Genomic DNA, 55,439 nt, shown 5'->3' on the forward strand with positions numbered 1-55,439 from the left:
ACCGATCATGAGCCAGTTGATCCGGCATCTGGCACCCCTGCCCCTCCAAGCCAGGCAAAGCCTGACATTCGATCGAGGGTTGGAGTTCGTATCATGGCGCGAGCTCGAGCACGGCATGGGAACGACCGCCTGGTTCTGCGACCCCCAGGCGCCATGGCAGAAGGGCACGGTCGAGAACACAAACAAGCGTGTTCGACGATACCTGCCGCCGGAAACGATCGTGCTGGATGTCAGCAATCAGGAGATCCGTTCCTTGTGTGACCGGCTGAATGACACGCCGCGCAGGTGCCTGGGATTTCAAGCGCCAAGGGAGATGTTCAGCAGACATCTATTGGCTCTGGAAAGGCAATGCGTGTAGCTTTCGAGGTAGCGTTGCATTCAAGCTGGAACCAGCACCGCGACATGGAAGTGTTCTGGTCCTGCGAAGGTAGAGTGCTACGCTTCCCCTCGTTTGAAAACGCCGTGACAAGCGGACGGGAATGATCGAACGGCGCTGTCAGCACATCACCACCGCCGCGCTTCCCTTTCATCGCGTTCAGCGTAAGCTATGCCGACCGATCGGCGATGGAGGATGGCGATGAGGCGTGCGGCTTTGGGGATGGGGTTTGCTGTGGTCTTGGTGTCGGCCTCCCAAGGGCTGGCAGCCGAGCCGGTGGACACGGCGCGGTCCGTAATTGGACAGCAGATCGAAGCTTTTCTCAACGATGATGCAGCCAAGGCCTATTCCTTTGCTTCGCCGCAGATCAAGGGGCTGTTTCCGAGCGAGGCCTTGTTTTTCGAGATGGTGAAACGCGGTTACCGTCCCGTCTACCGTCCGGGGAATTATGCCTATGGGCGGAGCAAGGTGGACGGGACCACGGTCGTGCAGGAGGTTCTGATTTCCGGGCCTGACGGCAAGGACTGGACGGCGCTGTATTCTCTGACGCTCCAACCGGACGGGAGCTACAAGATCAACGGCGTGCAGATGCTGCAGCAAGCGCCGGGCCCGGAAATCTGATGCGACGTCACGGCCGCGACACGCCAGATCGGTGAGCCTCGGCATGATGTCCGGGCACGGCCCGACCGGGCCGTGCGTTTCATCTTTTCAGACCGGCGCGAGATCACCCCTCGCCCATTCGTCCTGCGTTTCGGCCATGAAATCAGCATAGCGGCCTTCCTCGATCGCCTGGCGGATACCGGCCATCAGGTCCTGGTAGTAGGACAGGTTGTTCCAGGTCAGGAGCATGCCGCCGAGCGATTCATTGGCGCGAACGAGGTGGTGGAGATAGGCGCGCGAATAGTCGCGTGCGGCAGGGCACGTGGAGTGTTCGTCCAGCGGACGCATGTCCTCTGCGTGGCGGGCATTGCGCAGGTTGATGCGTCCACGACGCGTGAAGGCGAGGCCGTGACGCCCGGAACGGGTGGGCATCACGCAGTCGAACATGTCGATGCCGCGGGCGACCGATTTGAGGATATCGTCGGGTGTCCCGACGCCCATGAGATACCGCGGCTTTTCGACAGGCAGTTCCGGGCAGGTCGTGTCCAGCATGTCGAGCATGACGGCCTGGGGTTCGCCCACGGCAAGGCCACCGACCGCATAGCCCTTGAGGTCGAGGCCCGCCAGTGCCCGCGCCGAGCGTACACGCAGATCCGGGTTGTCGCCGCCCTGAACGATGCCGAACATTGCCTTGCCCGGCTGATCGCCGAAGGCGGTCTTGCACCGGTCGGCCCAGCGCAGCGACATTTCCATGGCGCGCTCGATCTCGCGTGGTTCGGCAGGCAGACGAATACATTCGTCGAGCTGCATCTGGATATCGCTGCCGAGCAGGCCCTGGATCTCGATAGACCGTTCGGGCGACATATGGTGCAGGGCGCCATCGACGTGGCTCTTGAAGGTCACACCCTGTTCGTCCAGCTTGCGCAGGCCGGAAAGCGACATGACCTGAAAGCCGCCGCTGTCCGTGAGGATCGGGCCCTGCCAGCGAATGAGGTCATGCAGTCCACCGAGACGCGCCACCCGTTCCGGGCCCGGGCGCAGCATCAAGTGATAGGTGTTGCCGAGAATGATATCAGCCCCGAGATCCTTCACCTGATCGAGATACATCGCCTTCACGGTGCCGACGGTGCCAACCGGCATGAAGGCGGGTGTGCGAACGGTGCCGCGCGGCATGGACACCGCGCCGCGACGCGCCTTGCCGTCGGTCGCGGTCACGGTAAACTGGAATGTCTCTGTCATGGGCTGTTCCGGAAAAGCAGGCTGGCATCGCCATAGGAGTAGAAGCGGTAGCCATCCGCGATGGCCGCAGTATAGGCGCTGCGCATGGTGTCGAGCCCCGAAAAGGCGGAGACGAGCATGAACAGCGTCGATTTCGGCAGATGGAAATTGGTCATCAGGATATCGACGGCGCGGAACCGGTAGCCCGGCGTGATGAAGATGCCGGTCGGCCCCGACCACGGCGCGATGTGTCCGTCCTCCGACGCTGCACTCTCGAGCAGGCGAAGCGAGGTCGTGCCGACGCAGACAATGCGCCCGCCCCTCGCCCGCGTGGCGTTCAGGCGTTCGGCAACCTCGGCGGAGACATGACCGATCTCCTGATGCATCGTGTGGTCATCGGTGTCGTCGGCCTTGACCGGCAGAAAGGTTCCGGCGCCGACATGCAGCGTGACAAAGTGGCGCTCGACACCGCGAGCGTCCAGCGCGGCGAAAAGTCGATCCGTAAAGTGCAGTCCGGCCGTCGGTGCGGCGACGGCGCCGTCTTCGCGGGCGTAGACTGTCTGATAGTCTTCGCGGTCCTTCATATCTTCCGGACGCTTGGAGGCGATATAGGGCGGCAGCGGAATATGCCCGACGACGGCAATGGCCTCATCGAGGGCAGGACCGGACAGATCGAACGCAAGCGTCACCTCCCCGCCTTCGGTTTTTGCTTCGACGACCGCGTCGAGCGCGCCGAGAAGGCAGCTTTCTCCGCCATGACCGAAGCGGATCCGATCGCCCGGCTTGATACGCTTGCCGGGCCGGGCGAAGGCCTTCCAGCGATCCGGCGCGATCCGCATGTGAAGCGTGGTCGAGACAGCCTGTTCAGTGGCACCATCGCGAAAGCGGATGCCTTCAAGCTGCGCGGGGATCACCTTCGTGTCGTTGAACACGAGCGCATCACCCGGCTCGAGAAACGACGGCAGATCAATCACGCTGCCATGTTCGAGCGATTGCCCCGGACGCACCACGAGCATGCGGGCGCTGTCCCGGGGGCTGGCCGGCCGCAAGGCGATGTTGTCGTCCGGGAGATCGAAGTTGAAGAGATCGACACGCATGGCAAGCACTTCTTGAAAATGGAAAAGGCCCGCCCGACAGCCGCAGGGGCGATCGGACGGGCCCTGTCCTAGCCCAGATCAGGCGTTTGCGGCAATCTTCATCGACACGATGCTGTCGGGATCCTTGACGGGCTCGCCGCGCTTGATCTTGTCGATGTTCTCCATGCCCTCGATGACCTGGCCCCACACCGTGTACTGCTTGTTCAGCCAGGGGCTGTCCGTGAAGCAGATGAAGAACTGGGAGTTGGCCGAGTTCGGCATCTGGCTGCGCGCCATGGAGCACGTGCCCCGCACGTGGCTTGTGGCGGAGAATTCCGCCTTCAGATCGGGCTTGGACGAGCCGCCCATGCCGGCACGGGCAGGATTGAAGTCCTTGCCGCCCTGCTTGCCGAACTGGACGTCACCCGTCTGTGCCATGAAATCTTCGATGACGCGATGGAACACGACGCCATCATAGGCGCCTTCCTGGACCAGTTCCTTGATGCGCGCGACGTGACCCGGCGCCAGATCGGGCTTCAGCTCGATCACGACCTGTCCCTTGGTCGTTTCCATGATGATCGTGTTTTCCGGATCCTTGATCTCGGCCATGCTTTTCTCCTTCAAAGAATGCTGATGTTACTTGCCGACCTTGACGCTGATCATGCGGTCGGGATTGGTGACGGCGCCGCTTTCGCCCTCGCCCTTCTTGATCTTGTCGACGTTTTCCATGCCCGAGACGACCTGGCCGACAACGGTATACTGGCCATTGAGGAACGAGCCCTCGTCGAACATGATGAAAAACTGCGAGTTCGCGGAGTCCGGGCTCTGGGAGCGTGCCATTCCGACGGTGCCGCGCTTGAACGGCGTCTTCGAGAATTCGGCAGGCAGATCGGGCTTGGATGAACCGCCCATGCCGGCGCGTCCGGCTTCGAAGTTCTTTTCGAGGTTGCCGTACTGGACGTCGCCGGTCTGCGCCATGAAACCGGGAATGACGCGGTGGAACGCCACGTTGTCATAGGCGCCTTCGGCGGCCAGTTCCTTGATCCGCGCAACGTGCTTCGGGGCGATTTCGGGAAGCAGTTCGATGACGACGGGCCCGCTTTTCAGGTTGATCGTCAGAAGGTCCTTAGCCTGGGCGACGGCCGCGCCGGTGAGCATTGCCAGGGATACTGCGCCTGCAAGGGCAAGCTTGAAGAATGTCATGATGGCTCCGTGTTTCGTCTGCGATTTTGCTGTGGCTGTATCGATATAGCGTCGAAAGCGGCAAGGTCAGCGTTGCGCGTAACGAATTGCCAGCGCTTGAGCCACCACTTTCGGCACGAACGGGCCGACATCGCCGCCCATGGCCGCGATCTGGCGGACCAATGTGGCGGTTATGGGCCGCGACGCGGTTGCGGCGGGAATGAAGACCGTCTGGACATCCGGCGCCATCTCGCGGTTCATTCCGGCCATCTGCATCTCGTAGTCGAGGTCCGTGCCGTCTCGCAGTCCGCGGATCAGGATCGACGCGCCATGGCGCCGTGCCGCCCGAACCGCGAGATCATCAAACGAAACGACAGTGACATCGTCACTCCGGCCCGGCAGTTCCTGCCCGAGAGCATGGCGGATCAGCGTCGCGCGTTCATCGAAGGAGAACAGCGGTGCCTTGCCGGGATGCACGCCGATCGCAACGACAAGAGACTGCACCACGGCCAGAGACTGCGCGAGGATGTCGAGATGCCCGTTCGTGATGGGATCGAAGGAGCCGGGGTAGAAAGCTGTCGTCATCGCACCGTGTTCCGTTTCGGCAGTCTTGTGTCATGCCCGCCAGACCGGCGCAAGATCTACTGATGCTTCGCCGTTGCACGCTGTCACGCCACTGCGACAGTAGAGACAAGAATAGATCGTGACAGCGTGCGGAACCTTTTTCCGCGCTGCCCCGTTGAAGGTGCAGAAAGGATGACTGCCATGGGATTGATGCTGTTTTCGATGATGATGTTTTTCACCATGATCTTCGCGACGGTGAATGCAATGCGCTCTGAAGTTCTTTCGAAATCCAAGCCTGCTCCTCGGTTTGTCATTACAAGATAAGGATGCGCGATATGGCCGTTATCATGATGATCGTGTCGGCAGTGATTAGTATCGTGTTCCTGTTCGATTTTACGAAAACCATTCTTCAGCTGAAGCGCGACCGCGAGGCAATCCAGGCCTCCCGTCGCCACAGCGAAGGGTTTTCGATCTGACACCGTTTCCTCCCAAGGCGACCTCCAGCGCTGCGGGATACAAAAAAGCCGGACGGTTCCCTCCCGTCCGGCTTTTGCTATTCTGACCCTACAGCCGAAAGCGAGCGCTCTGTCGGCTTATTCGGAGACCGGCGGCTCGGCATCCGGCGTCTGAGACGATGTTGCATCCTGTGCCAGCTGTTCGTCGATGATCGCGACGGCCGCCTCGTCATCCTCCGGTTCGCTGATGCGCTCGACCGAGACGACCTTCTCGTCCTTCGCCGTCGAGAAGATCGTGACGCCCTTGGTGGCGCGGCTCGCGAGACGAATGCCACCCACGGGAACGCGGATCAGTTGTCCCCCGTCGGAGACGAGCATGATCTGGTCCGCGTCTTCCACGGGGAACGCCGCCACGAGAACACCGATCTCGTTCGTCTTCGACGTATCCGTAGCGCGGATGCCCTTGCCGCCACGACCCGACGTGCGGAAGTCGTAGGTCGACGAGCGCTTGCCATAGCCCTTCTCGGACACGGTCAGAACGAACTGTTCCTGCGCCTTCAGTTCGTCGAAGCGCTCCTGGGACAGTTCACCGACGACCTCGGCACCCTCTTCGCCGACGAGGGCGATTTCGTCCTCGTCACCGGCGACAGCCTCCCCGCCGACCAGACGCCGTTCGATGGATGCCCGCTTCATATAGGCGGCGCGCTCCCACGGCTCGGCGTCGACGTGGCTGACGATCGTCATGGAAATGATGCGATCATCCTTTCCGAGCGAGATGCCGCGCACGCCGATCGAGTTGCGGCCGGCAAAGACGCGCACATCGTCCACCGGGAAGCGGATGCACTGGCCGAGCGCCGTCGTGAGAAGGACATCGTCGCGATCGGTACAGGTTTCCACGGACAGAATCTCGTCGCCGTCCTCTTCCAGCTTCATCGCGATCTTGCCGTTCCGGTTGACCTGGATGAAGTCCGACAACTTGTTCCGGCGAACCGTCCCGCGCGTCGTGGAGAACATGACGTCGAGATTGGCCCAGCTGGCTTCGTCTTCGGGCAGCGGCATGATCGTCGTGATGCGTTCGCCCGGCTCGAGCGGCAGCATGTTGATCAGGGCCTTCCCGCGCGAGGTCGGTGTGCCGATCGGCAGGCGCCAGACCTTTTCCTTGTAGACGATTCCGCGCGAGGAGAAGAACAGGACCGGCGTGTGCGTGTTGGCGACGAACAGGCGGGTAACGAAATCCTCGTCGCGGGTCGACATGCCGGAACGGCCCTTGCCGCCGCGACGCTGCGCCCGGTAGGTCGTCAACGGCACGCGCTTGATGTAGCCGAGATGCGACACGGTCACGACCATGTCCTCGCGGGAGATCAGATCCTCGTCGTCCATGTCGGGACCGCCTTCGACGATCTCCGTGCGGCGTGGCGTGCCGAATTCCTCGCGGATGGCCGAAAGCTCATCCTTGACGATCGTCATGATCCTCAGGCGGGAACCCAGGATTTCCAGATAGTCGCTGATCTCAGCGCCGATCTTGTTCAGTTCGTCGCCGATCTCGTCGCGGCCGAGCGCCGTCAGACGGGCAAGGCGGAGCTCGAGGATGGCGCGCGCCTGCTCCTCGGACAGATTGTAGGTTCCGTCCTCGTTGATCTTGTGGCGCGGATCGTCGATCAGTCGGATCAGCGAGTCGACGTCATGCGCCGGCCAGCGGCGTGTCATCAGCTGTTCGCGTGCCGTCGCCGGATCCGGCGCCTCCCGGATAAGCTTGATGATCTCGTCGATGTTGGCGACAGCAATGGCGAGACCGACCAGCACATGGGCCCGTTCGCGCGCCTTGCGCAGCAGATACTTCGTCCGACGGCTGACGACCTCCTCGCGGAACGCGACGAAGGCGCGCAGCATGTCGAGCAGCGTCATCTGCTCCGGCTTGCCGCCATTCAGCGCCACCATGTTGCAGCCGAAGGACGTCTGCAGCGGCGTGTAGCGATAGAGCTGGTTGAGGATGACCTCGGCATTGGCGTCGCGCTTCAGCTCGATGACGACGCGATAGCCCTGGCGGTCGCTCTCGTCGCGCAGATCCGAAATGCCTTCGATGCGCTTGTCGCGCACGAGTTCGGCCATCTTCTCGATCATCGTCGCCTTGTTCACCTGATAGGGAACCTCGGTAACGATGATCATTTCGCGATCGTTGCGCATCGGCTCGATATGCGCCTTGCCGCGCATGATGACCGAGCCGCGGCCCGTCTCGTAGGCCGAGCGGATGCCGGAACGCCCCATGATCATGGCACCGGTCGGGAAGTCCGGTCCGGGGATGATTTCCATCAACTGCGGCAGTTCGAGCGCCGGATCGTCGATCAGCGCAATGCAGCCGGTGACGACTTCGGAGAGGTTGTGTGGCGGGATGTTCGTCGCCATACCGACCGCAATGCCGCCTGCGCCATTGACGAGGAGGTTGGGGAACTTGGCGGGGACGACGACCGGCTCCGACAGGGTGCCGTCATAGTTGTCGCGAAAATCGACGGTTTCCTTGTCGAGATCGTCGAGCAGCGCATGGGCTGCCTTCTGCAGGCGGCACTCGGTGTAGCGTTCGGCTGCCGGCGGATCGCCGTCGATGGAGCCGAAATTGCCCTGCCCGTCGATGAGCGGCAGGCGAAGCGACCAGGGCTGCGCCATGCGGGCGAGCGCGTCGTAAATCGCGAGGTTGCCGTGCGGGTGATACTTACCCATCACGTCCCCGGTGACGCGGGCGCATTTGACGTATTTCTTGTTCCAGTCGATCCCAAGCTCGCTCATGCCGAACAGGATGCGCCTGTGGACCGGCTTCAGGCCGTCGCGAACATCGGGGAGCGCACGGCTGACGATGACGCTCATCGCGTAATCGAGGTAGGAGCGCTGCATTTCCTCGATGATGGAAATGGGCTCGATGCCTGGTGGGTTCTTGCCGCCGCCGGGAGGTGTTTGCTCAGTCAATTTGGGTCACGATCGTTGGTCAGAATCAGAGGGCTATATATAATCGACACAGCGCCCATAAGCCAATTTCCGCAGGGAGTTGTGAACAGTCTTCTGTCTTTCTGGCAGCAAAAGAGCCGCTTTCCAAGGTAAACTTGGGGCTTCCGGGCCCTGCCCCTTTACCCTTCACGCTGCTTGAGACTAACTGACCGCCCGCGCGTGACGCGCACCGGAGAGCGGCATGCCCGATACCGACCTTCTGATCAACGCGCTGACCACGATCCTCGTGACGATCGATCCCCCCGGCCTCGCCCCGATCTTCCTGAGCCTCACCGCCGGGATGAGCAGGAGCGAGCGCAAGCAGGTCGCCTCTCGCGGCAGCCTGATCGCCTTCTGTATCCTCTCCGTCTTCGCGCTGTTCGGAGACAGCATCCTTGGGCTGCTCGGCATCTCCATTGGCGCGTTCCGCATCGCCGGCGGCCTTCTCCTGTTCTGGATCGCCTTTGAGATGATCTTCGAAAAGCGCAACGAGCGGAAGGAGAAGACCGGGGAGACGGCCACCCTTCGGGACCACATCGAGAATATCGCCGTCTTCCCGCTGGCGCTGCCGCTCATTGCAGGACCCGGCGCGATTTCCGCGACCATTCTTCTGGCGGGCGACAATCCCGGCACCTTCGGACGATTGCAGCTCATCCTCGTCATCGCTGTCTGCATTGCGATCCTGTTTGCAGCCCTCGTGATCGCCGAGCGGATCGACCGGTTCCTCGGTCAGACAGGGCGCGCCATCCTCACGCGCCTGCTCGGCGTCATCCTTGCCGCGCTGGCCGTTCAGTTCGTCGTGGACGGGGTGAGCTCAGCCTTCGCGCTCAAGATCTAAGCTGTTCACCGATAGGGCGATCACCTCGGCTAAGGCTACTGGTAGAAAAAGCAGACGCAGTCTGCCTTCGCAGCATCCTCGGCAGCCCAGACACGGGCCGCAAGCCGACTCGCCTCGCCGCATTCACCCAGGCGCAGACCGAGCAGGGATGTCGCCGCCAGCTTGGCGTTGACGGCATCGACCTCGACCATCTTGCCCACCTGGTGAACACCGTCGCGCGGTGTCCAGGTGAAAAATTGAACATTGTAATGCATGGCGTTCCTCCCGCTCATACCGACGCAGTCGCTCCTCAACGGCTGCTGATGAATCATAGCACGGAATCGCGGAAAGCCATACGGCTTGGGAGCTGGCGGCCGTGCCACGGGAACTTCCGGCCCCCCTGTCCGTTGCTCTTTGCGAGAACCCGAGGAGCGCGTCATCGCTCCGGACCCAAGGAGGCGAACATGGCCAAAATTCTGGACGAGCGCGGCGACGTCAGATCGACGCAGGAACTGAACAAGACGGTGACCGTGAACCCGACGGAAGCGCGGCAGGGCGGCGTTGGACGTCCGGTCCTGATGGTTCTGGTCGGCGGCCTGTTCCTTGCTCTGATCGCCTGGGGCGCAGCGGAGATGTTCGGCGAGAACACCGACAATGATGCGGCCACCGATCGCCAGCAATCGGAGCCGGTCCAGAATGGCCAGGCAACGCCCGCCAATCAGGGGACGATCGACAATACGCCGGCCAATGGCGAACCGATGCAGCCGGCCCCGACCGATCGCGATCCGACGCCCCAGACCGGGACGACCAACGGATAATCGAGCTTCGCTCCTATTGGAAAGGCCGGGTTTTTGCCCGGCCTTTTTTGTATATTCATCCTATTTAGATACAGCAGACGCCTTTGCCGCAGCTTTCGCCCGCTTGCGCCGCTCCCACCAGACGGCCGTCCGGCGGCGCTTGCGGCGGATGAACGCGGAATCATGGGAAAGCACGACAAGGCCAAGCGGCACCATCCAGAATCCGAGAATCGGAAGAAACCCGAGAAGACCGAAGACGACCAGCAGGCATCCGATGAGGACCCGCAGCCATTTTTGCCGAGGCAGCGGCATATGCCAGGACCCGACCGAGATCTGAGGTCCGTGACGTCGTGGCGGAATGGAGCCTTCGTGGGTCCGGGCTCTCTCTGCACGCCGCCCGCCAGCCTGCGGCGAACGATCCTGTCCGGATCCTTGAGGCTTGGCCGCGTTGTCATCGTCTGCCGGGCCTGCAACTGCTTCAAGCTCGTTCATCTCTCTCCATTCCGGCTGCTCTGCCATCGGACGACCGTTGTCGTCCGCTTCGTCCCTCAGGTGTGCCTCGTCGATCGCTTTGTCCACAGCGCAACGTGCTTTTTTGAAAAAAGCGCTTGGCAAATCGAAAAAGCATCCGTATTAGCAGCCTCACTTCTGCAGCGCAGATGTTCCCTGGTAGCTCAGCGGTAGAGCATTCGACTGTTAATCGACAGGTCGCCGGTTCGAATCCGGCCCGGGGAGCCATTTTCACTTGATGAACATGGCATGCGGCATCGCCGCAAATCTACCGCACCCTTCTCCACACCGCTCCGCGACTGTCATACCGCCCTGGAACTCCCGATCCGGCCGGGTGTTTGCGGTGGAAACGGAGATATACCCATGACCAGCCAGGATCAGCTTTCAACGCCAGAGCAGGCAAAGCCGCGCGACATCCTGCCGACCGCCGGCGATGAGACGTCGAGCGAAAGTCCCTCGATCGCCCCGACCTTCGCCAAACCTGAAGAGATCGGCGATGAGAGCGACCGGCCTGCCGTCAATCCGGTTACGGGCGGCGCGGTCTGAAGATGCGCACCATGATAAGGACAGGGATCGTCGTGACGGGCCTTATGGTCGCGCTCACCTCTTGTGCACCCGTTCGTGTAGAGCCGATCCCCGGCAGTATCACCTATGGCGGACATCAGCCGCGGACGAAGCTGACAAAGGCGCCGGTCGGAAGCACCTTCACAAACCAGGTCACCGACGAGATGGGGTGCCCGGCGATCGAGACGTACCGCGTCGAAACCGACAGATCCCTCACCCTGCTGCGGCGCTCCCGCCTGTCGTCATCGGGCAGCATCGGATTTGCCTGCTGACACCGCGGTTATTTGGCTGGCACAGCTGCGTCGCAGCCGGCATGCGCATGTTTTTGAAACCTTCTTGATCCACATCTCGTCCTTGGCCGTAAGACCGCCAAAGGACATAGACGGGTCAAGATGGACGACGTGCATCACCGGGGCGAAGCCCCCATTATCGTATGGTTTCGCAAGGACCTCCGGACGGACGACAACCGTGCGCTGGCCTCCGCAGCAGAAGCCGGCCGTCCGGTCATTGCCCTCTATATCCGCGAAGACAACGCGGAGACCGGTCCGCTGGGCGAAGCGCAGGCCTGGTGGCTGCATCACTCGCTGACATCTCTGTCCGAGCAGATCGAGAAGCGGGGCACGCGCCTCGTTCTTCGCAGCGGCAATGCGGAAACGGTTCTTCGCCGGATCGTCGAGGAGACCGGCGCCTCCGCCATCTTCTGGAACAGGCGATACGATCCGGCCGGCATCGCCATCGACACCGCACTGAAGGAGGCGCTTTCGTCCGATGGGATCGAGGCCGCGAGCTTCTCCGGCTTTCTCCTGCATGAACCATCCCGCGTGAAGACGAAGACAGGCGGACCGTATCGGGTCTACACCCCGTTCTGGCGCGCGGTGGAAGCAGGAGGCGAGCCCGACGAACCGATCGACGCGCCGGAGACCCTTCCCGCGCCATCGCGGTTCCCCTCCTCGGAGCCGCTCGACGCCTGGAACCTGCTTCCGAAGCGCACATGGGCCGACGACTTCTCGCAGCGGTGGGTGCCGGGCGAAGCGTCTGCGCTCGAGAAACTCGAGGACTTCACCGAAAGCACCATCCGCGGTTATCGCGCCTCGCGCGAACGGACGTGGGAGGCGGGAACCTCACGTCTGTCTCCGCATCTTGCGATGGGCGAAATCTCCCCTGCCCGCATTTGGCACGCAACGCGTGGGCTTTCTCAGGCAGAGTCCGCGGACGTCATCACGTTTCGCAAGGAGCTCGTCTGGCGGGAATTCGCCTATCATCTCCTGTTCCACAACCCTGACATGCCCACCGAGAGTCTCAATCGGAAGTATGACAGGCTCGGATGGAGCACCGGCGATAAGGACTTTGAAAGCTGGACCAGGGGACGGACCGGTTTCCCGATCGTCGATGCCGGCATGCGGGAACTCTGGCGCTTCGGGACCATGCACAATCGCGTTCGCATGATCGTCGGTTCGTTCCTCGTAAAAGACCTTCTGATCGACTGGAAGCGCGGCGAGCGTTGGTTCCGCGATACGCTCGTCGATGCCGACCCCGCCAGCAATGCAATGAACTGGCAGTGGGTCGCCGGCTGCGGAGCCGATGCATCGCCATTCTTCCGCGTGTTCAATCCCATCACGCAGGGCGAGAAGTTCGACAGTGACGGGCTTTATGTGCGCGAACACGTGCCCGAACTGGCGGACATGCCGAACGACTGGATCCATCATCCATTCGACGCACCCGCCGCTGTGCTCGCCAAAGCCGGCGTCACACTGGGCAAAACCTATCCGAAACCGATCGTCGACCATGCCAAGGCGCGCGATCGCGCGCTTGCCGCCTACCGCAATATCAAGGATGCCGCATGACCCCTATCCTTCCCGCCAGCATCTCTGGAACGAATGGAAGACTGTCGATCGCCGTGATCGGTTCCGGCATCTCCGGCAGTTCGGCCGCATGGGCTCTGCGCGACGTTCACGACGTCACCCTTTATGAAAAGGCCGAGCGGCCCGGCGGGCACACGGCGACCGTCGAGGTCGACTACGATGGTCGACGCATCGCCGTCGACACCGGCTTCATCGTTTACAACGAGCCGAACTATCCCAATCTGAAGGCGCTGTTTGCGGAGCTCGATGTCGAGACCCTGCCGAGCAGCATGAGCTTTTCCCTGTCGCTGGACCATGGCGCGCTCGAATGGCGAGGCGGCCCTTTCAGTGGCCTTTTTGCCCAGAAGCGCAATATGCTGCGCCCGTCCTTCCTGCTGATGCTGCGGGAAATCCTGCGCTTCAACAAGATCTGCCTCGTGGACCGCGATGCGGGCCGACTGTCGGAAATGTCGATCGGCGACTATCTCGATTGGCGCCGCTTTTCGCCCGGCTTCACCAACAACTATCTGCTGCCGATGGCGGCTGCGATCTGGTCGGCGCCGGCCGCTAAGATGCTCGAATTCCCGGCGGAACACTTCATTCAGTTTTTCGACAACCACCGCCTCGTCTACGCAACACCGCACCCGTGGCGCACCGTGACCGGCGGCAGCCGCGTCTATCTCGACAAACTGCTGGCGCCGCTCGGCGATCGCCTGAAGCTTGGCTGCGGCATCCGTACGATTCGTCGCGACGGGCGCAAGGTTCATGTGACGGAGGCCGACGGAACGATGCGCGTCTACGACAAGGTCGTGATCGCCTCGCATTCCGATCAGGCATTGGCCATCCTCGCCGATGCGACGCCGCAGGAACGCTCGGTTCTCGAAGCGGTGCCCTACAAACCCAATCGGGTCGTCTTGCATCGGGATCCGGCCCTGATGCCCAAGCGCAAGAAGGTCTGGGCGTCCTGGAACTACCTGCGTTCCTCACGCCCGGGTTCAGACACGCAGGTGGCGGTGACCTACTGGATGAACAGCCTCCAGGCGATCGACCCCGCCTGCCCGCTCTTCGTGACGCTGAACCCGGAACGCGAACCGGATCCGCGTCTCGTCTTCGCCGAATTCACCTACGACCATCCACAGTTCGACGCCGGTTCCGTCGAGGCGCAACGGCGCTTGGCGGCGATCCAGGGCGACAACGGGACGTACTTCGCCGGCGCCTGGACGGGCTACGGGTTTCATGAAGATGGGCTGTCATCGGGGCTTGCCGCAGCCGAAGCGCTCGGCGGCGTGATCCCCTGGCGCCTTGCATCGGCTCCTGTCTTCGCCGAAGCTGCGGAATGACCGATCGGCCCCAAGAAGACGGACGCCTGCACGGCCCGCCGACGCAAGCGGCGCTGCTCTATGTCGGGAGTGTCATGCACCAGCGGATGAAGCCGCTGGGACACAGGTTTTCCTATGACGTCTTCTCGCTGCTGGTGGACCTGGACAGGCTGGACGCGGCGGACACGCTGAGCCGCGTCTTTTCCGTGGATCGCCGCAACCTCCTGTCGTTTCACCAGAGCGATCATTCCGGGCAACGCGACCTTCCCCTCCGCACCTATGTCGATGGTCTTCTCCGGGAGGCCGGCATTGCGCAACCGGCGGCCCGCGTGCTGCTCGTCTGCTATCCGCGGATCCTCGGTTGGGTCTTCAATCCTCTCGCAGTCTACTATGCCTATGACGCGAGCAATGCGCTCGTGGCCCTCGTCTACGAGGTTCGCAACACCTTCGGAGAACGGCATACCTATGTCTGCCCCGTGTCGGATGGACAGGTGAGCGAAGCCGGGGTGCGCCAGGAATGCGACAAGGTTTTCTACGTCTCGCCGTTCATGCCGATGGCGATGCGCTACCGTTTTCGCATGGTTCCACCCGGCGAGATCATCCGCTGGCGCATTCTCGAAACGGATGCCGAGGGGCCTGTGCTGTCTGCCACCTTCTCCGGGCAGGCCATGCCGCTGACGACGGCCAATATCTGCCGTCTCGTCGGGCGCATCCCGCATCTCACCCTGAAGATCGTTGCCGGCATTCATTGGGAGGCGGCCAAGCTGTGGTGGAAGGGCGCCCGCTATGTTGCGCGGCCTTCGCCGCCTTCACCGGTCAGTGTCTGGCCCGACGACATCCGTCGTGACGCGCCGGAAAATCGCCGGTTTTCGTCGCGGTCCACCACCCACTCCGAGACTTGCAGCCCAGCCGAATAAGGCTATTTTGTGTAAGTAGATGTTAGCCGAAAGGTTGTGCGATGTGTTCAGCTGAGACATGGCGCGATGAAAAATCGCCCGCAGAGATGTTGTCCAAGGACAATATTTCTCGTTTCATTAAAGGCTTGCCTGCGAAGGCTCAGATGGTACTTCGCGGCCTGGTCCACATGGAGGCCGGTTGCCTGCGCCTGACGCTGCCGGACGGCCGGACCTTCGTGATCAAGGGACGCGCGCCAGGGCCAAATGCGGCGGTGACGCTGCACAACTGGAACCTGCCGCAGCGCGCTTTGGCGAACGGGACCATCGGCGTGGCGGAAAGCTATATGGACGGCGACTGGGAAAGCCCCGATGTGGGCGCCTTTCTCGAGCTGTTCCTTGTCAACGCCGAAATGGGCCGTCATTTTCCAAACGGTGCCCGCGGATTGCTTCGCTTCGTGGAGAAACTGCGTCACTGGATGAACGCCAACACGAAGGCGGGCTCCAAGCGGAATATCTCCGCCCATTATGATCTTGGAAATGCCTTCTACGCGCAGTGGCTCGATCCATCGATGACATACTCCTCGGCGCTCTACACGACGGGCGCCAACGATCTCCAGTCGGCCCAGCGGGCGAAATACAAGGCCTTGGCGGATGCCGCCGGTATCGGCCCGAATGACCATGTGCTGGAAATCGGATGCGGCTGGGGCGGGTTTGCCGAATATGCGGCGAGCGAAATCGGCTGCCGCGTCACGGGCTTGACGATCAGCCGCGAGCAGCTGGATTTTGCCCGCGCCCGGATGGAGAAGGCCGGCCTTGCCGACAAGGTCGATATCAAGTTTCAGGACTACCGCGACGAGACCGGTACCTATGACAGGGTCGTCTCGATCGAGATGTTCGAGGCTGTCGGTGAGAAATTCTGGCCGACCTATTTCTCCCAGGTTCGCCGATGCCTGAAGCCGGGCGGTCGCGCGGGACTGCAGATCATCACCATCAAGCCTGAATCCTATCGCGAATATCGCGCCAACCCCGACTTCATTCAGAAATATGTCTTTCCCGGCGGCATGCTGCCGACACGAGAACATCTGGTGTCGCTCGGCTCCAAGGTCGGGCTGACGATGGTCGGCGACCTCGGCTTCGGTCTGGACTACGCCCGCACGCTCGCCGAATGGCGTGAACGCTTCTGGTTGGTCTGGCCGAAGATTGAACCGCTCGGATTCGACCTCCGCTTCAAGCGGCTCTGGGAATTCTACCTCTTCTACTGCGAGGCGGGATTTCGGGCAAAAAACATTGACGTCCGACAGGTCGTCTATGAATGAGCCGTCGGACGTGCGGAATACCGGCACAGGTCGTGCGGACGCGCGGCTTCCGGTCCGCATCCTGCTGGCTTATGCCTTGCCCGCCGCACCGTTGGCGGCGCTGGGGCTTCCGCTCTACTCGCTCGTGCCGACCTATTACACCGAGACGCTCGGCGTACCGATTGCCACGGCCGGATGGGTCATCCTTCTCATCCGGCTCTTCGATGCGGTTTCCGACCCGCTGGTCGGCTATGCCGCCGATCGCATGGATCCCGCCTTCGGCCGTCGGCGCCTTCTGTTCCTGACGTCGCTTCCCATCTCTGCCCTCGCCGCGACCATGCTGTACTGGCCGGCGGAAACGGCTGGTGCAGGCTGGCTCGGCGTCTGGGGCTGCGTCGTGTCGCTCGGCTTTACCATGGCGATGGTGCCCTATTCCGCCTGGGGCGCGGAGCTCGTCGGCGATTATCACGGCCGCACGCGGCTGTCGGCGTTCCGCGAGACCTTCACGCTGCTCGGCACGCTGATCGCCATCGTCCTGCCTTTCGCGATCGGCTTCGAGCAGAAGGGGCTGTCAGGCCTGGCTGTCCTCGGGATTCTCGTCGGGGCCGGCCTGCTCGTCCTTGGCAGCCTGACTGTTTTCATCGTGCCGGAACCTGAAAACCGGACACGGACCCGTCTGTCGCTGCCGGAAGCGTTGCGCTTTCTCATCTCGAACAAGCCTTTTCTGCGCTTGGTCCTCGCTTACTTTCTCAACGGGCTTGCCAACGGCATTCCGGCGACGCTGTTTCTCTATTTCGTCTCGGCGAGGCTCGATCTGCCGGATATGCGGGGACCGCTGCTTTTTCTCTATTTTCTCTGCGCCATTGTCGGTGTCCCCATCGCCAGCGCCTGCGCCGGCCGCTTCGGCAAACACCGCGCTTGGGCTGTTGCCATGCTTGCAGCCTGTGCCGTCTTTCTCCTGGCGCCCCTTCTGCCACCCGGCAGCGTCTACGGCTTTGGCACGATCTGCGTGGTCACGGGCGTCCTGCTCGGATTCGACCTTGCGCTTCCACCGTCCATTCAAGCCGATGTCATCGACGCGGATACGGCCGTTTCCGGCGAGCAGCGAGGCGGCTTCTACTTTGCGGCTTGGGGACTTGCGACGAAACTGTCGCTCGCCATCGGCGCCGGCCTCGTCTTTCCGGTCCTGTCGGCTGCCGGCTTCGATCCGGGCAAGGGCGCCGGCAACACGTCCGAAGCGCTGTTCGCCCTGGCGGTTCTCTATGCCTGGGTGCCCGTCGGCCTGAAGCTCTGCGCTATCGCGCTGATGTGGACATTTCCGCTGGACGAGCGCATGCAGCGTCAGCTACGCGAAGCAATCGTACCCGGCAGCTGAGATATCATGACCTTCGACCCCTCCCCGATCGCGGCCATGCGGCGTGCCCGCCGCCTTGCCTGGCTCTATCTCGCGTCCGCGATCCTGATCGAAGTCGTCGGCCTCACGGTCATGAAGGCGGCAAGCGTGCATGGCGGCGTGAGCGGCTATATCGTCATGTATGTGGCGATCGCCCTGTCCTATGTCTGCCTTGCCAAAGCTGTCCGGACACTTCCCGTCGGCGTTGCCTATGCCATCTGGGAAGGATCCGGCATTGCGCTGATCACCTTGGTCTCGGTCTTCTTCTTCCATCACGATCTGAGCCTGCGGGAACTGATCGGCCTTGCCATGGCCGTTGTCGGGATCATCCTCGTCAATGCAGGCGAGGATCACGGATCCGCTGCGGCGGGCGCCGGCGGCGCGCATGGTTGAGATGCCCTTTGTCCTGGCCGTGCTCGCCGGGCTCTTCGACGTCGCGGCCAACCTTGCCTCCAGCAGGTCCGAAGGCTTCTCTCGAAAAGGCTGGGGGATCCTGTCAATTGTCCTGGTGCTCATCGCCTTTGCCTTCCTGGCACAGGCGGTCCACGGCATGGACCTCGCGGTCGCCTACGGCATTCTCGGTGCAACAGGCATTTTTGGAACCGCGATCAGCGCACGACTGCTGTTCGGCCAGAAACTGAAGCCGATCGGCTGGGTCGGATTGGCGCTGGTCTTTGGCGCCGTTGTCGTCCTTCACACAGCCTGAGGCTCTTCGGGCTTTCCGTGCGGTGTCCGCGCTTTGACGGAGGGACGCTTCTTCCAGCCAGTGGCCGCGTTCACCAAGGGGAAGTAGAGCCAGTACGGCAGGAGGTTGACGACCTTGAGGACGTAGGTGAACCGCTTGGGAAAGGTGATCTCGAACCCCGAGGCTCGAAGCCCCGCGACGATGGCGCTTGCAGCCTCCTCCGGCGAGACCAGAGCGGGCATCGGAAAGGCATTCTCCTTCGTTGCCGGCGTATCCACGAAGCCCGGATTGACGATCTGGATCCGGATGCCCTGCTTGTCGAGATCGAACTTCAGGCTTTCCGCCATGTTGATCAGCGCCGCTTTCGTCGCACCATAGGCGCCGCTCGTCGGCAGGCCGCCATAGCCGGTGACGGAGGAAACGATGGCGATCTGTCCCTGACCCCGCGCCTTCATGTGGCGGATAGCCGGCAGCAGGCAGTTCACGACGCCGTTGAGATTGACCGAGAAGGTTTCCTGGAAGTCCTCCAGATGCAGGTCCTCGCCGTGGACGGGCTTGAAGACACCGGCATTGAGAGCCACCAATGCGAGCGTACCGTGGTCATACTCGATCGCGGCGATGACCCGCTCCATATCCGCCGGATCGGTCACGTCGCCGTCGAGCACGATGATGCGGCCGGGGCCGGTCGCTTCGCGCTGGAGCGACACGAGCTTGTCGTGGCTGCGTGCGGTGACCACGACGCCAAACCCCTCGGCGACGAGCTTCAGCGCGAGCGCCCGGCCGATGCCGGAACTGGCACCTGTCACCCAGGCGAGACCGTGCTCCGGACGTGCGATGAAAGACGACATATCAGCGTTCTCCCGAACCTGCGCGGACGGCATGTTTCGTTGATCGAAAATGAAGTAGAGCAGTCGACCGATCCGGGAAGACATCCCGGATGCGGCGCTCAGCCGATGAGGTCGCTCAGCCGGCGGCCCAGGGAACCGCGCATCTTGACCGGTGCGTCCGTCACGGCAAAAACAATGCAATGCTCTCCGCTCTCGGCAACCGGCCGGTGATCGAGGCTGTCATCGGCGACCGAAATATCCCCGCGGCCGAATCGGCCTCTGACATCGCTGAAGGCACCGTGAAGCACCAGCGACAGCTCGAAACCTTCGTGCGTGTGCTCGGGAATGGCGCGGCCGGGCCGGATCCGGTAGAACGAGACGTTGCAGCCATCGATCTTGCCCAACGCATATTCCTTCAGTCCGGGGAGCTTCCAACGCCAGGGCACGTCGTCGCGATCAAAACCTGCAAATTCCCTCAACGCGCGCGGCCAGCTGGTCCTGCCGGCACCGTCGGGCGACGTCCCGGGTGCCAGTGGCAGCGGAGGACTGGCAAGAATGGACGCGATACGCTGCTCGGGATTGTCGAGCGGCGACGGATCGAGAGTCTCCATCAGATCGCCCGCCACAGTCTCGAATGCCGAGACCGTCTGTCGGCTCGACGGCTTCAGTTCCAGATGCGCCGCAACGAGAACGCGGGCTGGCTCGGGCAGAATGCCTGTCGCATAATGCGCCATCAGCGCATCGACCGTATCAAGTTCGCTTGTCGTCATCACACCTTGTCCACCGTCCCCTCCCGAGGACCTCCCTCAGACGATAATGTTTTCTTACGATCCTGTCTCCCGCATGGATCACCGAAAAGTGTGCGGTACGGTCGAAGACAGAATTTGCGCTCAAGGCGTCTTCTGCAAAACTGTTTTCCTTGTCGGAGTGCCTTGGCCGAGGCAAAACATGCCAACGTTCGCCCCGAACCTCGCTCTCGAACCTCACCGGCCTTGCCGCTGCCTCATGCGCGGCTATGTTGCGCTGAACCCGCCGACGTTCCCGTAGCGATTCTCCGTCAAGAGGTCCTAGACATGCCCGCCTTGAACTCCGTCCTCGACGCCATCGGCAACACGCCCCTCATTCGCCTGAAATCGGCATCCAATGCCACCGGGTGCACGATTCTTGGCAAGGCCGAGTTTCTCAATCCCGGTCAGTCGGTGAAGGATCGCGCCGCACTCTCGATCATCCGTGCAGCGGAACGCGCGGGCACACTGCATCCCGGCGGCGTGATCGTCGAAGGCACGGCCGGCAATACGGGCATCGGCCTTGCGCTTGTTGCCCAGGCGCTTGGCTATCGCACCGTGATCGTCATCCCGGAGACACAGAGCCAGGAAAAGAAGGACGCGCTAAAGCTTCTGGGCGCCGAACTGGTCGAGGTGCCTGCCGTCCCCTACCGCAATTCCAACAATTACGTGAAGCTCTCCGGCCGCCTGGCCGAACAGTTGGCCCGAACCGAACCGAACGGCGCGATCTGGGCCAACCAGTTCGACAATACGGCGAATCGGGCCGCGCATGTCGAGACGACGGCCCCGGAAATCTGGCGCGATACCGACGGCAAAGTCGACGGTTTCATCTGCGCGGTCGGCTCCGGCGGTACGCTTGCCGGCGTGGCCGAGGGCCTGCGTGGCTTCAATCCCGACATCAAGATCGGCCTTGCCGATCCGGAAGGTGCGGCCTTGTTCAGCTACTATACCGACGGCGAATTTTCGTCGCCCGGCAGTTCCATCACCGAAGGCATCGGCCAGGGTCGCATCACCGCAAACCTGGAAGGGTTCACACCGGACTATGCCTATCGCATCCCGGATGCCGAGGCCGTTCCCCTCGTGTTCGACCTGATCGAAAAAGAAGGGCTCTGCCTTGGCGGATCCTCCGGCATCAACATCGCCGGAGCGATCCGGATGGCACGGGATCTCGGGCCGGGCCACACGATCGTGACGATTCTCTGCGACTACGGCAATCGTTACCAGTCCAAGCTGTTCAACCCGGACTTCCTGAAGTCCAAGGGTTTGCCGGTTCCCGAGTTTCTCGTCCGGCAGAGCCAGATCGACCTTCCCTACGAGGCCGCCAATGCCTGACACGGGAACGGCGACACCCGCGGACAAGACGAAAGCTTTGTTTCGCGACGACTTCTATCTCTCGACCTGCGAGGCGCGGGTGATGGAGGTCCTCGACGATGGCGGCATCGTGCTCGACCGCACCTGTTTCTATGCGACGTCGGGCGGTCAGCCCGGAGACATCGGTTTCCTCGAGCGCGCCGACGGCAGCCGGATCGAGATCGCCGCCACGCGGACGGGCGCATCGAAGGATGTCATCGTCCATGTCCCGGCTGAGGGTCAGCCTGCGCCGGAAACGGGTGAAGCCATCGTGGCGCATATCGATTGGCCACGGCGCTACAGGTTGATGCGGATGCACACGGCCTGCCATCTTCTGTCCGTCGTGTGCCCCTACCCCATCACCGGCGCAGCCGTGGGCGAGGACGAGAGCCGGGTCGATTTCGACATGAGCGAGACGATCGACAAGGACGACGTGACCGAAAAGATGATGGCGCTGGTTCGGGAAAACCATCCGATCACGGTGCGCTGGATCACAGACGACGAACTGCTTGCCAATCCCGATATCGTCAAATCGAAGAATGTTCGTCCGCCGCTCGGTCTTGGTCGCGTGAGCCTGGTCTGCATCGGCGAGGACGCGGCAATCGACAGCCAACCCTGCGGCGGCACCCATGTGTCGGAGACCCAGGAGGTGGGAGAGGTCTACATCGCCAAGATCGAAAAGAAGGGCAAGGAGAACCGGCGTTTTCGCATCCGCTTCGGTTCTCCGGCGGCGTCTGCCTGACGTCGCTTGTCGTCGACGGCCGCCATTCTCACCGACCTCCATTCTCACCAGAGGGGATTTGCCAGCATGCAGGAAGAGAAAAGCTCTTTCGTCGTCGACAGCGACTGGTTGCAGGAGCGGCTCGGGGACTCCGACCTGCGCGTCGTGGATGCCGCATGGTACCTGCCGGCGCACAAGCGCGATCCGCAGGCCGAATATGCAGCGGGACACATTCCGGGTGCGGTCTTCCTCGACCATGACGCCATCTCCGACGCGACGAGCGGACTGCCGCACACGCTGGCCAGTCCGGACGTCTTTGCCGCTTCCGTCGGCGCGCTCGGCATCTCCGAGAAGAACATCATCGTCGTCTATGATGGCCCCGGGTTCTTTTCTGCCCCACGGGCTTGGTGGATGTTTCGCGTCATGGGCGCGCGTGACGTCTATGTTCTCGACGGCGGGCTCGACGGATGGAAAAGCGAAGGCCGGACGGTGACGACAGACGTGACGGCCGTTTCGCCTGCCGTGTTTGTCCCGACCTTTAACGAGACCGCCGTGACGTCTTTCCACGAGATGTCGTCGATCGTCGAAAAAGGCAGCCGACAGATCGCCGACGCGCGGAGTCTCGGCCGGTTTACGGGCGAAGAAGCCGAGCCCCGCGCCGGCATGCGTTCCGGTCACATGCCGGGAGCCCGCAGCCTTCCGGCCGGCGGCTTTGCAGCGGACGGCCGGTTCAAGTCCTTGCCGGAGTTGCGCAAACTTGTCGCAGATGCCGGGATTGACCTCGACAAGCCGGTTGTTACCAGCTGTGGCTCCGGCATCACGGCAGCGATCATCACGCTGGCGCTGCAATCGCTTGGACATACCGATAATACGCTCTACGATGGATCATGGTCGGAATGGGGGAGTCGCGCGGAGACCGCGATTGCAACCGGTAAGCCTTGAGCGGGAAGAGTGAAACACGCATGGAATTGGTAGACGCAGTCGCATCGAATGGCACGGAAAACAGCGCACAGGCCGATGCCGGGGTCGTTCTCGTCCCGGGGCAAGCTGTCACGATCCATATCACCGAATTGGAGATGACGGCCGCGCCGAAGCAAAGCCTGCCCTTCCCGGTCAACATCCAGACCGCACTGATGCGCGTCGCCGATATCCCGCCGGCCTATTACCGCTTCCTGTATCTGCAGGTCGGTCGCCGCTGGCACTGGGTCGATCGGTTGCGGCTGGATGACGAGGCTCTGGCGGCCGTGCTACACGACAAGCGCAACTGCGTGACCGTGCTCTACGTCAACGGCGCGCCGGCCGGGTTCTTCGAGGTCCTTCACGCGGACGAGGACACCGTCGAGCTCACGCATTTCGGCCTGTTCGAGCGCGCACTCGGGCTCGGGCTCGGAAAGTGGTTCCTGCTGCAGGCCCTCTATGGCTGCTGGAGCTACGGCCCCAAGGTCGTCAAGGTGCAGACGAACAATCTCGACCATCCCCGCGCCATCCAGCTTTATCAGCGATTCGGATTCTCGCCCGTCGCCACCCGGGAAGACCAGCTTGTCCCGCTGAGCGAGAGCGAAATGCTCGACCTCGTCCGCAAGCTCTGAATGTCGGAAACGACTTTGGCACGAAGGCTCGTGCCGACGTTGGCGCAAGGTCCATGGATCGGTCGGTAGAAGGCACCCGGTACCGCCGCCGAGGATGCATCTCGCCGCCTTGAGCAGGGTGCCGTAAAAGCGTTCAGACCGAACGCGAGGCGGCGCCGTCCGAGAACAGGGACGGGCCATTTTCATCGATGATCTGATGCGCCTTGCGCAGGGCCGCCGAGGATGCTTCGTCCGCCGAGGAGAACATGTCGGCCCGGATGAAGCTGCGCGACAGGATCTGCCCACCCATATCCTTCTCGATCACGCCGGAAAGCCGGAACTGACTGCCCTCCTTCATCGGCGTCGCCCGGATCCGGCAATCGCCGTAGGTTTCGGTCGAGCCGCTGGCGGCTTCGGAAGGGGTATCGGACGACGCGCGACCGAAAAGACGGGAGAAAAAGGATGCCATGATGAAGATTTAGCCTCGCGCGGTATCGTTGTCAAAGTCCCCGACGGCATGGCTCGTTGAAGAGCCCGACGTCTGTGTGTGCGGTCAGATCACCAGGTTCGAAAGGATATCGTTGTCGGTGATATCCTGATACCTCAGGCCCCCTGCGTCGAAGGCGGCCATCAGCCGGCGGAAGTTCTCCGGCCGTTTGGTCTCGATCCCGATGAGGATGGAACCGAAGTTGCGCGCAGACTTCTTGAGATACTCAAAACGGGCAATGTCGTCCTCTTCTCCGAGGAGGCCCAGAAAGTCCTTGAGGGCGCCCGGCCGCTGCGCCATGCGCAGAATGAAATACTTCTTCAGACCAAGATGCCGCATTGCCCGCTCCTTGACGTCCGGCAGCCGTTCGAAATCGAAGTTGCCGCCGGAGACCACGGCCACGACGGTCTTGCCGGCGAGCTGCGTCGCATCCAGTTCGGCAAGGGCGGTGATGGACAGTGCCCCTGCCGGTTCCAGGACGACGCCCTCGAGGTTCAGCATCTCGCTGATGGTGACGCAAATGGCGTTCTCGGGCAAAAGCAGGGTCTGACGGGCGGAGAAGTGCTTCAACCGCTCGAAATTCAAATCGCCGATCCGCCCGACGGCGGCGCCGTCGACGAAATTGTCGACCTGTTCGAGCGTCACGACGGCTCCGGTCTCCAGGCTGCGCTTGAGGCTGGGCGCCCCCTCGGGTTCGCAGAAGACGAAGCCGTCCGGATCGACCCGGTCGTCGAGATAACCCGTCATGCCGGCGGAAAGGCCACCGCCGCCGACGGGCATGATCACCATGTCGGGAACGGCACCGTCGGGCATCTGCGCAACGACCTCGGCGGCAACGGTCGCCTGCCCCTCGATGATGTCGGCGTGATCGAACGGTGGCACCATCATCCCGCCCGTTGCATCCACATGTTCACGCGCGGCCTTGTAGCACTGATCGAAGATATCGCCGACCAGCCGGATGGTGATGAATCGACCGCCGAACATCCGCGTCTTGTCGATCTTCTGCTGCGGCGTCGTGACCGGCATGAAGACGATGCCTTCGACGCCGAAATGACGGCAGACGAAGGCGAAGCCCTGTGCATGGTTGCCGGCGGATGCGCAGACAAAGATCCGATCGCGCGCGCCAGCGGCGATCGCCTTCCGGAAGAAGTTGAAGGCCCCGCGGATCTTGTAGGAGCGGACCGGCGAAAGGTCTTCGCGCTTCAGGTAGATTTTCGCGCCATACAGGGCGCTCAGGTGATCGTTGAACTGGAGCGGTGTTTCGGGGAACAGGTCGCGCAAGGCCAGCGCTGCCGCGTCCACATCCTGCTTGAAGCTCATGATCCTGTCCCTGTCATCTCGCTCTGTACACGGTGCCATAGCATTCCGCCCGTCAGCCGCATCCTATGACACAGACCAGACGCCGACGCCATGCGACCCTTGGTGCGCCCCTTGAGCCCGCTTCTCCGGGCTCAGCTGGGCCGGACTTGACTCGCTCCGGCAAATTGCGAAACTTTCTTCGGGATGAGGCGGTTATGCTGGCTGTGCCACAAGGCACGAGAACAGCGTCGGAGCGGGCGGCACGATCAAAGCTGCGGAGGGCGGGAGAGATGCGAACGAAATCGAGGCCGGCATGGACCTTTTGCCTTGCGGCCGCTGCGGTGGGGCTCATTTCTGTTCCTGCCGTTGCGGGCCCTCTGGCAGATGCAGCCACCCGCGCCGAAGGGCTGGCGGCGGCCGGCGATGCTGCCGGCGCGCGGGCCGCCATTCGAAATGGCATGAGCGATTTCCTCTCCGGACTGCCGTTTGCCGTTGGCACCGCCACCTTCGTCACGGCCGATCCCTCCGGTTTCGGCCTGTTCGACCCGCGGCCCAACAGCGTCTTCCGGCCGGGCGAGAAGATGGTGGCCTATGTCGAACCCCTGGGCCTGACCTGGAAGCCGGCGTCCGCGCCCGGGCGGTTCGAATCGCGATTCTCGGTTGATTTCGACCTTCTCGACGACAAGGGCGCCGTCCTCGCTAGCCAGAAATCCTTCGGGAACTTCGCTTTCACGGCGGCTACCAAGACGGCAGGGGTTTTCGCGACTCTGACGGTGGATGTGAGCAATGCGACGGTCGGAAGCTATGTGCTGCGCTATCATCTGAACGATAGCAATTCCGGCAAGGCTGCGGTGGTCGACCTTCCCTTCTCGATCAAGGCCGCGCAATGAGCACTGGCGGCCACGACATCGGCGGCTTGAGCACCGGCGTTTCGATCGCGGGCGAAGGTCGTTCCGCATCGCCCCTTCTGGTCGGTTTCGATGCCGACGACACGCTCTGGGAGAACGAGCAGTTCTACCGCCTGACGGAGGAGGCGTTTGCAGGACTTCTCGCCGATCATTGCGATGCTGTCGATCTCTCCGAACGTCTTCTCGCCGCGGAACGGCGCAACCTTGCGCTCTACGGGTTCGGCATCAAAGGCTTCACGCTGTCGATGATCGAGACGGCCCTGGAACTCACCGACGGCGCACTGCCCGGGTCGGTTGTCGGTCGCATTCTGGAGATCGGCCGGGACATGCTGCTTCATCCCGTCGATCTGCTTCCCGACGCACGCGAGACGCTGGAGGCGTTATCAGGACGGCACAGGCTGGTCCTGATCACCAAGGGCGATCTTTTCGACCAGGAACGCAAGTTGGCCGCCTCCGGCCTCGGGCCGTTGTTCGACGGGATCGAGATCGTCAGCGACAAGACCGAAGCGACCTATCGGGGTATTTTTGCGCGGCACGGCGTTTCGCCGGACCACTGTGTCATGGTCGGGAATTCGCTGAAATCCGACATCCTGCCGGTGCTGCAATGCGGTGGAAGCGCCATCTTCATTCCGCACGACCTCACCTGGGCCCACGAACATGCCGAGACGCCGGTCGATGCGCCACGCTTCTTTCAGGCCGCGGCCCTCTCCGCCGTACCCGACCTGATCGCGGCGATCAACCGGAACGCTTAGGCTCGCTTTTTGGCGGCGATCGCCTCGAGCATCGCCCGCACGTCTGCTTCCGCTGCGGCGAGCACCGCTTCGTTGCGGGCGCGGATGACGAGTTCCGTCGAAAAGGATGTGCCGTCGAATTTCGGATAGGAGCCGATGCTCGTCTCCGGATGCGCCTTCTGGACATCGCCCAGGGGTCCGCCGATGTCCCCCTCGCCGAACGGCGACGCCACGGAGCGCGACATCACGGTGGCGCCCGTCTTCAAGGTCGGGAGGACGGCTTCCAGCATGGCCTGGAAAACCTGGGGGACGCCGGCCATCACATAGACGTTGCCGATGATGAAGCCCGGCGCCGTGGACACGGCGTTGGGGATATGGGTCGAACCGTTCGGCATGCGCGCCATGCGGCGGCGCGCCTCGGTGAATTCCATGTTCCGGCGGGCATACATGTCGCCCAGCAAGGTCATGGCTTCGGGATCGTGGATGCATTCGACACCAAAGGCGCGCGAGACCGCATCGGCGGTGATGTCGTCGTGCGTCGGACCGATGCCGCCGGATGTGAAGACGTAATCATAGTGCCCGCGAAGAGCGTTCAGCGCCGCGACAATCGCCTCTTCCTCATCCGAGACGATTCGCACCTCTTTCAGGTCGATGCCGGAGATCGTCAGGAGATCGGCGAGATGCCCAATGTTCTTGTCCTTGGTCCGTCCGGACAGAAGTTCATCCCCGATGGCCAGCATGGCGGCTGTTACAATCGTTTCTGTGGTCATCGCGCAATTCCTTATTGGTATCTCGGGGGGTATCTTGGGGGATATCTCGGGCGTTTACACGCCCATCGTTCATCTTGAGCCGATCATTGTCAAATATTAGCGAACAGTCTGTTATCCCCAGCGTTTCGGACAGCGCCCGTCAGACGTGCTACAGCGGCGTTCCGGCATTCATGCCCATTTCTAGGAGATGACGATGGCAAAAGTTCTGGTTCTCTACTACTCGGCCTATGGTCACATCGAAGCCATGGCCTATGCCGTTGCGGAGGGCGCAAAGGCAGAAGGTGCTGACGTCGTCGTGAAACGCGTCCCGGAACTCGTGCCGGACGACGTCGCGAAGGCCTCGCACTACAAGATGGATCAGGCTGCCCCGATTGCAACGGCGGCGGAACTGGCGGACTACGACGCGATCATCTTCGGCTGTGGCACACGCTACGGCGGCTTTGCGTCGCAGATGCGCAATTTCATCGACCAGACCGGCGGCCTGTGGTTCTCGGGCGCGCTCGTCGGCAAGGTCGGATCGGCCTTCACGTCGTCGGCGACCCAGCACGGCGGCCAGGAGTCGACGCTTCTCTCCTTCATCCCCACGCTTCTGCATCACGGCATGGTCGTGGTCGGCCTCCCCTACGCGTTCCAGGGCCAGATGGGCCTCGAGGAAATCAAGGGTGGCACGCCATACGGCGCCTCCACGATCACCGGTGGTGACGGCTCGCGCATGCCGTCCGAGGTCGAACTCGAAGGCGCGCGTTTCCAGGGCGCTCACGTTGCCAAGATTGCGGCCAAGCTGACCGCCTGATCATACCGTCCGTCTCCACGCTTCACGGGCCGCCCGCTTTCTAGTGCGGGCGGCCTTTGTCGGCGCGAAGCACGCCTGCTCTCGCCCACGCGAGACGCGGCACCTCTGCTGACCGCCGTCGAACGGACTTGCACGACTCGCCGAGATCTCCGAGGGATGCTCCATCCGCATCGTCTCGAGATCCGCCATGCCAGTCCCCCTGCCTCTTGACCAGCCCCGCCCACTCGTCTTTCTCGCAGCCTTTGCGACAGGCGGGCTGCTGACACTCATGGTGCACTTCAACGGCGAACTCGCCCGATACGGCAACCCGCTGTTCTCGTCCTGGACGGCACACGGCACGGGAACCGTGGCAGCGATCGTCTTTCTCGGCCTCCTCTACAGGCGCGGCCGCATCACCTCCGGAGAACGCCCTCCCGCTCCCCTGTGGGCGTATCTCGGCGGGATCTCGGGTGCCGCCACCGTCATGCTCACATCGACCGCGGTGAACTCGCCGCTGGCCCTTGCCGGCACTCTGGCGCTCGGCCTTTCGGGGCAGGCGATCTTCAGCCTTGCAGCCGACCAGTGGGGGCTGTTCGGCCTCGCAAAACGGCGACTGACGGGCCGGAATCTTGCGGCTCTCGCGCTGATCCTCGGCGGAAGCGCACTCATCATCCTGGAAGGGCGGATCCCGGCATGACGTTGGCGATCCTTCTTGCCTGCTCGGCCGGCATCCTCATCGGCATCAGTCGCCAGATCAACGGGCGCCTCAGCCTGTCGACGTCGCCCCTGATCGCGTCCTTCTGGAACCACCTGATCGGGTTTTCCTTCCTGACGGTTCTCAGCCTCGGTGTCGGAGACCTGCTTCCGACAGGCGTGGGCCAAGTGCCGTGGTACGATTTTCTCGGCGGCCCGGTCGGCGTCGTCTTTGTCGCCGCAGGCAGCTGGGTCATTGCCCGAATCGGCGCCGTCAATACCGCCCTGATGATGATCGGAGGCCAGATGGTGTCGGGCGTGGTTCTCGATCTCGCTCTATCGGTACCGACCGCTCTCGGCCCGACGACCATCGGCGTCGTCCTCGTTCTGGCCGGGATCGCGCTGTCTCAAGGAAAACGAACTCAGGGAAAACGAAGAGCCGAAACGACGCCCAGACCGTGATCGACGAGGACGCCGGCTATCGAGCCTTCGGGCCGTCAAGCCGTTTCGAGAAGCCGGTCGTGAACCTCACGCCCCCCTTGTCATCAACAGCCTCCCCGAGGGCAACGTCCATGGCGTCGTCCGTCACCCGGACGACGGCGAAGCCGCCCTTGAAGGCTGCCTTGGGCTTGAAGACGTCGATGCCGCCGGCTTTGTAGACCATGGGCGTGTCGTGCTCATGCCCGTGGAAGATACCAATGACGTTGTAGCCTTTGAGGGCTTCGAGAAGAGCCGCACGTTCGGCGTCGCTCCACCAATGCGGCGCACCTGCGGCCTCATCGTCGAAGGTCCCGTGACCGGCATCCCACCGCTCGATCGAGAACCGGTCCCATCCATAATGCTGAAACAGCACCACGGGGCGTCCGTCGGCTGCAAAGGTGGCCAGGTCGTTCTTCAGCCAGTCCAATCCGCTGACGGCGCCCTTGCGATCGTCGCCACCGAAGCGTTGAAGCTGCACGAGGTGGAGGCGCCCCCAGTTCCAGGCATAATTGTCGGAGTCGACATCGTAATTGTCGGCGGGCAGCGACGGCGTGAAAAAGACGCTCGGACGGTGATTGACCTCGACATAGTCGCGGAGTTCCCGCCTGTACCAGTCCGGATGGCTCGGTGGTCCATCCTGATCAAGATCGTGGTTGCCGAGCCCGACATAGACGGGCATGTGCACGTGCTGCGGGTCCTGTCCCTGGGCATACCGCTGGCTGAACTGGCGCAGTTGCCATCCCTCACCTGGCACGGCCACCTGGCCGCCTCCATCGTCGGTGATATCCCCACCCATGACCAGACCGGCCGGCGCGCCGATCTCTCGCCCAGCCCGCGTCAACCCGCTGGGCGTGTTGGCGATCGTCTGGGGCCAGAGCTGCGCCGGAAGGCGATTGAGGGCCCGGATATGTCGAAGGAGCGCCGCATCCGTCTTGCCCTCCTTGTCGCAGTCCGGCGAGAGACCTTCCGCCATCCGGCAGGCATGAACGTCTGTCGCAAACACGAAGGTCACATCCGTCGGCGCCTGCTGCGCCTGCGCCGGTGCGATGACGAACAGCATGGCCGCCGAGGCCCGCGCCGGGAGACCGACCCAGTGGCCGTTCCCACCGGCAAACCGTTTTCGTCTGTTTACGGAGATCGTCATGTCAACGATAGCCCTTCTTCCTGTTCGCACGCCGAGCCGCCCCTTGGTTGCGGTGCCACCTTCGATGGTCGTGCAAAGCCCGCGGCGGCACCACCGACCGCCGGAACGAACGGCACCCGTCGCTCGTTACCCCGCACACGACAATCGCATCACCAGAGAGAGGGACACAAGCATGGTCAAGGTTATCTATCACATCGTCGAGCACGACGGCGGATGGGCCTACAAGGTCGGCGACGTTTTTTCGGAGAGTTTTCCGACGCATGAACATGCACTTCGCGCGGCCAAGGCGGCTGCGGCGGAGCAGCAGGTCGGAGGATCGGACGAAGACATCAGCTTCCAGGATGCCTCCGGGCAGTGGCACGAGGAACATGCCAGCGGCGGAGATCGCCCGGAAGCTGTGGTCGAAGACAAGGCCTGACGGTCAAAAAGGGATGGTGCCTCTCTCCGCGAGGAGAGAGGCTGAAGGATTAGGTCATGAAAAGACCGATGTGCGGATCGGCAGATTTTGTATCGCTCGTAAGTCATCGCTTTGCAACGACAAGCTGTTGTTAAGCTTTACGGGAAGGGTTAACTGCTGCCGATGCAGCTTGACGAAATCCTCGCGGTATCGGAAAGACTGTTGCCACTGCGGACGTGGCGAAACTGGTAGACGCAAGAGACTTAAAATCTCTCGAGGAGACTCGTACGGGTTCGACCCCCGTCGTCCGCACCAGCCACTGACGGACTGCCTTTTATCCCGTCTTGAAAATGATCGGGCTTTATCGCAGAAACGCTCCTTCCGTCAGACACGCATCTGCTAGATATGCTTGGAGTCCGCCATGTCCCTTCCCGAAAAAGCCTTTCCCGTGTCCTGGGACCAGTTTCATCGCGATGCGCGTGCACTCGCGTGGCGGCTGGCGGATCAGGGCGTCGAGTGGAAGGCGATCGTCTGCATCACGCGAGGCGGTCTCGTGCCGGCCGCGATCATCTCGCGGGAGCTGAACATCCGCATGATCGAGACGGTCTGCGTCGCGTCCTATCACGACTACGCGTCGCAGGGGCAGATGGAGGTGATCAAGACGATTTCCGAGGAAATTCGCGCCGACGGCGGTGACCGCGTCCTGATCGTCGACGACCTCACGGACACCGGGAAAACGGCCGCGATCGTGCGGGCGATGCTGCCCAAGGCGCATTTTGCGGCGGTCTACGCCAAGCCGAAAGGACGTCCGCAGGTGGACACCTTCGTGACCGAGGTCAGCCAGGACACCTGGATCTATTTCCCTTGGGATATGGGCTTCTCCTATCAGGAGCCGATCGCCAAAGGATCCCGCGGCTAGGCCTTCGCCGGTCGCACGACAGGTCCCTGAACGGCACAGGGCGCGGGACACCATCCCGCGCCCTGTGCCGTTCAGGGACCAAGCATTCCTTTTCACGCGGACAACCTGCGGATCGGCGTAAGTTTTTGTCCACAAGAAATCGTGGAACCAACCGCCTCTTCGGTTTGCGCCAGCGACAAGTGACTGATTTCCTTGATTCCCGTTCAAAAAGAAAATTTCCACAAGATATAGACGCCGGTGGACGGCGAGCCGCAAGCCCTTGACGACGCCATCGGACTCGCGGTTAATCATAATCGAGACTGGCATGACGCCAGACCACGGCTCGGACGGTGGCTTTCCCCGATCTGCGCCAACATCCTCATTCTGCTGGAGATCCTGCCCTTGAGGCGGGAACGCGTGTCGAAAATGATCTGTAGAAAACGTTGCACGCCGGGGGAACCCACCAGCAGATCGATAATTCTCTCTACATCTAGTAGATAGACCATTTAATTAACACTACATATCGGATACGAGTGTGTAGCCGCAGAAACGGACCACCGGCCGGCGATGTCGCTTTCCGGAAGGATATCAGCGTGCCTGAAAAGCGCATGCTTCGGACAGAACAAGGATTGGGACAGATGCAGATCGAACGTCGCTTTACCAAGGCCGGCCAGTCGGCCTATGCAGACATCGCGTTCCGCAAGGCTGTGAGCGAAATCAAGAACCCCGATGGGTCGATCGTTTTCCGGCTTGCCGATATCGACGTGCCCGCCCAGTTCAGTCAGGTCGCAGCCGATATTCTGGCCCAGAAGTACTTTCGCAAGGCTGGCGTCCCCGCGCGCCTGAAAAAGGTCGAGGAAAATTCCGTTCCCTCGTGGCTCTGGCGCTCCGTCGCGGATGAAGCCGCGATGAAGGACCTCCCCAAGGACGAGCATTTCGGCTCCGAAACCGACGCCCGCCAGGTCTTCGATCGTCTCGCCGGCACCTGGACCTACTGGGGCTGGAAGGGCAACTACTTCGCCTCCGAGCAAGACGCCCTCGCCTTCCGCGACGAGCTCGCCTACATGCTGGCAACCCAGCGCGTCGCCCCGAACTCGCCGCAGTGGTTCAACACGGGCCTGCACTGGGCCTATGGCATCGACGGTCCCGGACAGGGCCATTTCTACGTCGACCCCTTCACGGGCAAGCTCGTGAAGTCCAAGTCGTCCTACGAGCATCCGCAGCCGCATGCCTGCTTCATCCAGTCGGTCGGTGACGATCTCGTCAACGAAGGCGGGATCATGGACCTGTGGGTGCGCGAGGCGCGCCTCTTCAAGTACGGCTCCGGCACCGGCTCCAACTTCTCCTACCTGCGCGGCGAAGGCGAAAAGCTTTCGGGCGGCGGCAAGTCCTCCGGCCTGATGAGCTTCCTGAAGATCGGCGACCGCGCCGCCGGCGCCATCAAGTCGGGCGGCACGACGCGCCGCGCTGCCAAGATGGTGGTCGTCGACATCGACCATCCCGATATCGAGGATTACATCAACTGGAAGGTCAAGGAAGAGCAGAAGGTCGCGGCCCTCGTGACCGGCTCGAAAATCGTCGCCCAGCATCTCAAGGCCATCATGAAGGCCTGCGTGAACTGCGAGGGGCCCGACGGCGCCTGCTATGACCCGAACGAGAACCCGGCCCTGAAGCGCGAAATCAAGGCCGCCAAGAAGGATCAGGTGCCGGAGAACTACATCCAGCGCGTCATCCAGTTTGCGCGCCAGGGCTACAAGGACATCGACTTCAAGACCTATGACACGGACTGGGATTCGGAGGCCTATCTCACGGTTTCCGGCCAGAATTCCAACAACTCGGTTTCGCTGCGCGACGATTTCCTGCGTGCCGTCGAAGCCGATGGCGACTGGAACCTGACCGCCCGCAAGGACGGACGCGTCATGAAGACGTTGAAGGCGCGCGATCTGTGGGAAAGCATTTCCTACGCTGCCTGGGCTTCCGCCGATCCGGGCCTGCACTTCAACACGACCATGAACGACTGGCACACCTGCCCGGCCGCCGGCTCCATCCGCGCGTCCAATCCGTGCTCGGAATACATGTTCCTGGATGATACCGCCTGCAACCTGGCTTCGTTGAACCTGCTGCAGTTCAAGGACCAGACAACCAAGAACATCGATATCGCGGATTATGAGCATGCGGTCCGCCTCTGGACGATCGTGCTCGAAATCTCGGTGATGATGGCCCAGTTCCCGTCGCGGGAAATTGCCGAGCGCTCCTACGAATACCGCACGCTGGGTCTCGGCTACGCCAATATCGGCGGCCTCCTGATGTCGTCCGGCATTCCCTATGACAGCAAGGAAGGCCGCGCGATCGCCGGCGCCCTGACCGCGGTCATGACCGGCGTGTCCTATGCGACCTCGGCCGAGATCGCGGCCAAGCTCGGCCCGTTCCCCGGCTTCAAGCCGAACCGTGACAACATGCTGCGCGTCATCCGCAACCATGCCCGTGCCGCCCGTGGCGAAGCGCTCGGTTATGAAGGCCTGTCCGTCGCGCCCGTCCCGCTGGTCCATTCGGAATGCCCTGACCAGACACTCGTGACGCATGCCGTCGCGGCCTGGGAAAAGGCCCTGTCGCTCGGCGAGCAGCACGGCTATCGCAACGCACAGGTTTCGGTCATCGCGCCGACGGGTACGATCGGTCTCGTCATGGATTGCGACACGACCGGCATCGAGCCTGACTTTGCTCTCGTGAAGTTCAAGAAGCTTGCCGGTGGCGGGTACTTCAAGATCATCAACCGCGCCGTTCCCGAAGCCTTGCGGACGCTCGGCTATTCGGAAAGCCAGATCGCCGAGATCGAGGCCTATGCGGTCGGCCACGGGAACATCAACCAGGCGCCGGCCGTCAACCCGGGCTCGCTGCGGGCCAAGGGCTTCACGGACGACAAGGTCGAGGCCATCAACGGCGCGACGAAGGCAGCCTTCGACATCAAGTTCGTCTTCAACCAGTGGACGCTCGGCGTCGACTTCCTGAAGGAAACGCTGAAGGTCAGCGACGAACAGCTTGCGGACATGAGCTTCAACCTGCTTGAGCATATCGGCTTCTCCCGCAAGGAGATCGAAGCGGCCAACGTGCACGTCTGCGGTGCGATGACGCTCGAAGGCGCACCGTTCCTGAAGGCCGAGCATCTGCCGGTGTTCGACTGCGCCAACCCCTGCGGCAAGATCGGCAAGCGCTATCTCTCGGTGGAAAGCCACATCCGCATGATGGCGGCAGCCCAGCCCTTCATCTCCGGCGCGATCTCCAAGACGATCAACATGCCGAACGAGGCGACCGTCGAGGACTGCAAGAACGCCTACATGCTGTCCTGGAAGCTCGCGCTGAAGGCGAACGCCCTCTACCGCGACGGCTCCAAGCTCTCGCAGCCGCTGAACGCCTCACTCATCGAGGACGAGGAAGACGAGGATGCGCTGGAGACGCTGATCCAGCAGCCGGCTGCCGCCCAGGCGGTCGCCGTCACGGAAAAGATCGTCGAACGTGTGATCGAGCGGATCACCCGCGAGCGCGAAAAGCTGCCGAACCGCCGCCAGGGCTACACCCAGAAGGCGATCGTCGGTGGGCACAAGGTCTATCTCCGGACCGGTGAATTCGGCGACGGCCGGATCGGCGAGATCTTCATCGACATGCACAAGGAAGGCGCCGCCTTCCGCGCAATGATGAACAATTTCGCCATCGCCATCTCGCTCGGCCTGCAGTACGGCGTGCCGCTCGAAGAATATGTCGAGGCCTTCACGTTTACGAAGTTCGAGCCCGCCGGCATGGTACAGGGCAACGACGCGATCAAGAATGCCACGTCGATCCTCGACTACGTGTTCCGCGAGCTTGCCGTTTCCTACCTCGGCCGGCACGATCTTGCCCATGTCGACACGTCCGACTTCGGCAATACGGCACTCGGCAAGGGCATCCAGGAAGGCAAGACCAACCTGCTGTCCACCGGCTGGACCCGCGGTCACAAGCCGACCCTCGTATCGGGCACGACCACCGGATCCGGGATCGATCGCGCATCCGGCGAGCCCAAGGGATCGGCAACAGCCGCCCCGGCCCGCGCCGCGGCCGCCGGCGGCACGGTAACCCCGTTTGCCGGCTCGGCCGCCCGCAAGCTGGAACCGGCGACTTCGATCTCGACCTCCGAAGTCGTCGCCTTCAAGCGCGACTACGAAGAGCGGGCCGTCGAGGCGATCGAGGTGGTTGCCCCGGAGATCGCGGAGTCGCCCCGCGATGTCACCGCGCTCTTCTCCGACAAGGCCGCCGCGGAAGCCGCCGCCGCGAAATCGGACGCCAAGAAACTGGAAGCCGAACGCCGCATCCGCTCAATCGCCCAGGGCTATACCGGCAACATGTGCTCGGAATGCCAGAACTTCACGATGGTGCGGAACGGCACCTGCGAGAAGTGCGACACCTGCGGCGCAACAAGCGGCTGCAGCTGAGAAGACGGGAGAGCGTGAACTGTGATGTTCACGCTCTCTCACATTCGTATGTGACGCGCAGCAGGCGATGCGCCGTCCTCGGCGCATCCGAGAACATGGCTCGGCTTGCGGGCTCGACATGCAAGACCATGCTCGACTCGGTCGACCGAAACCTTTGCATCATCCTCTCCGATACGTGCAGAACCACATGTGACAGTCGCAGTCCGGTCGTCATAAGATTTCGACGAACCCCATTTGATTGCTCGCGCAAGCCCTGCACGCAGCGCGCCGTTCGTCAGCCACCCCGTCATATTCCATGATCCGCGCTTGCGACGAGCCCCGCCCCTAGCGGAGCCTTGCTCGTCAGGCGACAAATGGTCCGACGGACGAGCGCTCGATCAGGCCGCAGACCATCTTGTGCGTGTTGGGCAGGACATCGCCTGACTGGCGTCCGAGGTGGCGCACGGCCCAGGCGCCCATGGCGCGGTGCGGGAGATCGATGGTGGTGAGTTGCGGGCGAAGATGGCGGGCGATTTCGTCGTCGTCGTAGCCGATTACGGAGATATCCCCGGGAACCGAGAGGCCGCGTTCGCGAATCGCGGTGAAGCATCCCATCGCCATCTTGTCGTTCTGGCAGAAGATCGCGGTCGGCCGGTCCGCGAGCGACAGAAGCCTCTGCGTCGCCTCATAACCGGCGGTCGGGGTCCAGTTGCCCTCGCCCACCAGCTGGTCGTCATAGTCGATGCCGGCTTTCCCCAGCGCTTTGCGATATCCGATCAGGCGATCCTGCGAAGCCTCCATGAAGGTTTCGCCGGTGATGATACCGATCCGCCGATGCCCCTTCTCGATCAGCGTCGACGTCGCAAGCTTGCCGCCATTGACCTCGTCCGGCACGACCGAAGGAAAGCGGGGATCGCCCGTATGGCAATTGAGCAGGACAAGCGGCACCGGGAGTTCATTGAAAGCCGAATCGAGCGCGACGCGCCGGGTAAAGACGGACATGTAGATGATGCCCTGCGCACCGGCCCGCAGGAGACGGTCAACCGCACGGCGTTCGTATTCCGCCCGTCCCTGCGTCTGTGCGACGAGAATCGTCACATCGGCGTTCCAGGATTCCTGCCGCGCGCCCTCGATCGCGTTGACGGCCTCGGGCGTCGTGGTCAGCTGATCGACGATGAAGCCGATGCAGCCGTCCCGCAGCTCCTCGAGCGCTGCACGACGGATTGGGCTGGCAAGGCCGTAGCCGAGCGACCGCGCCGCTTCGACCACGCGCGCCCGGAGATCCGCGGAGATCTTGATGTCCATGATGTTGTTCAGCACCACGGATACCGTCGCCTGCGAGCAGCCGGCGGCTTTGGCCACGTCCATCATCGTTATCCGCTTGGAAGGCTTTCGGCTGCTCACGCTCTCGTCCATTCGACATGTCTCATCCTTCCTAACCGAGCCCGACAGGATTATCCATTGACTAATAATTATTAGTTGCGCTAGATTCCGGATGTCGAGGAGGACACGCCATGAATGCACATGCACAATTTGACTATGACATCGCCGCCCAGCTGAAGACGCTGGCCGAGGACGGCATCATCGGCCTGAAGGGCGCCTTCACGCCGGAGTGGGCCGATGCCATGCGTGAAGACATGATGACGGCCTTCTGGTCGGCGATCCAGCGCCCGGGCGGCGCCGTCGGTCGCGGCCCCCGGCGCTGGTATGTCGAGATCCACCCACAGAACTTCGGTGGTTTCGTCGATCTCGTCACCCACCCCTGGCTCGTGGACGTCTGCACCAACCTGCTTGGGCCAGACTATCAGATCGTGGAAATCGGGCTCGATGTGCCCTTCCAGGGTGCAAAGTATCAGCCTTGGCACCGGGACTTCCCGTCGCCGGTCGATACCTACCAGGACCGGAAGATCACGTCGCTCGCCTTCAACCTCACCGGCGTCGACGTGACCGAGGACATGGGCCCCTTCGAGGTGGCGCCGGGGACGCAGTATGACGATGGTCGGGAGTGGAAGCACGAGATGTTCCCCGACAAGGCGCTGTGGGGTCGCTTCCAGGAACGTGCCACCCGCAAATTCCCCAAGCGCGGGGACATTTCCTGCCGGTCGGCCCTGACGGTGCATCGCGGCACGGAGCATCTGTCGCCGATCGCCCGCCCGGTGATGGTTCTGGGCGTCGATGCGCCCGGTGCCGGCCACGCCGAGCTGCACGACATGATGGTCACCAAGGACTGGTATGACGCCCTGCCCGAGATCGCCCGCAAGCACCTCGTTTGCCGGGTCGTGGACGAACTCGTGCCGATCACCCAGAAGCACGACATCGAAGGTCTCGTCATGGGCGCAGACCCGACCTGACCGCAGAGCGACGACAGCCTTCGGGCATGCGGCTGTCGTCGTGTCGCCCGGCCTGCCGGGACTAATATTTTTCAGGTTGACTGTTAATATCATTAGCAACACAGTGAGCCCGCAAGCGGTTGAAGCTTGCATCCGATCTGAGGAGGTCGGAATAAATCGGGAGGAGAAAACTGAGATGTCCGCATTCTCACGTCGCACATTCTTGACGGTCGCAACCACGATCGGCGCCCTGACCTTTGCCGGAATGGCAACAGCGCAGGTACCGGCCCTGAAGCAGAAGGACACCTACAAGGTCGGCTTCGCGCAGACCGAATCCAACAATCCTTGGCGGATCGCCCAGACCGAGAGCATGAAGGCGGAAGCCGCAAGGCTCGGCTATCAGCTGGTCTATACCGATGCCGCGGGTTCGGCCGCCAAGCAGGTCGCCGATGTCAACTCGATGATCGCGCAGGGCGTCGATGTCATCTTCCTCGCTCCGCGTGAGGAAAAGCCGCTGATCCCCGCCGTCATGGCGGCCAAGAAGGCCGGCATCCCGGTTATCCTGCTCGACCGCAGCGTGGATCCGAAGCTTGCCAAGGCCGGCCAGGACTACCTCACCTTCATCGGCTCCGACTTCGTCCAGGAAGGCCAGCGCGTGGCCGAATGGCTCGCGAAGAATGCCGGCGGAAAGACGAAGATCATCGAGCTGGAAGGCACGACCGGTTCCTCGCCCGCCAACGATCGCAAGAAGGGCTTCGACGAAGCGATCAAAGCCGCCGGCGGCTTCGAGATCGTGGCATCCCAGTCCGGCGATTTTGCCCGCGACAAGGGTCGTCAGGTGGCCGAAGCCCTGCTGCAGGCGCATCCGGATGCCGATATCATCTATGCACACAATGATGAGATGGCCATCGGTGCGATCTCCGCCATCGAGGCCGCCGGCAAGGTGCCCGGCAAGGACATCCTCGTGCTGTCGATCGATGGCGGCAAGGAAGCCGTCGGACTGGTGGCCGAAGGCAAGATCGCGGCCGTCGTCGAGTGCAATCCGCGCTTCGGACCCAAGGCGTTCGAAACCATGGCGCGCTATGCCAAGGGCGAAAAGATCGAACCCCGCGTCATCAACGACGACAAGTTCTACGACAGCTCGAACGCCAAGGCCGAACTCGCCAACGCCTACTGAGGCAAGGCGTGCAAGGCAAGGCAGGCAAGGCAATGTCTGGCCGACCCTGTGAGGTCGACCGGGCACCTGCCGATCATGGCTGTCGCCGGTGGGTATCCCGCCGGCGACATGTTTTCCTGTGCAAGAGGACCTTCGATGCTGCTTTCCATGCAGGACATCTCCAAGTCGTTCGCCGGAGTCGCGGCCCTGCGGTCGGCCACGCTCGATGTCGCCGACGGTGAGATCATGGCGTTGGTCGGTCAGAACGGCGCCGGCAAATCGACACTGATCAAGATCCTTACCGGAGCCTACAAGGTCGAGACGGGCCGGATCGCCTTCAATGGTCGCGACGTGACCTTCACCTCGCCGGCCGACAGTCAGGCGGCGGGCATTGCGACGATCTACCAGGAAATCAATCTCGCAGCCCAGCGGTCGGTTGCCGAGAACATCTATCTCGCGCGCGAGCCCCGCCGCTTCGGCCTGCTCGACCATCGCCGCATGCGCGAAGGTGCGCGGCGTGTTCTGGAGGCCTTCCATCTCGACATCGATGTCGACAGGCCCGTTGCCAGCTTCAATGCCGCGACGCGGCAGATGGTGGCCATTGCCCGGTCCGTCGAACAGAATGCCAAGCTCCTGATCATGGACGAGCCGACGTCTTCGCTGGACGAGCGTGAAGTCTCCATCCTGTTCGACACGATCCGCACCCTGCAGGCGCGCGGCGTCGCCGTCATCTTCATCGGGCACCGGCTGGACGAGCTCTACGCGATCTGCAACCGCGTCACGATCATGCGTGACGGGCAAACCGTCGCCGTCAGCGCCATGCAGGACATCTCGAAGATGGAGCTGGTGCGGCACATGCTCGGGCGCGAACTTGCGGCCTTCGAAGCGCTGAGCAAGAGCGCGGAGGGTCATGAAGAGCGCCCCGTGCGCCTGGAGCTCGAAGCTGCCGGCTCGGGAACCCGCGTGCGTCAGGTGGATCTGACCGTGCGCGAAGGCGAGATCTCCGGGCTGGCCGGCCTGCTTGGCTCAGGCCGAAGCGAGACCGCGCGCATCATCTTCGGAATGGACCGGCTGGAGCGCGGTTCGCTGCGGGTCGGTGGCCAGGCGCGGACCTACACTGAACCCGCCGACGCCATTGCAGACGGCATCGGTCTCGTCTCCGAGGACAGGAAGGTAGACGGCATTATCCCGGACATGAGCATCCGCGAGAACATGACGCTGGCGCTGCTGCCGAAGCTGCGCAAGGCCGGCGTGATCAACCGCGCACGGCAGGATGAGATCGTTCAGCGTTTCATCACGGCGCTGCGCATCAAATGCGCCTCACCCGATCAGCCGATCAAGGAGCTTTCCGGCGGAAATCAGCAGAAAGTGCTGCTGGCCCGCTGGCTGTGCACGGATCCGAAGGTGCTCATCGTCGACGAACCGACGCGCGGCATCGATATTGGAGCGAAGTCAGAAATCCTCAAGCTGCTGCGCCAATTGGCCGACGAGGGCCTCAGCGTCCTGATGATTTCGTCCGAACTCGAAGAACTGCTGGCTGCCGCCGACCGGATCACGGTCCTCAGCGACGGCGCGTCGGTCGCCGTCCTGCCACGCTCCGCCATGTCCGAAAAAGCGCTTCTCGCCGCCATGGCGCATCAGGGGGAATGACATGACGATCACGGACACCGCCCCGCCAGCGCCGCAGACGCGCCCGAAGCTGTCGATGCTCGCACTCGCCAGCCGATACGGCACCGCTGCTGCCCTGGTGCTGCTCATCGTCTTCAATCTGGTGATGACGCCAAATTTCGTTTCGTGGCAGACGCTCAACGTCAACCTGACGCAGGTCGCCCCGATCGTCATCGTCGCCACAGGTATGACGCTGGTCATCGCGACAGGCGGTATCGACCTCTCTGTCGGCTCGCTGATGGCGATCGCCGGGGCTGTGGCGCCGATGATCTTTCTCGGTACGCTGTTTCCCATCGACAATCCGAGCCTTGCCGTGGGTCTCGCCTTCGTCCTGCCGATCCTCGTCACGATGGCCTTCGGATGGTTCAACGGCCTGCTGGTCACGCGATACGCGATCCAGCCGATCGTCGCCACGCTGGTGCTCTTCATTGCAGGACGCGGCATCGCGCAGGTCGCCACCAACGGCAACCTGCAGGTCTTCAAGAACCCGTCTTTCCAATTCATCGCCATGGGCCATGTCGCGGGCGTTCCGGCCCAGGTGGTGCTGATGCTGGTGGTTGCCGCCCTCGCCTTCGCGTTGATCCGGCTGACGATGTTCGGCCGGCATGTCCTTGCCGTCGGTGGCAACGAGAAGGCGGCGCGCCTGGCCGGCATCCCTGTCCGGCGGGTCAAGATGCTCGTCTATGTGATCTCCGGCGCGCTCGCCGGGCTTGCAGGGCTTGTTGTGGTCGCGCGCAATTCCGCAAGCGACGCCAACCTCGTCGGCCTCGGCATGGAGCTCGATGCCATTGCCGCCGTCGCCGTCGGCGGCTCGCTGCTGACGGGTGGCCGGGCAAACATTTTCGGGACGCTGCTCGGCGCGCTGGTCATTCAGCTCGTGCGGTACACGCTGTTGGCCAACGGCGTCCCCGATGCTGCAGCGCTCGTCGTCAAGGCGGGCCTGATCGTGGTGGCCGTCTACGTGCAGCAACGCGCAGACCGTTCGTGAGGAGTGTCCAGATGTCCGCAGCTCGCTTCATCCCCGCCTTTCTCCGTCCGAAAACCTCGGGCGATCTGGCCCGCCTCGGCGTCATGGTCGCTCTCCTTGCGCTGATCCTTTTCGGCGCCCTGCGCTACGACAATTTTCTCTCATCCTTCAACATCCTGAGCTTCCTGCGCTACAATGCGATGTTTGCGCTGATCGCGCTCGGCATGTGCTTCGTCATCATCACCGGCGGGATCGATCTGTCGGTCGGAGGCGTTGCGGCGCTTGCCAGCGTCGTCTCGGCATTCGCTTCCCCCTACGGCTGGGCCGCCGGATTGGCCGCGGGCATGGCGGCGGGGCTTGCCTTCGGTGTGCTCAATGGCATCATGATCACGCAGATGCGGATACAGCCCTTCATCGCGACGCTGGCCGCGATGCTGGCCTCCTACGGTACGGCGCTGCTTCTGGCCGACAACCAGTCCGTTTCCGTTTCCTACGACACGGCCTTCACCATGCTGGGGCAGGACGACATCCTAGGCTTCCCGATCCCTGCCTGGATCGCCCTTGCCGCCTACATCCTCGGCTGGATCTTTCTCGAGCGGCTGCCGGCCGGCCGCCATGTGCTGGCCGTCGGCGACGGGGAAGCCACGGCGCTCTTGATGGGACTGAAGGTCCGGCGCACCGTCTTCTCCGTCTACGCCGTCTCCGGCCTGCTCGCGGGGCTTGCCGGAACGGTGCTCGCCGCCCAGTTCGGCGCGGGCCAGCCGACAGAGGGCGTTGGCTGGGAGCTTTTCGCCATCGCCTCCGTGGTGGTTGGCGGCACGTTGCTCAGCGGCGGTGCAGGATCGGTCGGGGCGACCCTCGCTGGTGTTCTCCTGCTCGGCATGGTCTTCAATGTCCTGAATTTCGAAAACGGCTTGGGCTGGATCTCGCTGTCGGCCTACTGGCAGTCCGTCATTCGCGGCCTCTTCCTTCTGGTCGTGGTCGTCCTGCAGGCCAAGATTGCCGCTCGACCCGAGGAGCAGGGCTGAGCTAATCTCCGCGCGAGGCTGCGTAGGCCATCCGTCCGTCCACCCCGCCAGCTGCCCTACGCCTGAATGCTGGATATCTCGCGCGCTCGTGATGAGGCGTTTTGCAAGAGATTGTCTAGTTTGGGAGCGAAAGTGACTGTGCTGGGTGTTTTCGGGTGACACACGACCATCAGATTCAGACGATCCGCTATCCCGGTGCCATGCGGATCATGCACTGGCTGGTCGCCATGCTGGTGTTCGTCACCTGGCCTCTCGGGATGGTGATCAAATTCGTGCGCGACGATATCAAGCCAGACGCCTACCTTCTGCACGAGTCGCTTGGCTTCATGGCCCTCTGGCTGATGCTTGCTCGTATCGGCATTCGTCTCACGTCGCGCGTTCCCCGCAGCGGCAACGGCTCGATGGCCGGGATGGCGCACCTGGTGCACGCCGGCCTGTATCTCCTGTTGATCGTGATGCCGGTCAGCGGCTTCCTGGCCACCAATGCCCATGGATTTCCACTTGTCTGGTTCGACATCCTTCCCGTCTGGAGCCCGCTCGGCAAAGCGCCCGAGATCGCCCCGCTGCTGTCGACCGTTCACCGATGGAGTGCCTGGATCCTCTTTGGCCTCCTCGCTCTGCATCTTGGCGGCGTCCTGTTTCATCACGTCCTGCGCCGGGACGACACCTTGTATAAAATGCTCTGATGACATGTGATGAGTCGATCATTCGTCGCCTGACGATCACAGATGAAACCTGGCGCAGGCTGCTTGCGGCATCGTCTGCGCGCGCGAAAACGCCCTATGAAGCGGCCGATGCTGGCGCTGCGCTTTACGGACCGATCGCGTTTGCGACAGGCGCGTTCGTTCTGGCGCAAGTGGGACAATCGCTCGACGGTCGGGTCGCCACGCCGTCCGGCGATGCGCGCAATATATCCGGGCCCGAGGGTATTGCGCATCTGCATCGATGCCGCGCGCTTGTCGATGCGGTCATCGTCGGCGTCGGCACGGTCAAGGCCGATCATCCGAGGTTGTCCGTACGCGACGTGGAAGGCCCTGATCCCGTCCGGGTCATTGTCGACTGCCGAGCCGACCTTACGGGCGAAGAAAGCGTGTTTTGCGACGGCGGCGCGCCGGTCATTCTCATCCAGTCGCAAGAAGCGCCCAGACGACACTATCCCGTGGACGTCATCCGCCTGCACCAGACGTCGGACGGCCTCTGTCCAGAAGAAATGCTGGACGCCCTTGCGGAACGCCATCTCCTGAAGGTGCTGGTCGAAGGCGGCGCGCGCACGATCTCGCGCTTTCTCGATCGCGATCTTGTCGATCGCCTGCATGTGTCCATTGCACCGCTCATCATTGGTTCGGGCCCGTCCGGCATCTGTCTCCCGCCGATCCGGACACTGTCCGAGGCCCGTCGACCCGAGACTACCCTCTACAGCGTCGGGCGCGACATCCTGTACGACTGCGACCTCGCCGCAGGACGCCCGGCGTGGTCATCGCGGCAGCGCCCATAGATCGGTGTGGCCGACGACAAGGCCTCCGCCATCCCGAACCTTGCCAAGTCGAAACGCAAGCCACGCCTCGAGATCATCCGGACGGATGTCACCGATCTCGGCGACCGGGAGCATCATGCCGCGCAAGAATGCGTCCTGAAGCGCGGCGTGCGATCCATCGAGTTCCCAGCGGCTGTCCGCGCGCGCGATTCGATATCCGCGGGACAGGAGCGCACGCTCGAGCCAGGCTGCAGCCTCCGGCCCCAGTGCCGCACCGAACCCCTTGTCCCCGCGCTGGTGACGGTTGAACGCGTCGACGACGTCGCAATCCCGTTCATGCGGGTCGCTCCAGCGGATGCGGCCATCATAATTGAGGGCGGCATAGAAGGCGATGTTCTGCCTGCTCAGGCGTTCGACCAGATCGTCACAGAATGCCTGGGAACAGAGATCAAAGAAGGCGGACGCGGTCATGAGGTCGATGCCGCGCAGGTCGAGCGACTCCAGGTCCGTGAGGTCTTTCTGGATATAGCGGACACCGATGCTTCCGATCCGCCTTTCGGCTTCGCCAAGCAGTCGCGGATCATTGTCGACGAGGTACCAGCGTGCGTCTGTCGGGAGATGGGCCGAAAGGACGCGGTGGGTGGCGCCCGTGCCGCAGCCGATGTCCATGATGGTGGGCGCTTCGAGACGTTCGCAGTGCGCGACGACCTCAGCCATCAGATTGGCGGCTCGGGCGGCTTTGTCGGCCGGTTCGCGAAGGGCGAGCCATGCCGTCTCGAAACCGCTCATGTCACGCCTCCCAATCGATCGGAAACCGTGCGTGCCGTGTCTTGCCAACGCGGCAGCAGGCGTCCGGCCATGGCGGCGGCGTCGGCGAACCGGCGCCGGACAAGAGGGTCGGTGATGAACGTTCGCAAGGCGTCCGCAAATCCATCGATGTCATCGACCGTCACCAGCACGCCAGCTTGCGGGGGCACGACCTCGGATATCGCGCCCGCGCGGCAGGCGACGATGGGCAAGCCCTGCGCCAAAGCCTCGGCAAAGACCATGCCGTAACCTTCGTAGCGGCTTGCCAGGGCGAAGATGTCGCCGGTCTGCAGTTCGCCGGCGATGTCATCGCGTTCGCCGCACAGCGTCACGCGATCGGACAGACCGAGCGCCACCACCTGGTCGGCAAGAGCCGCGGCGGTCACGGGATCAAGGGTCTGGTTGCCGATGATGCTGGCGCGCCAGGGAAGGTCTCTCAGCTTCGCCAGCGCGGCAATCAGCACATCATGACCCTTGCGGCGCGTGAGGGTGCCGACGCTGATAATGTGGGGAGGACCGGCGTCACGTACGGCATGGTTTCCCGGCTGCGGTCGATCCGTGCCGGGCACGGCGACCGTGATCTCGGCCGGGGCTACACCGTAATCTTCGGAGAGTGTTCGCGCAGTTTCGGCCGACGTGACCACGACATGGCGCACGAAGCGCAGGGCTTCACGCTCGCTCTCGCGTAGGCGGGCGGCGACAGCGGCAGGGAGCCCGGTCTCCAGCGAGAGTGGATGATGCACGAGCGCCACGATACGCAAACGCGCGCCTTCCCGTTCCGCCCACCGGTCCATCACCCCGAAAGCGAGACCGTCGATCATCACCAAAGCACCGTCCGGCAGCGCTGAGAACTGCGCTTCGGCCCGGGCCAGGACATCCGTCGTCGGCATCGGGAAACCCTCACCAAGGCTCACAGGTTCGACGTGCCAACCCAGATGCTCCAACCCGTGGATAAGCCGCCGGTCGTAGCCATAGCCGCCCGTTTTCAGGGAGAGATCCCCGGGATAGGCAAAGACGAGCCGGTTGTTCAAAGGTCCGCCTCATACCATCCACGGGCAGCATGGCTCTCGTGCAGGAGAACGCGGATCCGGCAAATGCGGCCACTGCCAGGACCGAGCTTCTTTTCGGAAACGGCGTCGACCAGCCTGTCGAAAATATGCTTGGCCACGACTTCGGTGGTGGAAACACGGCCTTTGAAGATCTCGAGCGCATCGAGATTCTGATAGTTCAACGGCTTCAGGACGTCGGCAAGCGTTGTGGTGGCAAGACCGATGTCGACCGCCAGCCCGTCGTCATCGAGATCGCGGGTAAAGAAGGCGGCATCGACCACGAAGGTCGCGCCATGCATGCCTTGGGCAGGACCGAAGACAGGACGCGGCAGGCTGTGGGCGATCATGATGTGGTCGCGGACTTCGACGGCATACATGGAGAATTCCTTGTCAGTAGCGCACGCGATGACAGAGCGTGGAGGTTGCCTGGAGGATACGCGGATAGTGATCCGGCAGATCAGGAAAGGCCGTCTCGCCCGAAATCAGCGCGTCGAGGCGCGGGTCGCCGAGCAGATCCAGCGCCTTGGCGAGACGGCGCGCGAGCGGCCACCGTGCCTGCTGGCTCGCCGGGACATGCCCCACCTGCGAACTCTTGATAGAGAGCCGCCGCGAGTGAAACGCCCCGCCCAGCGACAGCGTCGCCTGGCGCTCGCCATACCAGCTGGCCTCGACGATGCGCCCTTCCAGCCCGGCATGATCGATCGCGCTCGACAGCGCTTCCGGCCTCCCGGATGCGTTGATCAGGACATCGTATTCGCCTTTCAACGCGTCGGGCGGCGCGAAGGAGAGGCCCAGTCTCTCGGCAAGCGCCGCGCGTTCGGGATTGGTGTCGATCAGCTGTGTTTCCGTGCCGGGTATGCCGGTTGCGAGATAGGCCGTCAGAGCGCCGACGACACCTGCGCCGAAGACGGCAACACGGTCGCCCGGGCGTACCTCCGCGTCCCAGAGGATGTTCAGAGCCGTTTCCATATTCGCTGCGAGAACCGCTCGGCCCGGCGACAGATCCGGCGGCAGAAGGACGAGTGCCGTCTGGGGCACGATGAAGCAGTCCTGATGGGGGTAAAGGCAGAAGACGCGGGTGCCCCTGTGCATTGTGCCGCCCTCGATCACCTCGCCGACGGAACAGTAACCGTACTTGACCGGAAACGGAAAATCACCCGCCATGAAGGGTGCGCGCATCCGGTCGTATTCCGATCGCGGCACCAGACCCTGGAACACGGTGGCTTCCGTGCCCCGGCTGATACCCGAATAGAGACTGCGGACGAGGACGTCGTCGCTCCCGAGGTCAGGAAGTGCTTCCTCCCGGATGTGGCACGCGCCACGCTCGGGGAACCACAGAGCGCGCGCTGCCGGTCGGCTCGCGGGCACGTCCTTCGGCTGCGTCGGATTGGTCATGGCTTCCTTCAGGCTGGCAGGTCGACAAAGGTGTTTCGAATGGCACATCGCATCTAGAGGGCAGCCGTGCAAACGCACGGACAAGGACATATCACTATTAGTTTACAGGCCCCTCGCAATCCGTTTTGTCGGGCAGGCCGTAGCGCGGGCACTTTCATCAGGGAGATTGTCGTGCCGTATCCAAGCCCGTTTGCCAAAGACTTTTCAGATCCTGCTGCCGATGTCGAACGCGCGGTGTCCGAGCTGCGATTCGGCCGTCCGGTGCTTCTCAACGACGACCGGCGCAGCCTCGCCGTGCTGGCGCTCCATGCGGTCACGCCCGCTGTCTACGACACGTTCGCGCGTGTCGTAGAGTCCTCGCACAGCTTGCTCCTGACGCGCGCGCGCGCCGGAAGGCTCGGCATTCGGTCCCGGACGGACATCGCAATCCCTCTCTCCGACGTGGGTTTCGATGACGCTTCCCGGCTCGCCTACGCGCTTCGGACGAAACGTCCGGAAACCTGGACGGCAGCCCCTGAACTCGCCTCCCGATCGGCTGACCTTGCGAGAACGGCCCTCCTGCTGCCGGCCATGATCATCGCCGATGTGACGGACAGAAAGCCCCTCTTCAGCGCCTGCTGCAGCCTGCATGTCTCGCGGCTCCAGCAATCGTCCGTCGCCCGGCAGACGTTCCAGCAGGTCGCGAGAACGCGCGTTCCCTCAAGAGATTACGGCGACTGCGAGTTCGTCGTTTTCCGGGGTGGGCTTGCGCAAAAGGATCAGGTGGCGATCATCGTCGGCAACCCGGATATGGCCAAGCCGGTCCCGGTCCGGATACACTCGTCCTGCATCACCGGGGACCTCTGCGGCTCGCTGAAATGCGATTGCGGCGACCAACTGCGCAATGGGCTCGATCTCCTGAAGCAGAGCGGCGGCGGCGTGCTGGTCTATCTCGACCAGGAAGGGCGCGGCACCGGAATCGGCGCCAAGATGCGCGCCTATGGCTACCAACACGCCGGCCTCGATACCATCGACGCCGATGCCGAACTCGGGCTTGGCGACGACCATCGCCGCTACGAGGCGGCCCTCGCCATCCTCCGGCTCCTGTCCATCTCCGAAGTCATCGTCTTCACGAACAATCCGACCAAGATTGCGGCCTTGCAGGATGGGGGTATCATCGTTCACGCTCGGGCAGAGGTAACGGGACAGGTGACGAACGAAAACGAACGTTACCTGCGCACGAAGGCGCTGCGTGCCGGGCATATGCTGGACATCGAGACGCTCGTTGCTGCCGAATAGGTGCGGCGATGGGCGCGGGAGGAGACGCGATGGCGACGATCGACGAGGGAGATCATGGAGCACCGGAGCGTAGAGGCGCTGCTACAGCCGATGGGCTGCTTGCCAATAGCGTGACAGTCCTGGCGATCGTCTACTTCGCTTCAGCAATGAGCTGGTACGCTGCTGCCGCCGCACTGCCGATCGAGCATCATGTTCCCGTGGTCGCCGGCCTCGTGCTCGCCGCCATCTGTGCCCTGGTGCTCCGCGCCCTGCCCTTCCATAGCCACCCGCGCTTCGGCTGGGCCAATCTCGTCACGTCTCTTCGCGCCGGCATGATCAGTCTCGTGTGTGCGATCGTCCTGTCTTCCGGTGCGTTTGGCGAGCAGCAGAACGAGAACCTCATTTGGGCGACTGCCGCGACGGTGATGTTGGCGCTCCTCCTCGATGGCGTCGACGGCTATCTCGCCCGAAGGTATCGTCAAGAGTCGGCCTTCGGAGCGCGGTTCGACATGGAGCTGGACGCGTTTCTGATTCTTGTCCTCTCAGTCGCCGCCCTCGTCCTCGAAAAGGCGGGGCCCTGGGTGCTGCTTATCGGTCTGCTGCGCTATGCCTTCGTGCTCGCGCAATGGCCGTTTCCCTGGATGACGATATCGCTGCCCGTGTCGTTTCGGCGCAAACTGGTGTGCGTCATTCAGGTCGCGACCTTGTGCGGCGTCCTGCTGCCCATCGTCTCGCAGCCCGTCTCGGGCGCATTGTGCGCCGTCGCCCTCGCCCTGCTGGTCTCTTCGTTCTTCGTCGATGTTCGGTACCTGATGGCGCGCCGTGGAGAGACCGTGTGAGCCGCTCCCTTGCCACGTCGCTTGGACTCGCCCGTTCGCTGGTGGTCTACTACGGCAGGCCGTGGCAGCGCTCCCGTTTGAAGCGGTTCTACGGCCAGATGATCGAACCCGGCGATCTCGTGTTCGACATCGGGGCGCATGTCGGCAGTCGCACCCGGGCGCTTCTGGCGGCAGGCGCGCGGGTCGTTGCGGTCGAGCCCCAACCGATCTTTGCCGACTTCCTCCAGACGCATTTTCTGCCGCGGCTCGAAGGCCTGGAACGCGTCGCCGTCGGCCGACGGGCGGGTGAGATCGATCTGCGAATCTCGAGCCGTCATCCGACCGTGACCAGCATTTCCCCGGATTTCGTTGCCAAGGCAAAAACGGCCCATGGTTTCGAAGCGGTCATCTGGGATCAGACGATCAGGGTTCCTATGGTGACGCTGGACGGACTGATCGCCCGATACGGTCGTCCCGCCTTTTGCAAGATCGACGTCGAGGGTGCCGAAGCCGAGATCATCGGAGGCCTGTCGCACCCCATTCCATGGATCGCCTTCGAGTATCTTCCGGCCATGCCGGACCTTGCCCTGCAGGCCCTCGACGCCGTCTGCGAACTCGGCGACTATCGGTACAATCGCGTCCTTGGCGAACAGCAGCACTTCGTCCACGGGCAATGGCTGACCGCACGGGCGCTTCGCGACATCCTTCTCCAACTGCCGACCTCGGCGCGCTCCGGCGATATCTACGCCCGGCTTTCATCGTGATCGGCTGTCTCTGTCTGCGTCACGTTGCCGGAGACCGGAGTTTCCGACACGCCTCTCGTCAGCAGGAGAATGGCGATGCCGGGCAGCGCGCCGACAAGCGCGAGAGCTCCGTAGACAAGGCTCGCCGCGACACCATCGGCTGCACCATAACCGGCAAGAGGCCAGAGCGCCGCGGCGGCGGCCTCGCGCGTACCCCAGCCTCCAAGGCCTGTGGGAACAAGCATGACGAGAAGACTGGCCGGCACGATGGTCAGCGCGGACACGGGGGGCAATGGCGCACCGACGGCATGCGACGCCAGCATGAACAGCGCGACATAGGCGAGCACCACGGTGATGCTCAGGCTCGCCTGGACCGCCCAGGCATAGTGCCGCACGAAGACGGCGCCGAGCTCGCGGCCGAACCCGCGGTAGCGCATGACGACCACGACCAGAACCGCCATCATACCCGCAAGGCCGATCGCCGCCGGCAGCAGCATCCCGCCCGGCATCGCAGTCGCGCCGGGCAAGAGCGGCCAGAAGAACAAGCCCGCGGCAAAGAGCAGGAAGAACGACAGCTGGCCGGATAGACGTTCCAACACGACCGTTTTCGCCGATCGCTTCAAGCCGCCGGGCTGGCCATGGCGGAGGCGAAAGGCCCGCAACGCATCGCCGGCGATGCCGCCGGGCGCAAGCTGATTGACGGCCGTTGCCACGTAATATTCACGGACGGCATGCAGAAACGAGAGTAAGAAGGACAATCGCCGAGCCGTGAATTGCCATCGGACCGCCGAGACGACAATCTGCACCTGCACCAGGATCAGGCCGGCCATCAGATGTCCCGGCGATACCTTGTTCAGCGCCGACAGGACCGCGGAGATATCCACGTTGAGGAGCAAGGCGGCGAGAAGGCCGATCAACAGGATCCCGGTGGCAAATCTGAAAAGCAGCAAGAAGAGGCCTTTCGCGCACGGCAAGCGGGTTGGCGGCCGAGAACACAATCTATCCGAATCTCTACGCAACGGACACGCAACTGGATCCGACCGATGAATTACCCGACTGGCCGTCCATCGCTTCCCCCACGACCCCGGTTCGCCTTCCTGTGGTTCCTGCTGTTTGTGGTCATTGCCGGCACCATCCTTAACCTGCCCGATCGTCCGGATGCGATCGGTCTCTCGGCGTTTCTGAAAATTCCGCTGGACGCGGTCCTGCTCGGCCTCTTTCTGCTGGTCATGCCCTGGCGGATGAGGTCGCCCATCATTGTCCTCGCGGTCATCGTCCTCGGCGTCCTCCTCTTCCTGAAGCTTGCCGATCTTGGCACGCAGTCGGCCTTTCAGCGTTCGTTCAACCCCTATCTCGACGGTAAGATGCTCCGGGACGGCTGGAACCTCCTGTCGGGCACGCTTGGCGGAGTTGCCGCGCTGATCGTCTGCCTCGCCGTTCTCGCCGTCTTCCTCCTCATTCTCGGCCTTCTCGGCCGCAGCATGATGGTCACCGCATCGGTGTCCGGACGATCGCGCATGATGCTTGGCCTGCCGCTTCTGATGCTTGCGGCGCCTGGAGGCCTTGCGGTCGCACGGCCGGCCTTGGTCGAGCATCTGCCACTGCCGCGCTTTACGTCCAGTTCGGCAAGCTACCTCTCCGATCGCGTCGGACTGATCGCCCGGTCGGTCGAGGATACCCGGCGCTTCGACGCAGAACTTCGGCGCGCCGATTCCCGGAGGGAAGCAGCCCCGAATTTTGCCGCCGTCGCCGGACGCGATGTCGTCCTGATCTTCGTCGAGTCCTATGGCCGAAGCGCGATCGAGGATCCCCGCTACGCACCACGGATCGATCGGCGGCTCGCAGAGATGACCCGACAACTGGGTGATGCCGGCTTCTCGACGGCCAGTCGGTGGATCGGCTCGCCGACGGTGGCGGGCCTCAGCTGGCTTGCCCACGGCACCTTCTTGTCGGGCCTCTGGATCGACAGCCAGCTGCGCTACGACCGCCTGATGACCAGCGATCGAACCAGCCTCAACCGGCAGTTTTCCGCTGCCGGCTGGCAAAGCGTCGCGGTGATGCCGGCCATCACGATGGATTGGCCCGAGGCGGACTGGTACGGCTACGACCGCATTCTTGCCGCAAAAGACCTCGGCTACCGCGGAAAACCCTTCAACTGGGTGACGATGCCGGACCAGTTCACGCTGTCCGCGTTCCATCGCCTTGTCCGTGACGGGTCGGACCGAAAGCCCGTCATGGCCGAGATCGCACTGATCTCCAGCCACGCGCCTTGGACCCCCGTTCCCCATCTGATCGACTGGACCGCCGTCGGCGATGGATCGGCCTTCAACGATCAGGCGACCGCGGATGAGACGCCGACCGTGGTCTGGGCCGACCCGGCGAAGATCCAGGACCACTACATCCGCACGGTGGATTACGCGCTGGAAACGCTGGGCGACTATGTCAGCCGCTACGGTGGCGATGCGCTGTTTCTCATCATCGGCGACCATCAGCCGGCAAACATCATCACCGGCGCCAATGCTTCGCGCGCCGTCCCGCTCCATGTCATCAGTCGGGACCAGGCCATCATCGACCGGTTCAGGCAGCACGGGTTCGGCGATGGCCTTACGCCATCGGCGACGGGGGGCGAGATCCCGATGAGCCAGATGCGTGATCTGCTGGCCGACACGCTGAGCGCGCCTGCTTTGGCCGGGAACCGGCCTCTGCCTTGAACCGTTGCGGGACGGAGAGAGACTGGAGCAGATGTTGACCGAGCCCCATCCCCATACGCCGGACGGCCGGTATTTCGTTGTCCGCGGGCGCTTGTGGCGAACGAGCAATCCTGACATTCCGGAGAGCGAGCGTGTGACCCTCGTCTCCGAACTGATGGCGGCGCGACGCGCCGTTCGCGACGCGCGCGGAGAACCCGACCAGACGCGACAGGCGCGGGCGCGGGTCGATGCGGCAAAGACGGCTCTGGGCGAACGCGGCCCGGTCTGGTGGACGGACGGTGAACCGGACTACAATCGACACCTCGTACGGAACACGCCCTATGCTGCGTGGCATGCCGACCTCACCTCGGATGCTTGATCGGGCACATTCTCGCAACTGATACGGTCTGTCGAATGCATGCCCGCCAACCTTCCTTTGCAATTGTAAGCCAACCCCAAAATTAGGATAAAAACCGGGCCGAATTTACGAGTTCTTAGCCGGCGCAGACCATCACTTGTCGCCAGCATGCTGAACGGCGGATCGCGCACGTGCATGCATGACCTGGAGGGTCTCATGCCAAGCTTGACGATATCGCGCCTGCTCGCACTCTTTGGCGTGGTTGTAACCGGCGGCCTCGTCGCATCCATCGGCTTGCAGACCATGGCTCTGCAGACGCTGAAGGTCGGAGGACCGGTCTATGCCGAGATTGCGAACGGGAAAGACGTGATCGCCGACATCCTGCCGCCGCCGCTCTACACGCTGGAAGCCTATATGCTCGCCAACGAGACGATGGCGCATCCGGAACGTGCGGCCTCCAATCTCCAGAAGATGAAGGCGCTGAAGCACGAGTTCAAAACGCGCAGGGACTTCTGGGCAACGGCGCATCTCGACCCGAAACTCGCCGACGGACTGGCCGAGCAGGTCGTTGCGAGCGGCGAGGCCTTCTGGGCGGTGGCGACGGCCTTCGAGGAGGCCAAGGCGAACGGCGAAGCCGCCGACCTGCAGCCGGTCATGGACGCCTTCTATCGCCACGACGCACACGTTCGGGCCTTTGCCGAGCTGGCAAGCGGGAGGCTCGAGACCTCGGTCGCGGATGCCGACCTTACCGGCACGACCTATACGATGATCGGAGCGCTCAGCAGCGGCGCGTCGGTCCTCATCTTTCTTGCCGGGCTCTGGTTCGTGCGCCGCCGTGCCATCCGACCGCTCGTCGAGATCGG

60 protein-coding genes and 2 tRNA genes (1 of these 62 running past the window's edge) are annotated in these 55,439 nt (G+C 62.9%); 41 read left to right on the forward strand and 21 right to left on the reverse strand.

The genetic code is table 11. The features are described from left to right. On the forward strand, nt 1-358 hold a 358-nt coding region (locus ASG25_RS00005), incomplete at its 5' end, for an IS30 family transposase (protein WP_156466856.1). A gap of 240 nt (nt 359-598) precedes the next feature. Beyond that, complete coding sequence (locus ASG25_RS00010) at nt 599-997, forward strand: DUF4864 domain-containing protein (protein ID WP_244475340.1); 399 nt, start codon at nt 599-601, stop codon at nt 995-997. Between the two features lie 87 nt (nt 998-1,084). On the opposite strand, the gene tgt is transcribed toward ASG25_RS00010, so the two are convergent. The 6 genes from tgt to ASG25_RS22455 form a co-directional block, all read right to left on the reverse strand. Then, nucleotides 1,085-2,215, reverse strand: coding sequence for a tRNA guanosine(34) transglycosylase Tgt (tgt, locus tag ASG25_RS00015; RefSeq protein ID WP_062467933.1), 1,131 nt, complete (start codon nt 2,213-2,215; stop codon nt 1,085-1,087). Beyond that, on the reverse strand, nt 2,212-3,291 hold the full coding sequence (gene queA, locus ASG25_RS00020) for a tRNA preQ1(34) S-adenosylmethionine ribosyltransferase-isomerase QueA (RefSeq protein ID WP_062467934.1): 1,080 nt from the start codon (nt 3,289-3,291) through the stop codon (nt 2,212-2,214). The genes tgt and queA overlap by 4 nt, the downstream gene beginning before the upstream one ends. A 78-nt stretch (nt 3,292-3,369) precedes the next feature. Next, nucleotides 3,370-3,879 (reverse strand): peptidylprolyl isomerase, encoded by a 510-nt coding sequence (locus ASG25_RS00025; RefSeq protein ID WP_062467936.1) that lies wholly within the window; start codon nt 3,877-3,879, stop codon nt 3,370-3,372. Nucleotides 3,880-3,906: 27 nt separating this feature from the next. Next, nucleotides 3,907-4,473 carry a peptidylprolyl isomerase gene (locus ASG25_RS00030; protein WP_062467938.1) on the reverse strand — a complete coding sequence of 189 codons (567 nt, stop codon included), beginning with the start codon at nt 4,471-4,473 and terminating at the stop codon, nt 3,907-3,909. A 66-nt stretch (nt 4,474-4,539) separates the two neighbouring features. Then, nucleotides 4,540-5,037: a pantetheine-phosphate adenylyltransferase gene (gene coaD / locus ASG25_RS00035; RefSeq protein ID WP_062467941.1), complete on the reverse strand. Its 498-nt coding sequence runs from the start codon at nt 5,035-5,037 to the stop codon at nt 4,540-4,542. An 83-nt stretch (nt 5,038-5,120) separates the two neighbouring features. Continuing rightward, nucleotides 5,121-5,309, reverse strand: coding sequence for a hypothetical protein (locus tag ASG25_RS22455; RefSeq protein WP_156379900.1), 189 nt, complete (start codon nt 5,307-5,309; stop codon nt 5,121-5,123). Nucleotides 5,310-5,351: 42 nt separating this feature from the next. Here ASG25_RS22455 and ASG25_RS22460 point away from each other — a divergent pair, with 42 nt between their 5' ends. Further along, nucleotides 5,352-5,492, forward strand: coding sequence for a hypothetical protein (locus tag ASG25_RS22460; protein ID WP_156379901.1), 141 nt, complete (start codon nt 5,352-5,354; stop codon nt 5,490-5,492). Between the two features lie 117 nt (nt 5,493-5,609). On the opposite strand, the gene gyrA is transcribed toward ASG25_RS22460, so the two are convergent. Next, nucleotides 5,610-8,429 carry a DNA gyrase subunit A gene (gene gyrA, locus ASG25_RS00040; RefSeq protein ID WP_062467943.1) on the reverse strand — a complete coding sequence of 940 codons (2,820 nt, stop codon included), beginning with the start codon at nt 8,427-8,429 and terminating at the stop codon, nt 5,610-5,612. A gap of 220 nt (nt 8,430-8,649) precedes the next feature. Here gyrA and ASG25_RS00045 point away from each other — a divergent pair, with 220 nt between their 5' ends. Continuing rightward, nucleotides 8,650-9,285, forward strand: a complete 636-nt coding sequence (locus tag ASG25_RS00045; protein ID WP_062467945.1) for a MarC family protein — start codon at nt 8,650-8,652, stop codon at nt 9,283-9,285. A gap of 35 nt (nt 9,286-9,320) precedes the next feature. On the opposite strand, the gene ASG25_RS00050 is transcribed toward ASG25_RS00045, so the two are convergent. After that, nucleotides 9,321-9,539, reverse strand: coding sequence for a hypothetical protein (locus ASG25_RS00050; RefSeq protein WP_062467947.1), 219 nt, complete (start codon nt 9,537-9,539; stop codon nt 9,321-9,323). Between the two features lie 189 nt (nt 9,540-9,728). Between ASG25_RS00050 and ASG25_RS00055 the strand changes: the two genes are divergently transcribed. Further along, entirely contained in the window at nt 9,729-10,082 is a 354-nt protein-coding gene (locus ASG25_RS00055) for a hypothetical protein (RefSeq protein WP_062467949.1), read from the forward strand. 60 nt (nt 10,083-10,142) lie between these two features. Here the strand turns inward: ASG25_RS00055 and ASG25_RS00060 are convergent, their stop codons facing one another. After that, entirely contained in the window at nt 10,143-10,373 is a 231-nt protein-coding gene (locus ASG25_RS00060; RefSeq protein WP_244479334.1) for a hypothetical protein, read from the reverse strand. Between the two features lie 351 nt (nt 10,374-10,724). On the opposite strand from ASG25_RS00060, the gene ASG25_RS00065 reads away from it, so the two are divergent. The 10 genes from ASG25_RS00065 to ASG25_RS00110 all read left to right on the forward strand — a co-directional run bounded on the left by ASG25_RS00065 (nt 10,725) and on the right by ASG25_RS00110 (nt 18,585). Then, nucleotides 10,725-10,799: transfer RNA gene (locus tag ASG25_RS00065), tRNA-Asn, on the forward strand. A 135-nt stretch (nt 10,800-10,934) separates the two neighbouring features. Further along, nucleotides 10,935-11,117, forward strand: a complete 183-nt coding sequence (locus tag ASG25_RS00070) for a hypothetical protein (RefSeq protein WP_062467951.1) — start codon at nt 10,935-10,937, stop codon at nt 11,115-11,117. 14 nt (nt 11,118-11,131) lie between these two features. After that, entirely contained in the window at nt 11,132-11,407 is a 276-nt protein-coding gene (locus ASG25_RS00075; protein WP_062471725.1) for a hypothetical protein, read from the forward strand. A 120-nt stretch (nt 11,408-11,527) separates the two neighbouring features. Then, entirely contained in the window at nt 11,528-12,979 is a 1,452-nt protein-coding gene (locus tag ASG25_RS00080) for a deoxyribodipyrimidine photo-lyase (protein ID WP_062467953.1), read from the forward strand. Further along, complete coding sequence (locus ASG25_RS00085; protein ID WP_062467955.1) at nt 12,976-14,316, forward strand: FAD-dependent oxidoreductase; 1,341 nt, start codon at nt 12,976-12,978, stop codon at nt 14,314-14,316. Before ASG25_RS00080 ends, ASG25_RS00085 begins: the two co-directional genes overlap by 4 nt. After that, a complete protein-coding gene (locus ASG25_RS00090; RefSeq protein ID WP_082475873.1) occupies nt 14,313-15,212 on the forward strand; it encodes a DUF1365 domain-containing protein in 900 nt (299 codons plus the stop codon). The genes ASG25_RS00085 and ASG25_RS00090 overlap by 4 nt, the downstream gene beginning before the upstream one ends. 41 nt (nt 15,213-15,253) lie before the next feature. Next, nucleotides 15,254-16,507: a cyclopropane-fatty-acyl-phospholipid synthase family protein gene (locus tag ASG25_RS00095; RefSeq protein ID WP_062467957.1), complete on the forward strand. Its 1,254-nt coding sequence runs from the start codon at nt 15,254-15,256 to the stop codon at nt 16,505-16,507. Nucleotides 16,508-16,517: 10 nt separating this feature from the next. Beyond that, on the forward strand, nt 16,518-17,861 hold the full coding sequence (locus tag ASG25_RS00100; RefSeq protein WP_244479281.1) for an MFS transporter: 1,344 nt from the start codon (nt 16,518-16,520) through the stop codon (nt 17,859-17,861). Nucleotides 17,862-17,867: 6 nt separating this feature from the next. Continuing rightward, nucleotides 17,868-18,272: an SMR family transporter gene (locus ASG25_RS00105; RefSeq protein ID WP_244479282.1), complete on the forward strand. Its 405-nt coding sequence runs from the start codon at nt 17,868-17,870 to the stop codon at nt 18,270-18,272. Next, a complete protein-coding gene (locus tag ASG25_RS00110) occupies nt 18,265-18,585 on the forward strand; it encodes an SMR family transporter (RefSeq protein ID WP_062467959.1) in 321 nt (106 codons plus the stop codon). Before ASG25_RS00105 ends, ASG25_RS00110 begins: the two co-directional genes overlap by 8 nt. On the opposite strand, the gene ASG25_RS00115 is transcribed toward ASG25_RS00110, so the two are convergent. Continuing rightward, nucleotides 18,573-19,412, reverse strand: a complete 840-nt coding sequence (locus ASG25_RS00115) for an SDR family NAD(P)-dependent oxidoreductase (RefSeq protein WP_062471732.1) — start codon at nt 19,410-19,412, stop codon at nt 18,573-18,575. The two genes, ASG25_RS00110 and ASG25_RS00115, sit on opposite strands and share 13 nt — an antisense overlap. A 98-nt stretch (nt 19,413-19,510) precedes the next feature. Next, nucleotides 19,511-20,161, reverse strand: coding sequence for a ChrR family anti-sigma-E factor (locus tag ASG25_RS00120; protein ID WP_062467962.1), 651 nt, complete (start codon nt 20,159-20,161; stop codon nt 19,511-19,513). Between the two features lie 303 nt (nt 20,162-20,464). Between ASG25_RS00120 and ASG25_RS00125 the strand changes: the two genes are divergently transcribed. The 4 genes from ASG25_RS00125 to ASG25_RS00140 all read left to right on the forward strand — a co-directional run bounded on the left by ASG25_RS00125 (nt 20,465) and on the right by ASG25_RS00140 (nt 23,836). Beyond that, entirely contained in the window at nt 20,465-21,508 is a 1,044-nt protein-coding gene (locus ASG25_RS00125; RefSeq protein ID WP_062467964.1) for a cysteine synthase A, read from the forward strand. After that, on the forward strand, nt 21,501-22,268 hold the full coding sequence (locus tag ASG25_RS00130; RefSeq protein ID WP_062467966.1) for an alanyl-tRNA editing protein: 768 nt from the start codon (nt 21,501-21,503) through the stop codon (nt 22,266-22,268). The genes ASG25_RS00125 and ASG25_RS00130 overlap by 8 nt, the downstream gene beginning before the upstream one ends. A gap of 66 nt (nt 22,269-22,334) precedes the next feature. Continuing rightward, nucleotides 22,335-23,189 (forward strand): 3-mercaptopyruvate sulfurtransferase, encoded by an 855-nt coding sequence (gene sseA, locus ASG25_RS00135; RefSeq protein WP_062471735.1) that lies wholly within the window; start codon nt 22,335-22,337, stop codon nt 23,187-23,189. 134 nt (nt 23,190-23,323) lie between these two features. Then, the gene (locus tag ASG25_RS00140; RefSeq protein WP_062471738.1) at nt 23,324-23,836 is read left to right on the forward strand and encodes a GNAT family N-acetyltransferase; all 513 of its coding nucleotides are present in this window, start codon (nt 23,324-23,326) and stop codon (nt 23,834-23,836) included. Nucleotides 23,837-23,969: 133 nt separating this feature from the next. Here ASG25_RS00140 and ASG25_RS00145 read toward each other — a convergent pair whose 3' ends face one another. Continuing rightward, entirely contained in the window at nt 23,970-24,284 is a 315-nt protein-coding gene (locus ASG25_RS00145; RefSeq protein ID WP_062467968.1) for an HlyU family transcriptional regulator, read from the reverse strand. An 84-nt stretch (nt 24,285-24,368) separates the two neighbouring features. Beyond that, a complete protein-coding gene (gene ilvA, locus ASG25_RS00150; RefSeq protein ID WP_062467970.1) occupies nt 24,369-25,622 on the reverse strand; it encodes a threonine ammonia-lyase in 1,254 nt (417 codons plus the stop codon). A 437-nt stretch (nt 25,623-26,059) separates the two neighbouring features. Between ilvA and ASG25_RS00155 the strand changes: the two genes are divergently transcribed. Together ASG25_RS00155 and ASG25_RS00160 are read left to right on the forward strand one after the other, a co-directional pair. Further along, nucleotides 26,060-26,491, forward strand: coding sequence for a hypothetical protein (locus ASG25_RS00155; protein WP_244479283.1), 432 nt, complete (start codon nt 26,060-26,062; stop codon nt 26,489-26,491). Continuing rightward, nucleotides 26,488-27,261: an HAD family hydrolase gene (locus ASG25_RS00160; RefSeq protein WP_156379902.1), complete on the forward strand. Its 774-nt coding sequence runs from the start codon at nt 26,488-26,490 to the stop codon at nt 27,259-27,261. The genes ASG25_RS00155 and ASG25_RS00160 overlap by 4 nt, the downstream gene beginning before the upstream one ends. Here the strand turns inward: ASG25_RS00160 and ASG25_RS00165 are convergent. Further along, nucleotides 27,258-28,010, reverse strand: a complete 753-nt coding sequence (locus tag ASG25_RS00165) for a competence/damage-inducible protein A (protein ID WP_062467975.1) — start codon at nt 28,008-28,010, stop codon at nt 27,258-27,260. The genes ASG25_RS00160 and ASG25_RS00165 overlap by 4 nt on opposite strands. 193 nt (nt 28,011-28,203) lie before the next feature. Here ASG25_RS00165 and wrbA point away from each other — a divergent pair, with 193 nt between their 5' ends. The 3 genes from wrbA (at nt 28,204) to ASG25_RS00180 (ending at nt 29,937) form a co-directional block, all read left to right on the forward strand. Continuing rightward, the gene (gene wrbA / locus ASG25_RS00170) at nt 28,204-28,803 is read left to right on the forward strand and encodes an NAD(P)H:quinone oxidoreductase (RefSeq protein ID WP_062467978.1); all 600 of its coding nucleotides are present in this window, start codon (nt 28,204-28,206) and stop codon (nt 28,801-28,803) included. A gap of 187 nt (nt 28,804-28,990) precedes the next feature. After that, the gene (locus tag ASG25_RS00175; RefSeq protein ID WP_062467980.1) at nt 28,991-29,479 is read left to right on the forward strand and encodes a DMT family transporter; all 489 of its coding nucleotides are present in this window, start codon (nt 28,991-28,993) and stop codon (nt 29,477-29,479) included. Next, nucleotides 29,476-29,937 (forward strand): DMT family transporter, encoded by a 462-nt coding sequence (locus ASG25_RS00180; RefSeq protein ID WP_062467982.1) that lies wholly within the window; start codon nt 29,476-29,478, stop codon nt 29,935-29,937. The genes ASG25_RS00175 and ASG25_RS00180 overlap by 4 nt, the downstream gene beginning before the upstream one ends. Before the next feature lie 16 nt (nt 29,938-29,953). Here ASG25_RS00180 and ASG25_RS00185 read toward each other — a convergent pair whose 3' ends face one another. Then, complete coding sequence (locus ASG25_RS00185; protein WP_062471744.1) at nt 29,954-31,015, reverse strand: metallophosphoesterase; 1,062 nt, start codon at nt 31,013-31,015, stop codon at nt 29,954-29,956. A 256-nt stretch (nt 31,016-31,271) separates the two neighbouring features. Between ASG25_RS00185 and ASG25_RS00190 the strand changes: the two genes are divergently transcribed. The 4 genes from ASG25_RS00190 (at nt 31,272) to ASG25_RS00205 (ending at nt 36,857) form a co-directional block, all read left to right on the forward strand. Further along, nucleotides 31,272-31,517, forward strand: coding sequence for a DUF2188 domain-containing protein (locus ASG25_RS00190; protein ID WP_062467983.1), 246 nt, complete (start codon nt 31,272-31,274; stop codon nt 31,515-31,517). A 209-nt stretch (nt 31,518-31,726) separates the two neighbouring features. Then, nucleotides 31,727-31,811 (forward strand) — tRNA-Leu (locus tag ASG25_RS00195). Nucleotides 31,812-31,917: 106 nt separating this feature from the next. Further along, nucleotides 31,918-32,415, forward strand: a complete 498-nt coding sequence (gpt, locus tag ASG25_RS00200) for a xanthine phosphoribosyltransferase (protein WP_062467985.1) — start codon at nt 31,918-31,920, stop codon at nt 32,413-32,415. 617 nt (nt 32,416-33,032) lie between these two features. Then, the gene (locus ASG25_RS00205; protein ID WP_062467987.1) at nt 33,033-36,857 is read left to right on the forward strand and encodes a vitamin B12-dependent ribonucleotide reductase; all 3,825 of its coding nucleotides are present in this window, start codon (nt 33,033-33,035) and stop codon (nt 36,855-36,857) included. Nucleotides 36,858-37,199: 342 nt separating this feature from the next. Here the strand turns inward: ASG25_RS00205 and ASG25_RS00215 are convergent, their stop codons facing one another. Further along, nucleotides 37,200-38,252, reverse strand: coding sequence for a LacI family DNA-binding transcriptional regulator (locus ASG25_RS00215; protein WP_062467991.1), 1,053 nt, complete (start codon nt 38,250-38,252; stop codon nt 37,200-37,202). 98 nt (nt 38,253-38,350) lie between these two features. On the opposite strand from ASG25_RS00215, the gene ASG25_RS00220 reads away from it, so the two are divergent. The 7 genes from ASG25_RS00220 (at nt 38,351) to ASG25_RS00250 (ending at nt 45,480) form a co-directional block, all read left to right on the forward strand. After that, nucleotides 38,351-39,187: a phytanoyl-CoA dioxygenase family protein gene (locus ASG25_RS00220; protein WP_062467993.1), complete on the forward strand. Its 837-nt coding sequence runs from the start codon at nt 38,351-38,353 to the stop codon at nt 39,185-39,187. Between the two features lie 175 nt (nt 39,188-39,362). Continuing rightward, nucleotides 39,363-40,343, forward strand: a complete 981-nt coding sequence (locus ASG25_RS00225; protein WP_062467995.1) for an ABC transporter substrate-binding protein — start codon at nt 39,363-39,365, stop codon at nt 40,341-40,343. Nucleotides 40,344-40,478: 135 nt separating this feature from the next. Next, nucleotides 40,479-41,972 carry a sugar ABC transporter ATP-binding protein gene (locus tag ASG25_RS00230; RefSeq protein ID WP_062467998.1) on the forward strand — a complete coding sequence of 498 codons (1,494 nt, stop codon included), beginning with the start codon at nt 40,479-40,481 and terminating at the stop codon, nt 41,970-41,972. A 55-nt stretch (nt 41,973-42,027) separates the two neighbouring features. After that, nucleotides 42,028-42,978 carry an ABC transporter permease gene (locus ASG25_RS00235; protein WP_062471747.1) on the forward strand — a complete coding sequence of 317 codons (951 nt, stop codon included), beginning with the start codon at nt 42,028-42,030 and terminating at the stop codon, nt 42,976-42,978. 11 nt (nt 42,979-42,989) lie between these two features. Then, complete coding sequence (locus ASG25_RS00240) at nt 42,990-43,985, forward strand: ABC transporter permease (protein ID WP_062468000.1); 996 nt, start codon at nt 42,990-42,992, stop codon at nt 43,983-43,985. A gap of 155 nt (nt 43,986-44,140) precedes the next feature. Then, nucleotides 44,141-44,671: a cytochrome b/b6 domain-containing protein gene (locus ASG25_RS00245; RefSeq protein ID WP_244479284.1), complete on the forward strand. Its 531-nt coding sequence runs from the start codon at nt 44,141-44,143 to the stop codon at nt 44,669-44,671. After that, nucleotides 44,671-45,480, forward strand: a complete 810-nt coding sequence (locus tag ASG25_RS00250; RefSeq protein ID WP_244479285.1) for a RibD family protein — start codon at nt 44,671-44,673, stop codon at nt 45,478-45,480. Before ASG25_RS00245 ends, ASG25_RS00250 begins: the two co-directional genes overlap by 1 nt. On the opposite strand, the gene ASG25_RS00255 is transcribed toward ASG25_RS00250, so the two are convergent. From ASG25_RS00255 to ASG25_RS00270, 4 genes are read right to left on the reverse strand one after another with little or no spacing between them, the layout of a single operon-like run. After that, nucleotides 45,460-46,248 carry a class I SAM-dependent methyltransferase gene (locus tag ASG25_RS00255; RefSeq protein ID WP_062468002.1) on the reverse strand — a complete coding sequence of 263 codons (789 nt, stop codon included), beginning with the start codon at nt 46,246-46,248 and terminating at the stop codon, nt 45,460-45,462. The genes ASG25_RS00250 and ASG25_RS00255 overlap by 21 nt on opposite strands. Further along, nucleotides 46,245-47,297, reverse strand: a complete 1,053-nt coding sequence (locus ASG25_RS00260) for a glycosyltransferase (RefSeq protein ID WP_062468004.1) — start codon at nt 47,295-47,297, stop codon at nt 46,245-46,247. The genes ASG25_RS00255 and ASG25_RS00260 overlap by 4 nt, the downstream gene beginning before the upstream one ends. Further along, nucleotides 47,294-47,692 carry a 6-carboxytetrahydropterin synthase gene (locus ASG25_RS00265; protein WP_062468006.1) on the reverse strand — a complete coding sequence of 133 codons (399 nt, stop codon included), beginning with the start codon at nt 47,690-47,692 and terminating at the stop codon, nt 47,294-47,296. The genes ASG25_RS00260 and ASG25_RS00265 overlap by 4 nt, the downstream gene beginning before the upstream one ends. 13 nt (nt 47,693-47,705) lie before the next feature. Further along, entirely contained in the window at nt 47,706-48,710 is a 1,005-nt protein-coding gene (locus ASG25_RS00270) for a zinc-binding alcohol dehydrogenase (RefSeq protein ID WP_062468007.1), read from the reverse strand. 171 nt (nt 48,711-48,881) lie between these two features. Between ASG25_RS00270 and ribA the strand changes: the two genes are divergently transcribed. From ribA to ASG25_RS00285, 3 genes are read left to right on the forward strand one after another with little or no spacing between them, the layout of a single operon-like run. Next, the gene (ribA, locus tag ASG25_RS00275; RefSeq protein ID WP_200942743.1) at nt 48,882-49,988 is read left to right on the forward strand and encodes a GTP cyclohydrolase II RibA; all 1,107 of its coding nucleotides are present in this window, start codon (nt 48,882-48,884) and stop codon (nt 49,986-49,988) included. 29 nt (nt 49,989-50,017) lie between these two features. Continuing rightward, on the forward strand, nt 50,018-50,806 hold the full coding sequence (locus tag ASG25_RS23290) for a CDP-alcohol phosphatidyltransferase family protein (protein WP_082479781.1): 789 nt from the start codon (nt 50,018-50,020) through the stop codon (nt 50,804-50,806). Beyond that, nucleotides 50,803-51,549 carry an FkbM family methyltransferase gene (locus ASG25_RS00285; RefSeq protein WP_062468009.1) on the forward strand — a complete coding sequence of 249 codons (747 nt, stop codon included), beginning with the start codon at nt 50,803-50,805 and terminating at the stop codon, nt 51,547-51,549. The genes ASG25_RS23290 and ASG25_RS00285 overlap by 4 nt, the downstream gene beginning before the upstream one ends. On the opposite strand, the gene ASG25_RS23295 is transcribed toward ASG25_RS00285, so the two are convergent. Next, nucleotides 51,528-52,478 (reverse strand): lysylphosphatidylglycerol synthase transmembrane domain-containing protein, encoded by a 951-nt coding sequence (locus ASG25_RS23295; protein ID WP_082479782.1) that lies wholly within the window; start codon nt 52,476-52,478, stop codon nt 51,528-51,530. The genes ASG25_RS00285 and ASG25_RS23295 overlap by 22 nt on opposite strands. 93 nt (nt 52,479-52,571) lie before the next feature. On the opposite strand from ASG25_RS23295, the gene ASG25_RS23300 reads away from it, so the two are divergent. The 3 genes from ASG25_RS23300 to ASG25_RS00305 all read left to right on the forward strand — a co-directional run. Then, complete coding sequence (locus ASG25_RS23300; RefSeq protein ID WP_062468011.1) at nt 52,572-54,239, forward strand: hypothetical protein; 1,668 nt, start codon at nt 52,572-52,574, stop codon at nt 54,237-54,239. A 31-nt stretch (nt 54,240-54,270) separates the two neighbouring features. Next, the gene (locus ASG25_RS00300; RefSeq protein WP_062468013.1) at nt 54,271-54,597 is read left to right on the forward strand and encodes a hypothetical protein; all 327 of its coding nucleotides are present in this window, start codon (nt 54,271-54,273) and stop codon (nt 54,595-54,597) included. 195 nt (nt 54,598-54,792) lie between these two features. Further along, a protein-coding gene (locus ASG25_RS00305; protein WP_062471762.1) for a methyl-accepting chemotaxis protein crosses the window boundary here: on the forward strand, nt 54,793-55,439 show its start. It continues 1,174 nt past the right edge of the window; 647 of the gene's 1,821 nt are visible here — the first part of the coding sequence; it begins with the start codon at nt 54,793-54,795; the stop codon falls past the right edge of the window.

Source organism: Rhizobium sp. Leaf384, assembly GCF_001424065.1.
GTDB lineage: Bacteria > Pseudomonadota > Alphaproteobacteria > Rhizobiales > Rhizobiaceae > Ferranicluibacter.

Coding starts and splice junctions, on each gene's coding strand:
- wrbA (WP_062467978.1), top strand. CDS start 28,204: ATGGCAAAAGTTCTGGTTCTCTACTACTCGGCCTATGGTCACATCGAA.
- ASG25_RS00010 (WP_244475340.1), top strand. CDS start 599: ATGGGGTTTGCTGTGGTCTTGGTGTCGGCCTCCCAAGGGCTGGCAGCC.
- ASG25_RS00145 (WP_062467968.1), bottom strand. CDS start 24,284: ATGGCATCCTTTTTCTCCCGTCTTTTCGGTCGCGCGTCGTCCGATACC.
- ASG25_RS00030 (WP_062467938.1), bottom strand. CDS start 4,473: ATGACATTCTTCAAGCTTGCCCTTGCAGGCGCAGTATCCCTGGCAATG.
- ASG25_RS00025 (WP_062467936.1), bottom strand. CDS start 3,879: ATGGCCGAGATCAAGGATCCGGAAAACACGATCATCATGGAAACGACC.
- ASG25_RS00255 (WP_062468002.1), bottom strand. CDS start 46,248: ATGAGCGGTTTCGAGACGGCATGGCTCGCCCTTCGCGAACCGGCCGAC.
- ASG25_RS00050 (WP_062467947.1), bottom strand. CDS start 9,539: ATGCATTACAATGTTCAATTTTTCACCTGGACACCGCGCGACGGTGTT.
- ASG25_RS00045 (WP_062467945.1), top strand. CDS start 8,650: ATGCCCGATACCGACCTTCTGATCAACGCGCTGACCACGATCCTCGTG.
- sseA (WP_062471735.1), top strand. CDS start 22,335: ATGCAGGAAGAGAAAAGCTCTTTCGTCGTCGACAGCGACTGGTTGCAG.
- ASG25_RS22460 (WP_156379901.1), top strand. CDS start 5,352: ATGGCCGTTATCATGATGATCGTGTCGGCAGTGATTAGTATCGTGTTC.
- ASG25_RS00080 (WP_062467953.1), top strand. CDS start 11,528: ATGGACGACGTGCATCACCGGGGCGAAGCCCCCATTATCGTATGGTTT.
- ASG25_RS00300 (WP_062468013.1), top strand. CDS start 54,271: ATGTTGACCGAGCCCCATCCCCATACGCCGGACGGCCGGTATTTCGTT.
- ASG25_RS00175 (WP_062467980.1), top strand. CDS start 28,991: ATGCCAGTCCCCCTGCCTCTTGACCAGCCCCGCCCACTCGTCTTTCTC.
- coaD (WP_062467941.1), bottom strand. CDS start 5,037: ATGACGACAGCTTTCTACCCCGGCTCCTTCGATCCCATCACGAACGGG.
- ASG25_RS00055 (WP_062467949.1), top strand. CDS start 9,729: ATGGCCAAAATTCTGGACGAGCGCGGCGACGTCAGATCGACGCAGGAA.
- ASG25_RS00160 (WP_156379902.1), top strand. CDS start 26,488: ATGAGCACTGGCGGCCACGACATCGGCGGCTTGAGCACCGGCGTTTCG.
- ASG25_RS00110 (WP_062467959.1), top strand. CDS start 18,265: ATGGTTGAGATGCCCTTTGTCCTGGCCGTGCTCGCCGGGCTCTTCGAC.
- ASG25_RS00240 (WP_062468000.1), top strand. CDS start 42,990: ATGTCCGCAGCTCGCTTCATCCCCGCCTTTCTCCGTCCGAAAACCTCG.
- ASG25_RS00105 (WP_244479282.1), top strand. CDS start 17,868: ATGACCTTCGACCCCTCCCCGATCGCGGCCATGCGGCGTGCCCGCCGC.
- ASG25_RS00215 (WP_062467991.1), bottom strand. CDS start 38,252: ATGGACGAGAGCGTGAGCAGCCGAAAGCCTTCCAAGCGGATAACGATG.
- tgt (WP_062467933.1), bottom strand. CDS start 2,215: ATGACAGAGACATTCCAGTTTACCGTGACCGCGACCGACGGCAAGGCG.
- ASG25_RS00225 (WP_062467995.1), top strand. CDS start 39,363: ATGTCCGCATTCTCACGTCGCACATTCTTGACGGTCGCAACCACGATC.
- ASG25_RS00060 (WP_244479334.1), bottom strand. CDS start 10,373: ATGCCGCTGCCTCGGCAAAAATGGCTGCGGGTCCTCATCGGATGCCTG.
- gpt (WP_062467985.1), top strand. CDS start 31,918: ATGTCCCTTCCCGAAAAAGCCTTTCCCGTGTCCTGGGACCAGTTTCAT.
- ASG25_RS00120 (WP_062467962.1), bottom strand. CDS start 20,161: ATGACGACAAGCGAACTTGATACGGTCGATGCGCTGATGGCGCATTAT.
- ASG25_RS00085 (WP_062467955.1), top strand. CDS start 12,976: ATGACCCCTATCCTTCCCGCCAGCATCTCTGGAACGAATGGAAGACTG.
- ASG25_RS00155 (WP_244479283.1), top strand. CDS start 26,060: ATGAGCGATTTCCTCTCCGGACTGCCGTTTGCCGTTGGCACCGCCACC.
- ASG25_RS23300 (WP_062468011.1), top strand. CDS start 52,572: ATGAATTACCCGACTGGCCGTCCATCGCTTCCCCCACGACCCCGGTTC.
- ilvA (WP_062467970.1), bottom strand. CDS start 25,622: ATGAGCTTCAAGCAGGATGTGGACGCGGCAGCGCTGGCCTTGCGCGAC.
- ASG25_RS00165 (WP_062467975.1), bottom strand. CDS start 28,010: ATGACCACAGAAACGATTGTAACAGCCGCCATGCTGGCCATCGGGGAT.
- ASG25_RS00140 (WP_062471738.1), top strand. CDS start 23,324: ATGACGGCCGCGCCGAAGCAAAGCCTGCCCTTCCCGGTCAACATCCAG.
- ASG25_RS00090 (WP_082475873.1), top strand. CDS start 14,313: ATGACCGATCGGCCCCAAGAAGACGGACGCCTGCACGGCCCGCCGACG.
- ASG25_RS00095 (WP_062467957.1), top strand. CDS start 15,254: ATGTGTTCAGCTGAGACATGGCGCGATGAAAAATCGCCCGCAGAGATG.
- ASG25_RS00125 (WP_062467964.1), top strand. CDS start 20,465: ATGCCCGCCTTGAACTCCGTCCTCGACGCCATCGGCAACACGCCCCTC.
- ASG25_RS00230 (WP_062467998.1), top strand. CDS start 40,479: ATGCTGCTTTCCATGCAGGACATCTCCAAGTCGTTCGCCGGAGTCGCG.
- ASG25_RS00270 (WP_062468007.1), bottom strand. CDS start 48,710: ATGACCAATCCGACGCAGCCGAAGGACGTGCCCGCGAGCCGACCGGCA.
- queA (WP_062467934.1), bottom strand. CDS start 3,291: ATGCGTGTCGATCTCTTCAACTTCGATCTCCCGGACGACAACATCGCC.
- ASG25_RS00115 (WP_062471732.1), bottom strand. CDS start 19,412: ATGTCGTCTTTCATCGCACGTCCGGAGCACGGTCTCGCCTGGGTGACA.
- ASG25_RS00190 (WP_062467983.1), top strand. CDS start 31,272: ATGGTCAAGGTTATCTATCACATCGTCGAGCACGACGGCGGATGGGCC.
- ASG25_RS23290 (WP_082479781.1), top strand. CDS start 50,018: ATGGCGACGATCGACGAGGGAGATCATGGAGCACCGGAGCGTAGAGGC.
- ASG25_RS00220 (WP_062467993.1), top strand. CDS start 38,351: ATGAATGCACATGCACAATTTGACTATGACATCGCCGCCCAGCTGAAG.
- ASG25_RS00265 (WP_062468006.1), bottom strand. CDS start 47,692: ATGTATGCCGTCGAAGTCCGCGACCACATCATGATCGCCCACAGCCTG.
- ASG25_RS00180 (WP_062467982.1), top strand. CDS start 29,476: ATGACGTTGGCGATCCTTCTTGCCTGCTCGGCCGGCATCCTCATCGGC.
- ASG25_RS00235 (WP_062471747.1), top strand. CDS start 42,028: ATGCTCGCACTCGCCAGCCGATACGGCACCGCTGCTGCCCTGGTGCTG.
- ASG25_RS00185 (WP_062471744.1), bottom strand. CDS start 31,015: ATGCTGTTCGTCATCGCACCGGCGCAGGCGCAGCAGGCGCCGACGGAT.
- ASG25_RS00205 (WP_062467987.1), top strand. CDS start 33,033: ATGCAGATCGAACGTCGCTTTACCAAGGCCGGCCAGTCGGCCTATGCA.
- ASG25_RS00130 (WP_062467966.1), top strand. CDS start 21,501: ATGCCTGACACGGGAACGGCGACACCCGCGGACAAGACGAAAGCTTTG.
- ASG25_RS00250 (WP_244479285.1), top strand. CDS start 44,671: ATGACATGTGATGAGTCGATCATTCGTCGCCTGACGATCACAGATGAA.
- ASG25_RS00070 (WP_062467951.1), top strand. CDS start 10,935: ATGACCAGCCAGGATCAGCTTTCAACGCCAGAGCAGGCAAAGCCGCGC.